This is a genomic window from Vibrio sp. 99-70-13A1 (assembly GCF_013114625.1).
GTDB lineage: Bacteria > Pseudomonadota > Gammaproteobacteria > Enterobacterales > Vibrionaceae > Vibrio.
The window spans coordinates 57,672-115,342 of record NZ_VTXD01000008.1; the positions used below are offsets into that span (position 1 = coordinate 57,672).

A 57,671-nucleotide genomic window follows, 5' to 3' on the forward strand; every position below is an offset into this window, starting at 1 on the left:
GACGATGAATAACATTCGTCAAAACGTAGCATTGGCTCTTGGCTTAAAAGGTGTGTTCTTGGTGACGAGTTTATTTGGGATTACTGGTCTTTGGGTGGCGGTTTTAGCGGACAGCGGTGCAACGGCACTTGTGACGTTAAATGCACTTCGCTTGCTTCGCTTTAAGCCTAAATCTGAATAGTGGTGATAACGATTGGTCATCGTTAACCGTGACTTTGTTTGCTGACTTGAGTATGTGGTTTCATTTGTTCGATAGCTTCGTTATTTAAATTTTATAGTTATTTGAGCTTGTTAGTTATTTGGATTACACAGTTACTCAGATAATGTGAACTGCATCTTATAAACGCCTTTCGTTGATCATTGCGAAAGGCGTTTTTTGTCTCATTAATATGCAACTTCAATGTCTAAATTGCTGTTTTTTGTGATGCCAACCGATTTTTCTTGAAATGCGATGATACATTACAACGTTCACTGTGATGTTCGTCACTTCATTTGATGTTTGCCTTCGTTAAAGTACACCTGTACCCCATGAATTTATTATGAGCTTAAATAAGGACGAACAACGTCTATAAGCCAAAAGGAGCAAACTATGTCTCAAGCTGTTTTCCACTTAGGTGTTACTGAAGCTGATCTTAACGGTGCTACTCTTGCTATCATCCCTGGTGATCCTGCTCGCGTACAAAAAATTGCAGAAGAAATGGAAAATCCAGTTTTCCTTGCTAGCCACCGTGAGTACACGCTTTACCGCGCTGAACTAGATGGCAAACCTGTTGTTGTATGTTCAACTGGTATCGGCGGTCCATCAACATCTATCGCAGTGGAAGAGTTAGCACAGCTAGGTGTTCGTACTTTCCTTCGAGTTGGTACTACTGGCGCTATTCAACCGCATGTAAATGTGGGTGACATGATTGTTTCGACTGGCTCTGTTCGTCTTGACGGTGCAAGCTTGCACTTTGCTCCAATGGAATTCCCAGCGGTTGCTGACTTTGAAGTTGCGACAGCAATGAAAGCTGCTGTTGATGAGTCTGGCGCGACGGTTCATATGGGTGTTACAGCATCAAGTGATACTTTCTACCCAGGTCAAGAGCGTTACGATACGTTCTCTGGTCGCGTTGTTAAGCGTTTCCAAGGTTCTATGCAAGAATGGCAAGACATGGGTGTTCTAAACTTTGAAATGGAATCTGCAACACTTCTTACAATGTGTGCAAGTTCTGGTCTTAAAGCGGGCTGTGTTGCAGGTGTTATTATCAACCGTACTCAGAAAGAAACGCCTGATCACGAAACACTAAAAGTAACAGAAGCTCGTTCAATCAAAGTGGTTGTAGAAGCTGCTCGTAAAATGCTTTAAGAGTTTAAAATTCTACGGTAGTAAACCCTTGGGTCGAATAACGTAGAATTTTGCTAAAGCGCTAAGTTGATAGATTTTAAAACGCCCGCATGCAATTGCGGGCGTTTTTGTATGCGTTAGGTTTTTCACTAAAGCGTAGCCATAAAAAAGCTAGGTCATTAACCTAGCTTTTTAATTTGTAAATACTTTATCTTAAAATAGCCAGAGAATGAAATTATAACTCTTCGTGCCCACCAGCTGCTGTAAACCAAGCGGCTAAATGCGTTTTAAGGTCTTTCAACTCATCAGGTCCAATTAAGGCTAAGCCTAAGTCTTCCGCACGAGTGATGTCATTGTGACGCAGCGGTCGGAAGCTCACTAGCATTGCACGTGCTTGTAAGCCACCAAGTAAATCGCGAAGTGATTCAAGCTTGTAGAGCGTGTCATCGCCATCATCACGCATGCCTTTCGTCTTACATTCGATAATGTGTAGTTTGTTGTTCACAACAGAAGCTACATCAAGCTCATTTCGAACTTCTCGTTCACCAAGTTGGCGGTAAACTTGAACATTCAAAGAGCGATCTTGAATGGTAGGCAGATCATCTTGAATCTGTTTTACCGTGCTGTGCACTAAGGTTTCAAGCCATTCACCATTAGAGAATCGGCGTGCATCTTCATTTGCGAAGGTCAAAATGCCGTTTTCGTAAGTCGCGATTTCAGCTTCAACAAGATCACTGAGCAACATGTTCAGCTCACGGTAGCCTTGTTGCTTCTCTGAAAGCCCTACATCTAGTCTTTGTTCTTTACGGCAAGTCGTCGCTAAGTAATTCAGTGTTGCTAGCCCAGGACCTAACTCAAGTGCATTACCTGCCCAACGTTCACCAAGCTCATACAACTTTTGGTCTAGTTGCGGGGATAACTCAACATCGCTGAATTCACCACGAGCACCAAAAATGGTTAGGTAGTCATCAATGGTGATGCGGTCTTGTACTTGTGCATCTTCTTTACCATTAGGGTACAACCAGCATAATTTATCGCTGTTTGGTTCAACGACAAAAATCGGCCAGTGGTAGGTACGGAAAACTTCATAGACAGAAAGTAGACGATGACGTAAGCCACAACTAGCATTGAGTTTGACTTCTTCCCCTCTGGCTTTTAAATCTTCAGCGAGTACTTGTACAGACTCTTTGATCGCAGAAGTATTAACCGCAGTTGGGAGTTCAAAAAATTCGCTTGTGATATCACGTTTTGTGAGTACTGAGTGAAGTCTCAAGTACATGTGTTCTTGGGTCTTATCCCCGATAAAGACAATGTGGGTACTGATGGTTCGGTTATCTAAGAGTGGGGTGATCAAGCGAACGGGGTCTTGATCAATAATGCCAACATGCACAGCCATATATATTCCTTAGTGTTGGCTCACTCAAAAGAAAAGAAAACTGGAATAACAGTAAGCCATACTAATCATATAATGACACTTGACCCAAAAAACAAGGGTAACTTCCGATAAAAGTTACCCTTGTTCAATTAGTTATTAACTTTAGCAGTCATTAATAAAGCTGAATTTCAGTGTTTACTGCCCAGTTATTTGTTTCTTAAAGTTTAAATTGGTGGACTAGGTCACCTTGTTGATTCGCCAGTTTTGTCAGGTTTTGGCTTGCTTCAGCAATGGTCGACATCGCTTGATAGCTTTCATCAGCAATCAAATTGATATCTTCAATATTACGTGCAATATCACCTGATGTTTCACTTTGCTCAGCGGCAGCTTGTGAAATGTGAGTACTCATATGGCTAATCTCTAGGATTAAGGCCTGAATCTCTTCCATTGCACTGTTTGCGCTTGAAGCTTGTTGAACTGACATGTCCATATCACTTACGCAACTTTCAATAACCGCACTTGCTGTCTTAGAACTAGATTGTAAGTTGCTAATCATGGTTTCAATTTCAGACGTTGATTTGGTCGTTTTCTGCGCAAGCACTCTAACTTCATCCGCAACTACTGCGAATCCACGTCCTTGCTCCCCTGCACGTGCGGCTTCAATTGCGGCGTTCAATGCAAGTAGGTTAGTTTGCTCTGCAATACCACGGATAACATCAAGAATAGAGCCTATTTGGCTGCTCATCTTTTGAAGTTCATCAACGGCGATAACCGATTCATTTAAACGTGTTTCTAATTGGTTAATCGTACTGATGTTGTTGCTCATTATTTGGCGACCAGAATCTGAAGCTGACTCCACTTGCTGAACCATTGAAAGTGAGCTTTGTGCACTTTGTGCCACTTCTTGCACAGAGTGTGACATTTCAGTCATTGCCGTAGCAACGTTCGCGGTTTGCTCTCGCTGGCTACTCAATTGCGTTTGTGCTTTTGAAGACGTTCTTTGGTTGTTGCTTGCAGTTTCTGTTAAGTCATCTGAAGCATCATTTAGCCTAACCAAAATGTTGCGAAGGTTATCTGCCAAGGTATTGATATGACCGCTTACACGGCTAAATTCGTTGTTATAACGGATATCAATACGTTGAGTCATATCACCTTCAGTTAGCCCCTCTAACGCACTTAGAATGCGCGTTAATGGCTCACGAACACTATGAGCGATGTGGTAACCAATAGCAGCAGCAAAGACAGTAACAATCACACCTATAGTGATCGCTTTAATTAAACCTTGGTCATATACCTCACTTGCTTCGGTAAGAGACTGGCCAAGTTGCTCACTCGCGACGGTATTGAATGAATCTAGCACTGTCATCGCGTTGTCAACTTCAGTCGCTAGGTTACCAATGTTGATGTAAAGCGCTTTTTTCGCTTGAAGGTAATTATTGTGTTTATCGAGTACACCACCTTTCTTACCTACATCTACAGTAAACTGCTCAACAGGTTTATCGAAAACCGTTTTAATCGCAGGAACTTGTGTTGCTAACCCACGGTACGCGTAATTAAGGTGTGCAACTGCCTTTCTATTTTGTTTCACAGCTTTACTTACAAACTCAGTATCTGAACTTGCTAGAGCATCCGAAGTGGTTACTTCCGCATCTTGTAGCTTGATGAAGTAACTTTTCGCCATCACTTTTACAGTAATACTTGATTGATCAGCGACGTACTCCTTCATACCTACGGTTAGTTCAGAATGGAGCCTTTGGAAATCACGAGCAGCTTTCTGTACCAGTGCTTGAGCGGCAAACATAGCCTCATAGTTATTCATTGCTTCAGCGGCTTCAGCGAAGTAACGCTTTTCCATTTCTTTAAGTTGGGTAATGCGTTCAACAAGTTCACTGTTGTTCATGCCCGCCGCTTCAAGTTGGCTGAGAACTTGAGAAAATTCAGCTTTTGATGCAATAAATTCGCTGCGCATGGCAGCCATACGCTCTGCGTTTTGCGTGGTTAAAAAGTCTTTAAATGACTTATCTGCTGAGAGCAATTGAACACTGGTTTGATTAGAAAGCGAAACGAGAGGTAAAGAGGTGGATGAAACACTTTCAAAGTTGGTGTGAATTTGATTCATGCTGCTCATCATGATGGAAATCGTGACTGCAAACATAATGATGATCAGTGTAAAACCCGCGTACATTCGCTTGATCACTGAGCCTTTCATGGCATTCTCCCTAAAATTAACCTACAGGTATGTAGGTGGAAACTTACAAAATTATCAGCATTGTATTGAGCTTGGGCTGCACATTTTATGACGGAGTCTTCAAAAATAGATAAGTGAATTAGACAGAATGCCATACATGAGAACTGAACAGTGTTTTTTATTGAGCTTTAAGCTGCCATCGCGCATACTCAAAGCATAAATTGAGATAAGAAAATCGAATGGAGAACAAGATGGCTGAAGAAACAATCTTTACAAAAATTATCAATAAAGAGATACCTGCTGATTTATTGTACCAAGATGATTTGGTCACTGCATTTCGTGATATTAACCCGCGCGCTCCAAGCCATATTTTGATTATCCCGAATAAGCTCATTCCAACAACCAATGATGTTGAAGTTGAAGATGAAGCAATGATGGGGCGTATGTTTACCGTTGCTAAAAAGCTAGCTAAAGAAGAAGGCATTGATGAAAACGGCTACCGCCTGATTGTGAATTGCAATTCTCATGGTGGGCAAGAGGTTTACCATATTCATATGCATTTAGTTGGGGGTCGTCCTTTAGGTCCTCTTTTAATGAGTTAAGCCACTTCTTCAAAAAGCTTAACGACACCTCTCAAAGAGCTTAATTACAGACTTCAACGAGCATGATTACATCGCTCAATGAACTACGCTTATTTACGGTGTTCAATATTTTTTGAGACTTATGTCAACTTTTTGTCTAGATAGCTGTCTGAGTTCTACATAGCTGTCTGAGTTCTACATAGCTATAAGAGTTCTACATAGCTATAAGAGTTCTACATAACTGTAAGAATTTTACATAACTGTCAGAACTCTACATAGCTACAAGTTACGAGATGTAAAAGTTGGCATTTTTAATGTTCAGCATGACTGAAGATAGAGTATGGAGAATAACTTTGAAGCGACACGTTAAATTAGCTTCTATTTCTTTGCTATCCGCACTTATAACAGGGTGTTCGAGTCTGTCGGCAGGCAATTTATTTAGTCATTATAGCGCACAAAATAACGAAGTTTATCAAGCTGTGAAGTCAGGAGAGTACTCACAAGCTCAGCAAGAATTACCGGAATATAGAGCTGGCGATATTCTTGATAACTTTGAAAAAGGCAGAGTTAACTTTCTTGATCAACTTTATCCTGAAAGTAAAACCTCATTTGAACTTGCTGATAAAGCCGTGACTACGCAACAAGATAAAGCGGTAATTTCTGTTGGAGATAGTGCCGCAAGCGTTGGGGCATTGGCCGTCAACGACAACCTTACCGAGTATTCCCCTGCTGATTATGAGCTCGGCTTTCTTCATTTATACCTAGGTTTAAATTACCTAAAGCAAAATGATCTTGAAGGCGCCGTCATTGAAATGCGCCGAGCGAATCAAGTTCAAGAACGTGCGAAGAAGCAACGTGAGGATGAACTAAATTCAGCGGCAAAAGAGGCGAAGTCTAAAGGTCTTTCAGCAAATGTTGGCAGTATCTTGTCAAACTACCCAGATGCCGGTGATAAGCTGCAAGCTGTTCAAAATGCGTATTTAATGTTTTTGTCGGGCTTGTTATATGAAGCATCGAATGACTTAAACAGTGCTTATGTTGATTATCGTCGTGCACTAGCAGTAATGCCTGAAAACCAACAGATCGTAGAAAGAACTCTAGCGGTTGCAACGCGTTTAGGGATGTCAGAAGACTTAAATATCCTAAGTAAGCGTTATGGAAAAGCGGAGCCATTACCAGCAGGTTATGGGCGAATCATTGTTTTACAAGAGCAAAGTGCTGTTCAAGCAATGGATAGCTGGCGTTTAGACTTACCCGTTTATGATAGCCGAGATCAAGGTGCGATTTATTCGTTAGCTCTTCCTTACTATCCGAATCAAAGCGTAGATAAATTTTCGCAGATCAAACTGGATGGAAAGGTATTACCAACTAGTTTATTAGCCGATGTAAACGCTATGGCTCAAAACGATCTTTCAGAAAGGTTGCCGAGTATTGTTATTCGCCAAGCGTTACGTGTGGTCGCAAAAGATAGAATACGTAAAGAAACAGCGAAAGGTGATGATGTAGGGAACCTGCTTTTCAATGTGTGGAATACATTAACAGAGCAACCTGATACTCGTAGTTGGCAGTCACTTCCAGCGGAAGTTCGTAGCAGCAGTTATACGATACTAAGTGGATCACATACACTTGATGTTGGTAGCCAGCAATATGAGTTTAATACTGTAGAAGGTCAAACCACATTAATTTGGGTTTCTAGACAAGGAAGCCATGCAACAATGTGGCATAAACAGCTAGGGAGGCTGAGATGAAAAAATGGTTGATGAGTATAGCTGCGGTTATTGCACTGGCTGGCTGTGCAAACAATACGGCAGGGGTAAGAGTTGATAGCCTTACTCAAAAAGTAATTTTTGGAGACAAAGTTCTAGGAAGTCGCTTGCTTGTTGAGGATGTACGTACTGATCAAGTAGATGGTCACACTCGAGGAATTGTGCGCCTAACTAGCCAATATAAAGGTGAACAAAACATCATCTATCGTTTTTATTGGTATGACGATGCGGGGTTAGAAGTGAACGCGAAAGAAGGTCCATGGAGACAAGCAATTGTGCATGGCTTTGAAAGTATTTCGATTTCTGAAGTGTCGGTGAACCCTAAAGGCACACAGTTTCGAGTTCAGTTTCGTGAGCCATAAATATTCCGAAAGAAAGAAATAGAAGATTAAATGCATCGATTCAGGTTCTGCTTGGATGGGTGGTCATAGATTAAAGTGCAAGCCCAGTGAGGTTTGTCTGTTTGTAGATTGAGGTATTAAGATGAAAAAGAGTGTAATTGCGCTACTAGGTTTAGCGGTGATTTTAGGTGGTTGTTCTAACAAAGTGAGCTACGGTGACGCTCAAGCCGTTGAAACCACAACAATCGACTTTGGTTCGACGGATCTACAAACTATCGCTGGTCAAATGGTTGATAGCATGATGACTTCTGGCTCGGTTGCGTACATTACGCGTGAGCAACGTCCAATCGTATTTGTAGAGCGCATTAAGAACAAAACGAGTGAACATATTGATACGGAATCAATCACGGATACTATCAGCACCAAAATGCTTAATTCTGGTAAATTCCGTTTCGTAGATATGGATCGTGTTGAATCTGTTCGCGATCAGTTGAACTTCCAAAACAATGATGAACTGGTTAACCAAAGCTCAGCAATTCAATTTGGTAAAATGGTCGGCGCTCAGTACATGTTGTATGGCAACCTATCTAGCATCGTGAAGAGCGATGGCAGTGACCAAGACGTATACTACAAAATGACAATGCGTTTAATGGACCTCGAAAGTGGTTTGATTGAATGGGCAGACGAAACTGAAATTCGTAAGCAGAAATCGAAAAGTTTACTTGGCTTATAATCACTGATTAAGTTGCCAAGCCAAGCCAAGCCAAGCTCAGTTATTAGATCCAAGCTACAGGGTTCTGATGAGTATGCTTCGAATCATATAGTTGGAATGTTCTAGCTTAAGATAAATAGCAAAGCCCGCAGATAAATTTCTGCGGGCTTTTTGTTTTAGTCAGTTTCTATCAATTGGTTTGTTTACTACTTGGTTAGGTTTTATCGATTAACCGATAACAATCTGTCCTAAAACATAACCTAGGATACAAGCTGATATTACCCCTATTAAACCGACAGACATGAAGGAATGGTTGAAATACCATTTGCCGATTTTAGTTGTACCTGAACTATCAAAGTTCACAGTCGCAATATCAGATGGATAATTTGGAATAAAGAAATATCCATATACCGCAGGCATTAAACCGATCACGAGCGCGGGTTCTAAACCTAAAGCTAAACCTACTGGTAGCATCATTCGTGCGGTCGCAGCTTGTGAGTTAACCACAACAGAGACAATGAAAAGTGAAAGGGCAAATGTCCACGGGTGTAGCGTCACCATATCGACAATACCTGCTCTGAATTGAGGCATCGCATATTGGAAATAAGTATCAGACATCCAAGCGATACCAAAAATAGCAATGGCAGCAACCATACCGGATTTAAACACTACTCCGTTTGGCACATCTCGCGGGTCTGTTTTGGTCGAAAGTAAAATAACGCCACCAAACGCCAACATCATCATTTGAATGACCACAGACATTTTGATTGGTTTGTCGCCATCAACGATGGTTCGAATCTCTGGGAACATTGCAATGACGACAATAGCGACTATTGCACCTAAGAATATCAAAACAGCATTGCGAGCTTTAGCGGGTAACTCTTCATCTAGAGAAGTTGATGTCGTATTGAGTATCTTTTCACGCCACACTGGATCTTTTAAACGGGCTTGGTATTCCTCGTCATCCTCTAGTTCTTTACCTCTGCGTAGGCTGTAGAGAGATAGCATCAAAGTGCCGAACAAAGTAGAAGGAACAGTGACCATTAAAATAGACATTAATGTAATAGATGCATCAATATCGACTAACTGAGCTAAATAGTAGACCACTGCTGCCGATAAAGGAGAAGCGGTAATAGCAATTTGAGAAGCTACTGAGGCTGCTGCCATTGGTCGTTCAGGACGGATACCATTTTTTAAAGCTACATCACCAATGATTGGCATAATAGAATAAACGGCATGACCTGTGCCGAGTAAAAAGGTCATCGAGTAGGTAACAAAAGGTGCAATCAGCGTGACGCGTTTTGGGTTTTTTCTTAAAATACGCTCAGCGACTTGAAGCATGTATTTTAGGCCGCCAGCTGCTTCAAGAATGGAAGCACAAGTCACCACTGCTAAAATAATGAGCATCACGGTAACAGGCGGTGAAGTAGGTGGCATCTTGAAGATAAAAACTTCAATAACCAAACCTATACCTGATACGACACCAAGACCGATACCACCGAATCGAGACCCGATATACAGAACTAACAATAGAAAGATAAATTCAAAATAGAGCATAAGGCACCTATAAAAAGAAGAACAATATAAATAAGAGAACTGGCACTATTAATACCTGTTATCTGGGTAACATTTGTTGAAGGTATTCTCATTTGAATTGTTGTCACTTTTATCAATAGTGTATTGGTTGATCTGCATTAAAAGAGAAGTGTTTTTTTGTTTATTAGTAGAAAACTGTGCTCTATCTATCAGATAAATATAGTTTTAGTAAATATATAAGTTTTAATAAGTGGAACGATACACCGTTTTTCACTGTCTATAAGTTATGCGTATTAACAATGAAATTTATCGCTACTAGGCTGAGCGTGTTTTGAAATGGAAAATACAGTTTTTACCAGTGATGCATGAAGAATTTTAGAAGGAATTAAGTATGGCGATTTTTGCTTGGTCAGAAGCGAAGCAGTTAGATGATAGCTTGAGCTCGTTAGATGATTTTTTTTCTTTTCCTCCTAAATCAGTTCAAACATTAACGGGCGGGCTTACAAATCGATGTTGGAAAATTGTCGACGCAGAAGGAGTGGCTTATGTGTGGCGCCCGACAACTGCAATTACGAAAGCTTTTTCTATTACTCGCCACCAAGAGAATCAAGTTCTTTCCGCTATAGAGTTATTAAAAATTGCACCCAAACCTATTCTGCTAAATGATAAAGGCTTACTCGTTGAGTGGTTGGAAGGCGAAACACTCTCTGATGGTCTGGAGCTTGACCGACTATTAAGAACAGCTATATCCGTTCATCAAGTGAATACCTCAAGAATCCCGCTCACTCCTTTTTGTTTTACAGCCCGTGTTGATCATTATTGGTTCCAGCTAAATGAGCAACATCGAGTAGAGCCGTATAAAAGTATTTACCAGGAGTGGCGTTCAGCACCGAATGTTAAGGGTGTAGATAACGCACTGTGCCATTTTGATTTAGGCGGCTATAACTTAGTGAAAAACCAGCGAGGTATTCAAATTATAGATTGGGAATATGCATCACTGGCGGATCCACGTTTGGATTTAACGTTAAGTATTGCAGTGGCTCAGCAACCATTATTACAGTCCGTTTATCGCTATTGCCAATTACGCGGGATAGAAGATGTAGACACTTGGGTTGAGGGTGTCCAAGCGTGGTTACCACGAAGTCAAATGATGGCAATGTTATGGTACTTATTAGCTCACCAATTATGGGGAGATGCGTCGTATTTAGAAGAGGCTGAAGCACTGAGTCACACTTTCTGTAGGTAGGATCACGTTTATTGTGTGAAATGTGTAATTTCACTGTTCACTCCTTTAAAACCTTAATTTTCGTGTTAGATTTACTAGACGAGTACCAGCATTCAACGGGGGAGGTACAATGATTATTTATCTACACGGCTTTGATTCTACAAGCCCTGGTAACCATGAAAAGATACTGCAGTTGCAATTCATTGATGATGACATTCGTTTCATTAACTACAGTACTTTGCATCCAAAACACGATATGCAGCATCTATTGAAAGAAGTGCATAAAGTCATAGAGCAATCAGATGACCCACATCCAATTATTTGTGGTGTCGGGCTAGGCGCATTTTGGTCTGAACGCATTGGCTTCTTGTGTGGTATTAAACAAGTTATCTTTAACCCTAACTTGCACCCAGAGAATAATATGGTGGGCAGGATAGACAGACCGGAAGAATACGAAGACATTGCGACTAAGTGTGTTGAACTGTATCGAATGAAAAATAAAGGTCGTTGTTTGGTTTTTCTATCTCGTAATGATGAGATACATGACAATAGCAAAACCGCCGAAGAGCTAGAGGATTATTACGATTTGATTTGGGATGAAAAAGAACCCCATAAATTTAAGAAGATCTCTCAGCACCTTCAAGCTATGAAAGCATTTAAAGATACGTAAGCTCAAAGATATGTAAACTAGAGATGAAGATAAAAAGCAGCTCCTATTTTGGTGCTGCTTTTTTATGCATGTAGGAAAGAGAGAATTGCTATAGGGTAACTGCTTCTACTTATTGTTGAGTTAAATTTAATCGAAACCTCATTGAAGGTAAGGATTTTAGTTGCGGACATTGTTTTGCGCTATATAATGTTTGATATCTAAATATGTTGATATTTATCAAATAAAATTGAGAGTAAGTGAAAAACTTACCCAAAATATGTGTGACAATTCTCATATTGCGCACCTTTAATCAATGTGAACAGAACCTTGGAGCCCGCTTTCCTTGGTTTAGCCCCTCTAAATTCTCAATGAATGTGCACAGCCTGCATTGAGTAACAGCGAAAGAATTTATCGGTTGGACTTGTCGAGCCGAACACTAATTTATTCATTTTTGTAGAGGATTGTCATTGTGACAAATATTATCGTAGTTGGTGGTGGTGCTGGTGGTTTAGAACTAGCAACAAAACTAGGTCGCACCTTAGGGCGTAAGAACCGCGCAAAAATCACTCTTGTTGATCGTAAAGCTAGCCACTTATGGAAGCCTTTATTGCATGAAGTTGCAACCGGCTCTCTTGATGAAGGGGTCGATGCTTTAAGTTATCGTGCTCATGCAAAAAACCATCAGTTTGATTTTCAAATGGGTAGCCTGAGCGATATCGACCGTGAACGTAAAGTTATTGTATTGAGCGAGCTAACAGATGACAACGGCGAGCTTTTAATGCCAGTACGCGAACTGGAATATGATATTTTGGTTATGGCGATTGGCTCTACTTCGAACGATTTCAATACTCCAGGTGTTCGTGACAACTGTATTTTCCTAGACAGCCCAGAACAAGCTCACCGTTTCCGCACTGAAATGAATAATGAGTTCTTAAAGCTGCATGCGAAAAATGGTCAAGGTACCGTTGATATTGCCATTGTTGGTGCTGGTGCTACGGGTGTTGAACTTTCAGCTGAGCTTCATAATGCAGTGAAAGAATTGCGTACTTACGGTTTTGGTGACCTAGATTCTAGCAAACTGAACGTTAGCCTAGTTGAAGCCGGCGAGCGCATTCTTCCTGCTCTTCCTCCTCGTATCTCAAGTGCTGCTCATTCTGAGTTAACTAAGCTTGGGGTAAATGTTCGAACTACGACAATGGTTACACAAGCTGATAAAGATGGCCTGACGACCAAAGAGGGTGAGAAAATCCCGGCACAAATCATGGTTTGGGCTGCTGGCATCAAAGCACCTGATTTCATTAAAGACATTGCTGGGCTAGAAACTAATCGCATCAATCAGTTGGTAGTTAAAGATACGCTGCAAACGACTCGTGATGACGACATTTTTGTTATCGGTGATTTAGCTCAATGTACACAAGCTGATGGAACATTTGTTCCGCCACGAGCGCAAGCTGCGCACCAGATGGCAAGCTGTGCATTTAGTAACATCATTGCTAAGTTAAACGGGCGAGAGCCAAAAGCTTATGAATATAAAGATAAAGGTTCATTAGTATCTCTAAGCCGTTTCTCTACTGTAGGTAGCTTAATGGGCAACTTAACTAAAGGTTCGATGATGGTAGAAGGGCGTATTGCTCGTATCGTATACATCTCGCTTTACAGAATGCACCAAATGGCTTTGCACGGTATTATTAAAACATCATTAATGATGCTAGTGGGTCGTATTAACCGTGTGTTACGACCAAACTTGAAGCTTCACTAATAAACCTTGCTGGACAATTTTTTTCTATATCTTTAGTCAATTGTTTCAGGCAATAAAAAGAGCTCTTAGGAGCTCTTTTTTTGTCTAATCATCTAGCCTTAGGGGATGATAGAAAACACAACCCCATCTTTTGGCTTACCATTAAACACAAATCGATTTCTGGCGATGGCTTCTTTTTCTGCGCCACAGCGTTCAATCAATCTTTGGCTAGGTAAGTTATCAGGGTCACAAACAATCTCTAGGCGAGTGAGCTTTAGCTGCTCGAAGCAAAAGTTAATAAGCGCTTTAAGAGCCTCTGTTGCTACTCCTTTGTTTTGGTATTTGTCACCAATCCAATAACCGAGACTTGCCATATTGAAGGTATGGTAAAGCTCATTAATTGCTACCATTCCTACTAAGTCCCCACTGAGATTATCGAAAATACCAAAGCCAAAAGCGTCAGCTTTAACCCAGTTTAATCGTGTTGCTAGAATGAACTTTTCAGCTTCTGTTTCGCTGTAGTCAGGAGTACACCAATCAATCCATTCAAATAAGCTACTAGACTGGCGAATGAGTTGAGAGAACTCACGAGCATCGGATGCTTCTATTATTTTTAGGGTGATGTGGTTTGAAGATATTCGATAATCTGGGCTCATGCTCTTTACCTAATAATACGCCCTCAGAAGAGGGCGTATAGTTGCAAATTAAACTGTTGGTTTCCCGATGAGTGAATTTTATTCCACTCGTCTTACTTGGATGATCATACCAAGAAGAGGATTATCTAAGTAATGAGTTTCTGTGCTGCGCATACGACGTTTTTGATCCATACGATAGCTCTTCAAAAACTCCTCAACTTCAACTGTAGGGGATATCTCTTTTAAATTTCCGACCTGAACTGTACTGTCAGCACCACTTAAAGGGGTTTCTAATTCAATGGTTTGGTCTTGTAGAGTAATTTCTCTTACACTCGGTGCTTTTAAGTCTAATGTTGTTTCTGCATACAGATAATGTTGTACATAGATCTGAAGCTTACCGTCTAATTCATATAAGGGTTTATCAATAGTTTCTTCTTTAAAAGAAGCATCATTGCTACCAACAGATGATGCGGATTTTTCAGAGCCATCAGCATTAAATCGTGCTGAGTAATCTCTTCCGGCTTTTATTCTGAAGATGGGCGCAGACCCTTTACCTTCATCACCTTGTCGCCATGCTGTATGTAAAAGAACATTAAAGCCTGCATGCTTACGTAATGATTCTTTTTGTTTGTTTAAGTAGTATTCAGATTTAGGCAACATCTGAACGTTCTTTTTTGCTCTGTATTGGGCATCCTGAAATGACCCCACTCGTGCCATTGAAATTTCAGGAAGCTTATTTGGCCATGATTCATTAATCTTTTCGGCATCAACTGCACGTTTGAAAATGATCACTTCTATATCAAATTGTCTTTGTGCCAAACTTGGCAAAGAAACGAATAAGAGTAGTAGCGGGATCAGTCTTTTCATTTTTACTCCATCTTCCAACTGCACATTTCGTTGGATTCATATTGTTATACTGTGGCGAAATTGATTAAGCCGAAGGCAATAGATTCTGACGGAATTCGCCAAGTAAATCGCTTACAAACTGTATGCGCTTGCGTCTATCAACTAATGGTACCGTAAACTTAAACTTAGTTGGTCCTTCCATTGAAAACTTTTGAGGCTGAGATTGCAATAGTTTAACCAGATAGGTCGGGTTAATGTCAGCATCAGGATAGAACTCAATGAAGCCACCTTTATCATGCGCTTCAATTTTTTTCGTTTTGATTGCAGCAGCAGCCAGTTTTAATTCAGAAACAGAAAGTAGATTTTTTGTGGCATCTGGTAATGTACCAAATCGATCTATCAGCTCAACTTTTAGCTCGGCTAATTCGTCAGTATCATGAACACTGGCAATTCGTTTGTAGGTAGATAAACGGGTGTTGATGTCTGGAATATAGTCGTCAGGCAGAAGAGCGGGTAAGCGCATTTCAATTTCAGTTTGTTCGCGAAGAAGGTCATCCAAAGACGGCTCTTTCCCTTCTTTGAGTGCTTCAACCGCTTGCTCTAACATTTCCATATATAGGGTAAAACCGACAGACTGGATTTGACCGCTCTGCTCGTCACCCAATAGCTCACCAGCACCACGAATTTCTAAATCGTGTGTGGCAAGAGTAAAGCCTGCGCCTAAATCTTCTAGTGAGGCTATGGCATCAAGGCGTTTAACTGCATCTTTGGTCATGGCTTTAGGGTGTGGAGTGAGTAGGTAAGCGTATGCTTGATGGTGTGAACGACCTACACGACCACGTAGTTGGTGAAGCTGAGCTAGACCTAGGTTGTCCGCTCGATCCATTAGAATCGTGTTAGCCGTTGGAACGTCAATACCTGTCTCAATGATCGTGGTACATACCAACACATTAAATCTCTGGTGGTAGAAGTCATTCATAATACGCTCTAGCTCACGCTCGCGCATTTGACCATGGGCAACGGTAATTCTTGCTTCCGGGACCAGAGCTTGAAGCGATTCAGCGGTTTTCTCGATAGTGTCTACTTGGTTGTGCAAGAAATACACTTGACCACCACGCATAATTTCACGCAATACGGCTTCACGTACAGTCGCGTCATCGCTCTGGCGAACAAACGTTTTAATGGCAAGTCGACGAGCTGGTGGAGTTGCAATGATCGACAGATCTCGCATGCCGCTCATTGCCATGTTGAGTGTTCTTGGAATTGGTGTTGCGGTCAGTGTGAGGATATCAACATCAGCACGCATTGCTTTGACTTTTTCTTTCTGACGAACACCAAACCTGTGCTCTTCATCAACCACAAGAAGTCCAAGATCTTTGAATTTAATATCACTTGAAAGTAATTTGTGCGTGCCGACGACAATATCAACTTTGCCTTCAGCGACATCTTGCATAATGACTTTTTGTTCTTTTGCCGATTTAAAGCGAGATAACACTTCAACTCGGATTGGGAGGTTCGCGAAACGGTCACGGAAATTTTCAAAATGCTGCTGAGCTAATAACGTGGTAGGGACAAGAATAGCAACTTGTTTACTGTTATCTGTACACACAAAAGCCGCTCGCATGGCAACTTCTGTTTTGCCGAAGCCTACATCACCACAAACAAGGCGATCCATTGCTTTAGCCTGACACATGTCCGACATGACAGCATTGATTGCCATGGACTGGTCATCGGTTTCTTCAAATGGGAAACCCGCTTTAAACGTTGCGTATTGCCCTCTATCAAGTGCAAATTTGTAACCTGGTTTTAACTCTCGTTTCGCATAGACATCAAGCAGCTCTGCTGCCACGTCTCTCACTTTTTCAGCGGCTCGCTTACGAGCTTTTTGCCAAGCTTCACCACCCAGTTTATGTAGTGGGGCTGAATCTTCGGCTCCTCCAGAGTAACGGCCGATCAGGTTAAGTGAAGCAACCGGAACGTACAGCTTTGCATCGTTTTGATATTCAAGCGTCACGTATTCTGTGATTAAACCACCGGCTTCGAGTGTTTGAAGCCCAATATAGCGACCTATACCATGGTCAATATGCACGACTGGCTGACCTGGTTTAAGTTCTGCGAGGTGACGAATAACCGTATCACTATTGACACTTTTCTTATCTTTTTTACGTCGCTGAACGACTCTGTCGCCCAGTAAATCACTCTCACAAATAAAGGCTAAGTCTTGGTCTTTAAAGATGAAGCCGTGTTCCGCTGAACCTAAAACAAGCGAGAACTTATTTCCTGACTGAGTAGCATTTTGCAGGCTATCCATTTCTGCAGGGCGAATCTTTATCCCTTGTAGCAGTTCACCTAGCGCCTCTCTTCTACCTTCTGATTCAACTGAAAATACGATACTTCCCTGAAAGGATTCAGTAAATTTTCTAAGGTTGGCTAATGGTTCTTTGTTTTTGTGCTGGACACTTAGATCAGGCAAGTTAGAAAGAGGTAAGTTCACTCTTCCTGCTTTTTCTTCAATGCTGTCTAGGTTCAGTAGAACTTGTGACTTTTGTTTGAAATGAGCGAATAATTCGTCTTTCTTCAGCCAAAGTTGCTCTGGGGATAAAAGAGGGCGCAAAGGATCAACTTTACGCTGCTCATACCTATGTTCTACATCCGATAAAAATGTGTCAACTGCTGTTTCAACGTCACCTAAGATAAGAAGTTGGGCTTCATCGGCAACATAGTCAAAAAGAGTTTCGGTATGATCAAAGAAAAGAGGCTGCCAATATTCGATACCTGATGGCCAAGTTCCTTTGGAGACTTGCATGTATACCGATTCAGGCTCTCGTCTTGCTTCAAACTGTTGACGCCAGCGAATACGAAAATCTTCAATTGCGGTTTCAGAGGTTGGGAATTCGTGAGCGGGTAAGAGTCGTATTTCGGAAACGTCCTCTATAGAACGTTGATTTTCTGGGTCAAAAGTTCGAATGGTATCGACTTCGTCATCAAAAAAATCAATTCGGTATGGATCTCGGCTGCCCATAGGGAATAGATCGAGGATAGACCCGCGGTTTGCGTATTCACCAGGACCAAATACTTGATCAACATAGCGGTACCCTGACTTCTCTAGCTGTAACCTTAGTTTTTCGAGCGAGAACAAGTCACCTGTTTTCACCATTAAGGTGTGCTGCAATAAGTAGTCGCGTGGAGATTGGCGTTGTAAAAGCGTGCTTATTGGCACAATAGTGATACCGCTATTCAGAGTCGGTAATGCATAGAGGCGTGCAATACGGTCTGAAATAATTTCTTGATGCGGAGAAAAGCTATCATATGGCAATGTTTCCCAATCAGGAAATAAGGCAACTTCTTGCTGTGTAAACTGCTCTATCTCATTTTGCAGCTTAAGCGCTATTTGAGGATCAGGAACGGCAAGCAGTGTATGGCTGTTGTGCTGCTCGGCAAGTTCAGCGATTGAAAGCGCAAGCGATGAACCAATTAAATTACCAATGTGTTTTTTGTCACCAGAACCTGTTGGTTTTGGCAAAGAGAAAATAGGTGTTGTTTTCATGTGTGATTACTTGTTATCTCGGTCTAGAGAGCGCTGGCGTAAAAGTTTTTGCTGCTGGTGCAATGCGGCTTTAATAAGCAGGTCTTGGTCGGTATCTCGAAGAAGCTCGTACTTGAAATTGATTTCAAAACCTGAGTCTTTTTCTTGGCTCGCTAGAACTTGTGCGTAGCAATAGATAGCCGCTGCTGGATATTCCAAAAACAGTTTAGCTTTCACTATTTCTCCAGCTTGTAGTGGTTGGGCTGAGTAACAAGAGAACAAACTCGCCCCAAAAGTATAAGTATGTGTTCGAAATTGCTCGTCATCTTGCTGAGCAAGCATAAAACTGAGTAAAAGGTTTAATTTTGAATTTTGAGTATCAAGTAAGCTGATGACATTTTTGAGATCACTGTTCTTGAGTTCAATTCGAGCATTATCAGCAAGCAGGTCAAGCTGGCTAAATTCACTCGCGACTACAAAAGGAGCGGGAATTTCTGCTTCGAATTGTATTTGAGAGGGTAAAACGAACTCGCTTCCCATAGGCTCTATATTAGCGGTAAGACTATGGTGAACGGTGAAATACTCTTGTTCTGTCATGTGCGTGTTCCTTGAATAGTTATATTGATTATCGTCATGTAGGCGGAGTAATCAAGGCTCGCGGTTGGAAAGTAAGAAATAGTTAGTTGATTCTTACTTTATCGCTAAGTAATTGACTTATTTAACTCAATAATTTCATTTACCCCCTACACAGTAACGGCAATTCCCGTTACATTAACTCGCATCTCTTTTCGATGGTTCAAAGTATGTTTCATCCTATTTCTATATACATAGGTCTGCGTTATTTAAAAGGTCGTTCAGGTGATCGCTTTAGCCGTTTTGTGTCTTATATTTCGACAGCCGGAATCACAATTGGCGTGTTGTCTTTAGTTACAGTTTTATCTGTAATGAATGGATTCGAAGCGCAGTTAAAAGAACGAATTTTGGGTGTGTTACCACAAGCAGTAATCTATGAAGATGGTGGAAAAACGGTTCACCAAGAACAGGCTCCGGGGTTTATCCGTGATATGTCTCTAGATGGTCGCGTAGAGCCGATAGTTCGAAGTGAAGCGGTTATTCAAAGTTCAGCGCAACTTTCGGCAGGCTTGTTAATTGGTGTGGAGCCTACAGATAATGACCCACTACAAAACCACTTAATTGCTGGTCGTCTTTCATCATTAAAGCAAGGTCAATATCACGTCTTTTTAGGGCACACACTAGCCAGAAATTTGAAGGTTTCTATTGGTGATAAAGTGCGGCTTATGGTGACAAGTGCCAGCCAATACACCCCTTTAGGTCGTATTCCTAGCCAGCGTAATTTTACTGTTGCCGGTATTTTCAATACAGGCTCAGATATTGATGGGCAACTTATGGTTACTCATCTTGAAGACTCAGCTCGCTTAATGCGCTTTAAAACAGGCACTATCTCGGGGTGGCGCTTATTTTTTGATGACCCATTTGTTGTGAGCAGCTTATCGAACCAAGAATTGCCCGATGACTGGTTATGGAGTGATTGGCGCGAGCAAAGAGGTGAACTTTTCCAAGCGGTTCGTATGGAAAAGAATATGATGGGTTTGATGCTTGGTCTGATTATTGGTGTAGCGGCTTTTAATATTATATCTGCATTAATCATGGTGGTTATGGAGAAGCAGTCAGAGGTCGCAATTTTAAAAACCCAAGGAATGAGTAACTGGCAGGTCATGAGTGTCTTCATGGTTCAAGGCGCTAGCAGTGGGGTAGTTGGAGCCGTCTCTGGTGGAATACTAGGTGTCGTTCTTGCCACAAACTTAAATAGCGTTCTTGGGGCGATGGGCGTGGCTTTGTTTTCATTCGGTGGTCAATTACCTATTCTAGTTGACCCCATTCAAATTTGTATTGTTGTTATTTTGGCTATTGCACTGAGCCTGATCGCTACGATTTTTCCTTCTTATCGTGCATCTTCAGTGAAACCAGCAGAGGCCCTTCGTTATGAGTAATTTTTTGCAATGTCACGATATCCGTAAAACATACCGTGAAGGCTCACTCGACACGGAAGTGTTAAAAGGTGTGAGTTTCTCTATTGAGCAAGGTGAGCTGGTTTCTATCATTGGTACATCTGGTTCTGGTAAAAGTACGCTGTTACATATTTTAGGCGCGTTAGATGACGCCACTGCGGGAAGTGTCAGCTTCTTAGATCAAGACCTCGCTTCTTTAAGCTCAAACAAACAGGCTAAATTGCGAAATAAGCACCTGGGTTTTGTGTATCAATTCCACCATTTATTAGCGGACTTCTCTGCACTAGAAAATGTTGCAATGCCATTGCTTATTGGTGGAGATAAACCACAAGTTGCGAAAGAAGCTGCCCGAAAGTTATTGGATAAAGTTGGATTGTCACACCGAGTTGATCACCGTCCATCTGAGTTATCTGGTGGTGAAAGGCAGCGTGTCGCTATTGCAAGAGCTTTGGTCAATAAACCAGCTTTGGTTCTAGCGGATGAACCGACGGGTAACCTCGACCACAGTACCGCACTTTCTATTTACGATTTGATGAGAGAGCTTAATCGCGAATCTGGTACCGCGTTTTTAGTTGTGACCCATGATGGTGAGTTGGCTTCTAAAATGGATCGCCAATTACACATGCAAGACGGTTTGCTTGTGAATGTAAACAAAGAGGTGAGTTAAGTGTTTTCATCATTATCTCTTTTAATTGGGAGTCGGTTTAGTCGGGCCAAACAGCGCGATAAAATGGTGTCATTCATTTCTTTGTCCTCGACGATCGGGATAGCTGTGGGTGTTGCGGTGATCATTATTGGTTTGTCTGCAATGAATGGTTTCGAAAGAGAGCTGGAATCGCGAGTGTTATCAGTTATTCCACATGGAGAATTTGAGGGGGTGAATGCTCCCATTACCCGTTGGCAGGAAGTGATTGATAAAGCAGAGCAACATGAAAAGGTTATTGCAGCTGCCCCATATGTTCGAATTACTGCATTAGCTGAAAAAGGAACAGAACTAAAAGCGATTGAAGTTCGTGGGATCGATCCTGAACAAGAAAGCAAAGTGTCTAGCTTACCTCGTTTTATTGACCAAGATTCATGGAGCAACTTTGCTCCTAATCAGCAGCAAATTATTTTGGGGTCTGGTGTAGCAAAAACACTAGATGTGGGAGTTGGGGAATATTTAACGCTTATGATCCCTTCCGTTACCAATTCAACTAAAGTTCAGGCTCCTAAGCGTGTAAGAGTTAAAGTGGTGGGGCTACTTTCGTTAAGTGGACAGATTGATCATAGCCTTGCATTAGTACCAATAGAAGATGCCAAGAAATACGCTAATATAGGTAAAGGAGTAACTGGTGTTTCTTTAAAGGTTACTGAGGTTCTTGATGCTGCTGCAATTGTTCGCGAGCTAGGTAATACGCTGGATGTCTATGTGTATATCAGAAGTTGGCAACAAAAGTTTGGCTTTTTATACCGCGATATCCAACTGGTAAGAACCATCATGTATTTAGTCATGGTACTTGTTATTGGTGTTGCCTGTTTCAACATTGTTTCTACGCTGATGATGGCCGTAAAAGACCGCGCAGCAGAAATTGCTATCTTAAGAACAATGGGTGCAACAGATAGCTTAGTAAAACGTATTTTTGTTTGGCAAGGTGTGTTTTCTGGTGTACTAGGCAGTTTAGTCGGAAGTGCTATTGGTGTATTAGTTGCTCTCAACCTAACTAGAATCATTAAACTTATTGAATCAATTGTCGGTCACCAGTTCTTATCTGGGGATATCTATTTTGTCGACTTCTTACCTTCACAGCTTAACTTGACAGATGTGGTGACAGTTTCAGGCACTGCGATTGTTTTAAGCCTGCTTGCAACTTGGTACCCATCCTCAAGAGCAGCGAAGCTTAATCCGGCGTCAGTGTTAAGTTCGAAATAAATGCTGCTTCTAAACGGATTAAAGATTCACAAATAAAAAGGACCGCATGCGGTCCTTTTTATTTTGAGATGGAAATTGGACTTATTGAGCTTGTGTTACATCTTCATACTTCCAATTAAGTCTATTGCTCAAATATTTGAAAGTGCTGGCTGCACGGTCAAATAGTTATTGTTTATCTTGTTCTACGTTTCTGCCAGCTTCTTACCACTGAATAACGCCATAGTCCCCTGATACCAAAATAGCCCAACATAGCGGATAGCACACCACAAATGAGGCAACCGAGTAAGAATGGCGGGCCGATAGTTGTCATTTGGGCTAGGATGAAATCCCACTCAAGCTGAAAATGAAAAGGCTGGGGGGGAACTTGCATGACAAATGCACCGACCTTATAAGCGAAATAAAACAGCACTGGCATAGTCACGGGGTTACTTATCCACACTAGCGCTACCGCTAAAGGTAAATTTACACCACACATTACAGCCAGACCTGCTGACATAATCATCTGACTGGGAAGGGGAACAAAAGCCATAAATAAGCCAACCGCAAATGCGCCAGCAGCAGAGCGACGATTAAGACACCATAAATTTGGGTTATATAAAACGTTGCCAAAAACTTTTAATGCTTTCTGACGCTTGATTAGCTCATGGTCAGGCATAAATCGTTTAATAAACTTTCTTGGCATAGTAGGAAGTAACTCTCTTGTTTAACAATTATTTTCTAATGTCATTCGCTTTAACAATAATTTCAGCGAGTTTTTGGCCCATTATCCCCTCAATAGTTTGGATAGTGCCGATCTTTTGTATTTTATGCGCATCAATTAAGTATAGAGCGTTCTCTTATTTGGGCGGGGTCATTTTAGCTGTTTTGCTTATTATTTATCAGGGCAACCTGATGAAAACCCAAACGAGTGCGCTGTTTCAATTAGGTCAGAATACTATCATAAAAGCGTCCGTTACTAGCCTTTTTAAGAAAAATACTCACGGTTATAAAAGTGTTTTAGTGGTTAGATCAATCGACGATGAAAAAACAATCAAACCGCAAGTCGTTAAGGTACAACTTTTTACGCCTTTTAAGTTAAATCAAGGTGATTTGGTTACACTTTCGGTGTCAATCAAACCAATCTACGGGCTTTTAAACGAAGCTGGGTATGACAAAGAACGCTACTTATTCAGCAAAGGAATTGTTGCTAATGCCACTTTTATCAAAGGAACACCATATAGAATACATTCCAACCAAAACTTCAGAGCGGTTTGGTTCGAAGATATAAAGTCTTATACAGAGGTGCTGAATAACCAAGCGTTAATTTTGGCATTAAGTTTTGGTTATCGAGAATTAATTCAAAACGATATTTGGGAACTATTGAAAAGCAGTGGATTACTTCACTTAATTGCCATTTCAGGATTACACATTGGAATAGCCTATGGTATTGGATTTAAGTTAGGTCTAGCAATTAGGTGGTTTGTACCTAAAGCTATTTGGCTACCTCTAATTACAGGTTTGAGTTTAGCCATTTTTTATAGCTGGTTTGCAGGGTTTACCTTGCCGACTCAGCGAGCGCTTGTTATGTGCTGCATTGCTAGCTTTATGATTTTTTCTGGGGTCAAAATAGGATTGGTGCAATACCTTTTATTGAGTTTGTGCATCGTCCTGATCTTCGATCCATTCTCAACACTATCAAGCAGCTTTTGGATGTCTTTTGGTGCACTTACGGCGGTTTTATATTGTGTTCAATTCATCGCTAAGGAGAGAGGGAAACCCAGTTTGATCCGTAGGTTGGGTATATTATTAAAGGTTCAGTGCATGTTGTCATTAATGTTATTGCCGTTGACCATGCTTTTCTTTGGAGGCTTTAGTCTCGTCTCAGTTTTTTACAATGTGTTCTTCATTCCCTGGTTTACTTTAGTTGTGATTCCCTTACTTTTCTTATCTATTTTCATTACAATTTTTTTGGATGTTGATGCTACTCTTTGGTGGGTATTGGTCGATAAATCTTTGTCAGTTATTGAACTTTCGACCCCATACTCTCAAACCTATTGGATGAATAGCAACTCTGAAGAAGTTGTATTTGGGGCAGTTACAATATTCATCCTGTGCATCTTGTACCGATATTTATCTAAAAGTACGCTTTTTGTTATTGGTTGTATTTATTCGCTGGCGTTACTCGATAAGGTAAGTGATAGCAGTACATTGAAGGTTGATTTTCTTGATGTGGGACATGGATTGGCTGTTCTAATTGAGAAGAACAAACAAGTGATTGTTTACGATACAGGAAAGGCTTGGGAAGGGGGCAGTATTGTTGAATCAGTTGTTACACCAATACTTCAAAGTCGGGGAATAGAGAAAATTGAAGGGGTTATCATTAGCCATTTTGACTCGGATCACTCTGGGGAATATAAGACATTAATTGATAACTTTTCACCTGAATGGGTACGCACAAGTCAAAGATCCACAGAATTATATAAGCCATGCATTAAAGGTGAATCATGGTTATGGAATAACGTTAGCTTTAAAGTGCTTTGGCCACCTAGATTGGTGGGGCGAGCTTATAATCCTCAATCATGTGTTGTTCGTTTAAAAGATCATGACAGCGGGAAATCTCTTCTTTTGACCGGAGATATTGAAGCTTTAAGCGAGTGGATACTATCTCGGAATCCATCCTTACTCAAAAGTGATGTGATGCTAGTTCCTCATCACGGTAGTTTCACCTCTTCAATTGATGTTTTTGTTCAGTCTGTTGAACCGGATTTTGCTATTGCTTCTTTAGCAAAAGGCAATCAATGGGGGATGCCAAACATTCGAGTCATGGACCGATATGCTCAGATAGGCAGTCACTGGTTGGATACTGGTTCGAGTGGTCAAATATCATTCGAAATCGTTGAGGGTAAATGGAAATTTCATACGATTCGAGGAGATAGCGCTTTCCCTTGGTATAGGCAGATGCTTCGTAAGGGAGTAGAATAGATAGATTATTGTAAGAAAAATAAGCGATTCTATGTCAACAGAAACTGATGAAACAACATGGGTTACCTTTAAGCGATTATGGACTTATATTCGCCTTTATAAATCGGGTTTAGGTGTTGCTGTCATTGCTCTTGTGATTAATGCGGTGTCTGATACTTATATGATCTCTTTGCTGAAGCCTCTACTTGATGAGGGCTTTGGTAATGCAGAATCGGATTTCTTACGTACTTTGCCTATTATTGTATTCGCGATGATGTTTATTCGTGGTATCAGTGGCTTCGTTTCAACCTATTGTTTAAGTTGGGTTTCTGGCAATGTTGTCATGGAAATCCGTAGAAAGATTTTTAGCCAATTCATGCACATGCCTGTTTCGTTTTTTGATAAAGAACAGACAGGGGCATTGTTGTCTCGAATTACTTATGACTCAGAGCAAGTATCATCAGCTACAAGTAAAGCGTTGGTGAGTATTGTGCGTGAAGGTGCCAGCATTATTGGTCTGTTAGTCTTAATGTTCTGGAATAGTTGGCAGCTTTCCCTTGTTTTATTTGCTGTTGCCCCTGTCGTTGCATTTGGTATTAGTGTTGTATCTAAGCGTTTTAGAAAAATTTCTAAAAACATGCAGACCACCATGGGTAAAGTTGCATCATCTGCAGAGCAAATGCTTAAAGGCCATAAGGTTGTTTTGAGTTATGGAGGGCAGGATGTTGAAAAGAAACGCTTCGATGATGTAAGTAACCAAATGCGTCAGCAAAGTATGAAGCTAGTCACTGCTCAAGCGGCTGCTAATCCAATCATTCAAATGATCGCGTCAGTTGCGATTGTTGTTGTTCTATTTCTTGCTAGCGTCGATTCCATTAAAGCAGAACTAACTCCTGGTACGTTTACTGTTGTTTTCTCTGCAATGTTTGGTTTACTACGTCCGCTAAAAGCATTAACTAATGTTACTTCTGAATTTCAACGCGGTATGGCTGCCAGTCAAACATTGTTTGGCTTGATGGATCTAGATGTTGAATCTGATAAAGGCAGCCTAAAAGTAGAACATGCTAATGGTGATGTAGCAGTTAAAAACGTAACCTTTACATATGAAGGAAGCGATAAGCCAGCACTAGATAATGTGAGTTTTACTATTCCAAAGGGGAAAACCGTCGCGTTGGTTGGGCGCTCAGGTTCAGGGAAAAGTACTATAGCGAATTTGTTTACACGTTTTTATGATGTGGATTCGGGCGTAATTAGCTTAGATAACCATGACATTCGAGATTACAAATTGAGAAATTTAAGGGAACATTTCGCTTTAGTTTCTCAGAGTGTTCATTTATTTAATGACACAGTGGCTAATAACATCGCATATGCAGCTGAAGAAAAATATACCCGCGAGCAGATAGAATATGCCGCTAAGCTTGCTCATGTGACAGAGTTTATTGATGGTATGGAGTTTGGTCTAGACACAATCATTGGTGAAAATGGGTCAAGCTTGTCCGGTGGTCAAAGACAGCGTATTGCGATTGCTAGAGCACTATTACGTGATGCTTCAGTGCTGATTCTTGATGAAGCGACATCAGCTCTTGACACTGAATCAGAAAGAGCAATTCAGTTAGCTCTAGATGAGTTGCAGAAAGATAAAACAGTTTTGGTTATCGCTCATCGCTTATCTACTATTGAAGAGGCCGATGAAATCTTAGTTGTGGATGAAGGTAAAATTATTGAACGTGGCCCGCATTCAGAACTTATCGCTATTGATGGAGCATATGCTCAGCTTCATCGAATCCAGTTTGGTGAATAGTCGTTTTCTGATATGAAGGTAATAGTTTGATTGAGAAAATTTGGTTCAATAACCACATTTTGAAATATTTACTTTGGCCGCTACTGTGGCCATTAAGTTTGATATTTCAAGTTATTAGCAATAAACGACGCAACGCTTATCAGTCAGGAAGTAAATCTGTATATAGACCACCACTACCTGTTGTGGTGGTTGGGAATATCACTGCTGGTGGTAATGGCAAAACTCCCGTTGTTATATGGTTAGTCGAAACGCTGTTACAGGAAGGCTTTAAACCTGGAGTTGTTTCTCGTGGTTATGGGGCAAAAGCACCAAGTTATCCATTAGTTTTGAATAACTCAACACCTGCTGAATTTTCAGGGGATGAACCAAGGTTAATCTATAAAAGAACTGGAGTACCAGTTGCCGTCGACCCGATCAGAGCGAATGCGGTAAAGGCTCTATTAGAGCAAGATGTAGATATCATAATTACTGATGATGGTTTGCAGCATTATGCTTTAGCAAGAGATATTGAATTTGTTGTTGTAGATGGGGCTAGACGTTTTGGTAGTGAACGCTTAATCCCGCTAGGTCCTTTAAGAGAGCCTATTTCTCGATTAAATGATGTCGATTTTATTATCAACAACGGGGGGAAACCCCAGAGTAATGAAATTAAAATGTCTTTGGCGCCTAGTGAAGCAATTAATCTAAAAACTGGTAAAAAAAGCACTGTTTGCGACTTAAAGAGTTTAGTGGCATTTGCTGGTATTGGTCACCCTCCTAGATTCTTCCAAACGCTAGAAAACCTAGGTGCAGATTTGATTGATACTAAAGGTTTTGCTGATCATAAAAGTTTTAATAAAAGTGAACTACATACTTTTGCTAGACAAGGCAAGAATGTGATTATGACAGAGAAAGATGCGGTAAAATGTGAAGAGTTTGCTGAAAGTAATTGGTGGTATTTACCTGTTACTGCTGATATAGACACCGACGCACAATACAAAATTATGCAAAGAATTAATGAGGTTATGGAATACTATGGATCATCGTCTACTTGAAATTGTTGCTTGCCCTGTGTGCAAAGGTAAATTAACTTTTGATAAAGATAAACAAGAGTTGATATGTAAGGTTGATCGTTTGGCATACACAATCAAAGAAGGCATTCCTGTTCTGTTAGAAACAGAAGCCCGTACTATGACTATGGATGAGGGTAAGTAATGTCCTATACGGTTGTCATACCTGCAAGATACCAATCAAGTCGATTACCAGGAAAGCCATTAGCTGATATTGGTGGAAAACCAATGATCCAATGGGTTTACGAACAATCAATGAAGTCGGGTGCTGATAAAGTGATCATTGCAACCGATGACAGCCGTGTAGAAAAAGTTGCAAAAACTTTTGGCGCAATGGTCTGTATGACATCTCCTAATCATGAGTCTGGCACTGAGCGTCTTGCTGAGGTAATTGAATTAATGAACATCCCTGATGACCATATCATTGTGAATGTTCAAGGTGATGAACCTTTAATTCCCCCTACGATTATTAATCAGGTTGCAAATAACCTGGCGAATAGCTCAGCACCAATGGCAACGCTAGGCGTAGAAATTACTCACGTTGATGAAGTATTTAATCCTAATGCTGTGAAAGTCGTAACGGATAAAGACGGGTACGCACTGTATTTCAGCCGAGCAACGATTCCTTGGGATCGCGATGCCTACGCAAACAATGGCACCGCTGCGGAATCGCCTTTACTGCGTCATATTGGTATCTACGCTTATCGTGCGGGTTTTATCAATACTTACATCAATTGGGCACCAAGTACCCTTGAGCGTATTGAGTGCCTAGAGCAATTACGAGTGCTGTGGTACGGAGAAAAAATTCATGTCGACGTTGCTGTTGAAGCGCCTGCTGCGGGTGTTGATACGCTAGAAGACTTAGAAGCCGTTCGCGCTATTATTGGCTAAGCTTCTTTGAGTTATTACTTCTTTGCTCTACAAAAATGCAAAATCACAGAGCCTCGCGTATTGCGGGGCTTTTTTACATCTACAGAAAGTGTATGTGTTTTATATTGACCTAAGCTAGTGGATATTGAGTCGGTTGCATTCGTTTAAGCATTATTAGCTCTGAATTATCTGAGAATTACCTCGCTCGACTTTCAATTTTTCTTTATAATATGCCGCCTATAAAGTAGTGGCAATCTGCTAGTACAGAATACAACTTACGACAAAACGTGGAGTAAAAGATGCCTTCTCAAAGCCCAGTTATTACGGTTGATGGACCAAGTGGTGCAGGTAAAGGTACCCTGTGTATGTTACTAGCAGACAAGCTAGGTTTTCATCTTCTAGATTCAGGTGCGATATATCGCGTACTGGCTTTAGCGGCGATTCACCACGGTGTGGATACTGAATCGGAAGATGCTTTGGTCCCGCTTGCTACTCACCTCGATGTACAGTTTCTTGCTGAAGGTGACTTAGTTAAGGTTATCTTGGAAGGCGAAGATGTGTCTGGTGAACTTCGTAAAGAAGAGACTGGAATGGCTGCTTCAAAAATAGCCGCTCTACCTCGTGTCCGTGAAGCATTACTGCGTCGGCAGCGTGCTTTTAGCGCTGCTCCTGGTTTAGTCGCAGATGGTCGTGACATGGGAACCGTTGTATTTACTGAAGCTGAAGCGAAAATATTTTTAGATGCAAGTGCTGAAGAGCGTGCGAACCGCCGCCTTAAACAGTTGCAAGAGAAGGGGTTAGATGTTAAATTTGACGACCTTTTGAGCGAGATCCAAGAGCGAGACGATCGAGATCGTAATCGCCCAGTGGCGCCACTTCGCCCTGCAGAGGATGCTCTAGTGCTTGATTCCACCTCAATGAATATTGAGCAGGTAGTAGAAAAAGCACTACACTATATTGAATCGAAACTGGCTGGGTAATTTTTCCGAGCTAGTACGAACGTTGGTCGCAAGGATGATGACCGGCGAATTTATCAACCCCATGCGGTAGGATACCCATGGACGTTTAATTATTGAAGATTAAATAATGACTGAATCTTTTGCTCAACTCTTTGAAGAGTTTCTATCTGAAACTGAATTCCAACAAGGCAGCATCGTTAAAGGTACTGTAGTAGCTATCGAGAACGGTTACGTTCTTGTTGACGCTGGTCTTAAGTCTGAATCTGCTATCCCGGCTGAACAATTCAAGAACGCTGCTGGCGAACTTGAAGTTGAAGTTGGTGCTGAAGTAGACGTAGCTCTAGACGCTGTTGAAGATGGTTTCGGTGAAACTCAACTTTCTCGTGAGAAAGCGAAGCGTCACGAAGCTTGGATCGTTCTTGAGAAAGCTTGTGAAGAAGCTGAAACTGTTGTTGGTATCATCAACGGTAAAGTTAAAGGCGGTTTCACTGTTGAATTAAATGGTATCCGTGCTTTCCTTCCAGGTTCTCTAGTAGACGTACGTCCTATCCGTGACACTGCTCACCTAGAAAACAAAGAGCTAGAGTTCAAAGTAATCAAGCTAGACCAGAAGCGTAACAACGTTGTTGTTTCTCGTCGTGCTGTTATCGAATCTGAAAACAGTGTTGAGCGTGACGAACTTCTTGAAACTCTACAAGAAGGTACTGAAGTTAAAGGTATCGTTAAGAACCTTACTGACTACGGTGCATTCGTTGATCTTGGCGGTGTTGACGGTCTTCTACATATCACAGATATGGCTTGGAAACGCGTTAAGCACCCATCAGAAATCGTTAACGTTGGTGACGAAATCCTAGTTAAAGTTCTTAAGTTCGATCGTGAGCGCACTCGTGTTTCTCTAGGTCTTAAGCAACTTGGCGAAGATCCATGGGTAGCAATCGCTAAGCGTTACCCAGAAGGTCACAAACTTTCTGGTCGTGTTACTAACCTAACTGACTACGGCTGCTTCGTTGAAATCGAAGAAGGCGTTGAAGGTCTAGTACACGTTTCTGAAATGGATTGGACTAACAAGAACATCCACCCTTCTAAAGTTGTTAATGTTGGCGACGAAGTTGAGGTTATGGTTCTTGATATCGACGAAGAACGTCGTCGTATCTCTCTAGGTCTGAAACAGTGTAAAGCTAACCCATGGCAGTCATTTGCAGAAATGCAAGCTAAGGGCGACAAAGTTACTGGTAAGATCAAATCTATCACTGACTTTGGTATCTTTATCGGTCTTGAAGGCGGCATCGACGGTCTTGTACACCTATCTGATATTTCTTGGAATGCAACTGGTGAAGATGCAGTTCGTGAATACAAGAAAGGCGATGAGATCTCTGCAGTTGTTCTAGCAGTAGATGCAGAGCGTGAGCGTATTTCTCTTGGCGTTAAGCAAATGGAAAACGACCCGTTCAACGCATACGTTGCTGATACTAAGAAAGGTACTCTAGTAAACGGTACTGTAACTGCAGTTGACGCTAAAGGCGCTACTATCGAGCTAATCGAAGGCGTTGAAGGCTACATCCGTGCTTCTGAAGTATCTCGTGACCGTATCGAAGATGCATCTCTAATCCTAAGCGCTGGTGACAGTGTTGAAGCTAAGTTCACCGGTGTAGACCGTAAGAACCGCGTAATCAACCTATCTATCAAAGCTAAAGATGAAGCTGATGAGCAAGAAGCAATGGCTACACTGAATAAGTCTGACGAAGGCGGATTCGGTAACGCAATGGCAGACGCATTCAAAGCTGCTAAAGGCGAATAATAGCTTCTCGTTAAGAGAATTATAGCTATCTAGCCAAGAAAGGAGCCGTAAGGCTCCTTTTTTTTTGCTTATTTTTCCGATAGGTCTATAATTTCTAAAAAGAAACCAATGAGGTAACTATGACTAAGTCTGAATTGATTGAAAGACTGTGTGCTGAGCAAACACATCTTTCTGCGAAAGAAATTGAAGATGCTGTAAAAGACATTTTAGAGCACATGGCTACAACACTAGAAAGCGGTGACCGAATTGAAATCCGTGGTTTTGGTAGCTTCTCATTACACTATCGCGAGCCTCGATTAGGTCGTAATCCAAAAACAGGTGATAAAGTAGAACTAGAGGGTAAATATGTCCCTCACTTTAAGCCTGGTAAAGAATTACGTGAACGAGTAAACGCTGGAATATAGTGCAACTTATCGGAATTATAAAGCGGCATACTATAATGTATGCCGCTTTTTTATGTCCAGAATATTGGTAATATCCGTGGTCTGAATAGTAATTTTCCTGCATAATTGTCTAAGTAAACTAACTCATGAGTGATGAACTATGAAAATAATAAAAATACTCGCGGTAATAGCCCTTTTCCTAATTGCATTAGCTTTGGGTTCTCAAAACCAGAGTGTAGTTACGTTTAACTACCTACTCGCACAAGGTGAGTTCCACTTATCTACATTACTAGGTGTTGTATTTGTATCAGGCTTTGCTCTCTCGTGGGTTGTTTTCGGTAGTATGCATCTTAAATCACAGTTGCAGGTTGTTCGTTTAAAGAAAAAGCTTAGTAAACAGTCAAAAGCGATTGTTGTTGAGTCAAAAGCTTAATGTAACTAAAGGCTAAGACTTAATGTTAGAGTTACTGTTCTTATTATTACCAATTGCCGCCGCTTATGGGTGGTACATGGGTAATCGTAATGCTCAGCAAGAAAAGCAAAAACATTCCCACCAAATATCTCGTCAGTACGTTATGGGCTTGAACTTATTGTTATCTGATCAATCAGATAAAGCGGTAGATCATTTTATTGAATTACTTCAAGTTGATAATGAAACCATTGATACGCATTTAGCTCTTGGTAACTTATTTCGGTCCAGAGGTGAGGTTGATAGAGCCATACGTATTCACCAAAACTTAATCTCTCGTTCAGGTCTTACTTTAGACCAAAAGAATTTAGCGCTTCAACAGTTGGCTAAAGATTATATGGTTTCAGGTTTCCTAGACCGTGCAGAAAAGATTTTCGAGCAACTTGTAGAAGAACCAGATCATAGAGAAGGGGCTTTACAACAGCTTGTATCTATCTATCAGCAAACTCGTGAGTGGGATAAAGCCATTCATTATGCCAATTTACTGGTTAAATTAGGCAAGAAAAAAATGCATTCTACAGTTGCACACTTTTGGTGTGAACTTGCTATGAATGAACAAGCTGACGGTAACCAAGCTAAGGCTATTCAATATTTTAAAAAAGCTTTAACGGAACATCCTAAATGTGCCCGTGCAAGTATTTCATTAGGTAAATTATATCTAGAAAATGAGCAATACAAGAAGACGATTACTCATATGGAGCAAGTACTTGATCAAGATATCGATTTGATTAGTGAAGTACTCCCAACTCTTGCTGATTGTTATCATCATTTAGATCAGGAAGAGTTGCTAGTTGAATTTTTGCGTAAATGTATAGCTAAAAAAGCAGGAGTGTCTGCTGAGTTGATGTTGGCTCAACTGGTTGCACATCATGAAAACATTGGTTCGGCACAAGAGTTATTGACTAAGCAGCTCGTAAAAAATCCAACAATGAAAGGTTTTTATCGCTTAATAGATTATCACTTAGCAGAAGCTGAAGATGGGCGAGCAAAAGATAGTTTAACTACATTGCAATCTATGGTTGGTGAACAGCTAAAAACTAAACCACATTACCGTTGTAGGAAATGTGGCTTTTCCACCCATTCCATGTATTGGCATTGTCCATCGTGTAAAGGGTGGGGAACGATTAAGCCTATTCGTGGGCTTGATGGTGAATAAATTTGTGGTCATTACTAGACCAAATTAATAATTGCAGCTTTCGAGCTGCATTTTTTTGAGTGTAACTTATACAAAGTTAATTACGTTAGGAGATGAAATGAACGATCAAAAGATCATCGTAGCACTGGATTATGATAACCAAGCGAGCGCATTAGCTTTTGTTGATAAAATTGATCCTGCATCTTGCCGACTAAAAGTAGGCAAAGAGATGTTCACACTATTTGGACCAGAGTTTGTTCGTGAATTACATAAACGTGGTTTCTCTGTATTTCTGGATTTAAAATTCCACGATATTCCAAATACTTGCTCTAAAGCTGTGAGGGCAGCCGCGGAGCTTGGAGTGTGGATGGTAAATGTTCATGCGAGTGGTGGCGAAAAAATGATGCAAGCCTCACGTGAGATTTTGGAGCCATACGGAAAAGATCGACCTTTGCTTATTGGAGTAACAGTACTAACAAGTATGGAACAAAACGACCTAGCAGGTATTGGGTTAGATTTAGAGCCTCAGCAGCAAGTGATGCGTTTAGCTAAGCTGACACAAAATTCAGGCTTAGATGGTGTAGTGTGCTCTGCTCAAGAAGCATCGTTACTGAAATCAACGTTAGGGAAGGAGTTTAAGCTAGTTACTCCAGGCATCCGCCCTGTAGGCGCCGATGTCGGAGACCAAAAACGAATTATGACTCCGAGCAAAGCGATAGAGTCGGGTTCAGACTATTTAGTAATAGGTAGACCAATCACTCAGGCTGCGAATCCATCTGAAGTTTTGATGTCTATAAATAATACTCTGTTACAAATCAGCAACAAGTAATAATTCTAATAATAGCGCCTAATACATGTCAATCAGATGACGCAATCGTTTAGGCGCGCTCCTAGCCAGAATAAATCACTAATTACCTTCAATATATAACTAATATTTCTAATCTATAGTCATATATCCCTATCATAAACACCTGCTGGACGAATATTATTGCATTAAGTTAACTGAAAATGTTTTTTTTGCGGTTGCTGTGTTTTATAAAACCCAAAAGAATGTCATAAATATGACATAACTCGATTATCTTATAAGTTGTTAAAATTAACCGTTTCATATGAATAATTTATAGATTAGAGTTTTCCATCAGTTTACAACTTTGCAATAGAACGTTTTTACATCACCTTAATAATTTACAGGATGTAAGTTACATTTAGTAATTGGTACGGAGTATTTCCAATTGTTAGCATATATTATCAGGCGATTATTATTAGTTGTCCCTACCTTTATAGGTATTACAATATTAATCTTTGCAATAACCAGATTTGTTCCGGGCGGACCAGTAGAAAGAATGTTATCCAGTATGCATTCAGGATCCGATAGTGCCTCGGTTAGCGTCGCTGGTAATAGTTCCGCTTTATCAGAAGATCAAATTGCAGATTTAAATGCATTTTATGGCTTGGATAAACCTGTTTTCGAGTCTTACATTGATTGGCTTTCTAAAATAATTGTTTTGGATTTTGGCGAGTCCACTCGATATTACGAACCCGTAAGTGACATGATCGCTGAGAGGTTACCTGTCTCCTTATTTTATGGTGGCATGACTTTCTTTATAAGTTATTTCATCTCTATTCCACTTGGTTATTTTAAAGCGATTAAACATGGATCAGTATTTGATTCATTTTCATCAGTCTTAATATTTGTTGGATATGCCCTTCCTGGTTACGTCGTCGGTGTCTTTTTAATCACAGTATTTGCTTATAACTTAGACTGGTTCCCTATGGGAGGCTTTGTTGGCGATGACTTTGATGATTATGAAACCGGATTTGAGCAAATCAAAGATATTATGTGGCACGCAGTACTGCCGTTAATTTGTTATTTGATTGGTGATTTTGCAACACTGACAATGACGATGAAAAATAACTTAATGGAAAATATTTCCGCGGATTACATTCGTACCGCTATAGCAAAAGGTCTCCCTTTTAAAACTGCTGTTAAAAAGCATGCTTTACAAAATAGTTTAATACCAATCGCGAGCCACTTTGGGAACTCATTATTATTCTTCATGACGGGCTCATTTTTAATTGAAGTAATCTTTAATATCGATGGTATTGGTCTACTTGGATATGAATCTATTATGGAAAGGGATTACCCTGTAGTCATGGGAATAGTCGCAATTAATGCAGTGATGCTGATGATAGGAAATATTCTTTCTGATCTTTGTGTCGCAATTGCGGACCCAAGAGTGAGGTTTGGATCATGATATTTCAGCTAACCCCTTTAACTCTGAAAAAGATTAAGCATTTTAAAGAAATTAAACGAGGATATTGGTCGTTAATTATACTTACGATTCTTCTTGTACTTTCTTTATTCGCAGAGGTTTTGGTAAATAGTAAAGCATTGGTCGTGAAGCAAGATAACCAATGGTTTTTCCCAGTATTCAGCGATGTTAAGTTAGGTACAGATTTTGGCTTAGATTATTCAAGCGAAGCCGACTACCGTGACCTTCAATTAAAATTTAAGCAGGATAATGATGGCGATTTTGTTTTAATGCCAATAGTTCCATGGAATCCATATGAGCAAGACTTTTCTGGAGATTTTCCTCCTTTGGCTCCAAGCCTGGAAAGTAAACATTATCTAGGCACTGATGTCATTGGTCGAGATATTCTTGCAAGGTTAGTTTATGGCTTTCGAATTGCTATGGGTTTTGCGTTGATGACGATGGCAATTTCATACGTAATAGGAACAATTGTCGGTTGTTCAATGGGTTACTTTGGTGGGAAGTTCGACTTATTTGTACAAAGGATGATTGAAGTTTGGTCAATGGTGCCATTTTTATATGTCATCATGATATTGGTATCGATTACCCAGCCAACTTTCACATTATTTGTCGCCATTAACGTGTTGTTTGGCTGGATGGGCATCACATGGTATATGCGAACAATGACTTACAAAGAGTCTGCTCGTGAATATGTGATGGCTGCTAGAGCTCTCGGTGCTTCGACTTCTCGAATTTTATTACATCATATTTTGCCTAACACTATGGTTATGATTGTAACGCTAGCACCATTTACAATAGCTGCAAATATTACCGCACTAACCGCTTTAGATTATTTAGGGCTTGGTTTAATGCCACCTACACCTAGTTGGGGCGAGCTTCTACAGCAAGGAAAATCAAACCTAGATGCTCCTTGGATTGTAGTCTCTGTGGTTACGTCAATTGTTGCCGTACTGGTAATGGTGACCTTCATCGGTGAAGCGATCCGTTCAGCTTTTGATCCTAAAAAATTCACACGTTACATTTAGACGTTATTTTTACGCTAAATTTACAGGATGTACCTGATTCACAGGAAGTAATGATTATGAAAAATAAAGTAGCACTATCTGTCATAGCGGTATTGTCGAGTATAAGTCTATATTCAAATGCTGATGTTTTACCGCAAGAGGTTACTTGGCTTTCAAATAACGCTGAGCCTGTTTTTGCTTCAGAAGAGGCAAAAAGAGGGGGAACATTAAGAACATTTATACAAAGTTTTCCTCAAACTCTGAGAAGTGTAGGTCCTGATGCTAATTCAGGGTTAAGACATTACTTTATGGATGGGGCTCCTAAACTTGTCCAACGCCACCCTAATACCGGTAAGTGGATTCCACAACTTGCAACTGAGTGGGCATTTGACAGCGATAATAGAACGGTTTATTTCAAACTCGATCCAAATGCAAAGTGGTCTGATGGTGAACAAATAACAGCTGATGATTATTTGTTCATGCTTAAATACTATCGTTCAAAAGATATTGTTGACCCTTGGTATAACGAGTTCTTTTCAAACTCAATTGTTAATGTCACTAAAATAGATGATTTCACAATATCGGTTGAAACTGAAGTAGAACAAAGCTCAGACGCATTGATGGTGCTTATCAATATGCCTAGTAATGGTTTTCAACCAAGACCAGAGCACTTCTTCAAAGATGGTAAAGATGAAAATGGCGATGGAATGGTTGACCGTTTTGTTCGTCAATACAACTTCAAAAGTGAACCTACCGCAGGACCTTACTATTTAGAAAAAGTAAAAAAAGGCAAAAGTGTAACCTTCAAGCACGTTGGTGATGATTGGTGGGGTTACTCAAATCGCTATTATCAGAATCGTTATAATGTCGACAAAATCAGAATTACTGTAATTCGAGATTTTGATATCGCATTAAAGCATTTTGAAAAAGGAAAGCTTGATTACTTTGACTTAGTACTACCTGAATATTGGCATGGAAAGTCGGACTCCGAAGGCTTTGAAAATGGTTATATTCACAAATTTTGGGGATTTAACCAGACTCCGCAAGGTGCTGGCGGTTTGTGGATGAATACTTCCCAACCTTTACTTAATGATATTAATGTACGTAAAGGCATCATGCATGCTACTGATTATGACGGTATGATCGCTAATATTATGCGTGGTGATTATTCTCGTAAACCACATGGCCTAGGCTTTGGTCATGGTGAATATGATAAAGCGGATAATAAAGCCCCCGACTTTAACCCTAAAGTTGCTGTCCAGCATTTCATTAAGGCAGGCTTTGATAAGGTCGGTTCAGATGGCATCCGTATCAACAGTAAAGGTGAGAAGTTAACTTTTGCTATTACTTACGGGTATAACACTTGGACTCCACGTATTGCTTACCTTAAAGAGCAGGCTAAATTAGCGGGTGTCGAGTTTTCTCTTAACCTTGTAGATGGATCCTCAGCATTCAAATACATCTTAGAAAAAAAGCATGAGCTTGCTTTCCTTAACATGGGCTCAGGTGAAATACCTTCATATTGGGAGTATTTGCATTCAGATAATGCAAATAAACCTCAAACTAATGCTCATACCAATTACAGCAGTCCTGAACTAGATGCATTGATAGAAAAATATGACGCAGAATTTGATCAGCAAACACGTTATGACTTGTCACACCAAATTCAAGATTATGTCTCTGATGCCAACATTATTGTACCTGGTTATATGGTGCCATACTCAAGAGCTGTCCATTGGCGCTGGGTACAATATGCAGATAATGCAATGACTAAGCAAACCCAGTCATTCTTTCATCCGATGGATATAGGTAACTTCTGGATTGATAAATCGCTTAAAACTGACACCCAAAAGGCGATGAAGAAAGATAAGAAATATCAACCAGTAACGGTTATAGATGATCAGTATAAGCTGTAAGCTCGAGTTAGAACCTATGAATAATGAAACAGTGTTAGAAGTCAAACAGTTAGAAGTCGAGTTTAAAACTGATGACGGAATCGTAAAAGTACTGCATGGCGTTGACTTTGAGGTATTAAAGGGCCGGACGCTAGGTTTAGTCGGCGAATCGGGTTGTGGGAAAAGTGTTACGTCTATGTCCATCATGGGGCTACTTCCTAAACCCTATGGAAATATAGTTTCAGGGAGTATTGCTTACAAAGGTACAGAGCTAACCTCTTTACCGGCTGAAGAAATGTATTCAATGCGAGGGGATGCAATTTCTATTATTTTTCAGGATCCAATGACAGCTCTAAATCCTGTGCATACTGTTGGCAAGCAGATAATGGAAGTTCTGGAGCTACATCGACCTGAATTACAAAAGGCAGAGCGAAGAGAGTATGCAATCGCAATGCTCGAAAAAGTAAAAATCCCAATGCCAGATAAGCGTATTGATGAGTATCCGCATAATTTATCCGGGGGGATGAGGCAGCGAGTAATGATCGCAATGGCATTGGCATGCAAACCAGATTTACTGATTTGTGATGAGCCAACCACAGCTTTGGATGTAACCGTTCAGGCTTCAATTCTTTCTTTAATGAAGGAGTTGCAGAATGAAACAGGTATGGCAATGCTTTTCATTACTCACGATTTAGGGGTTGTTGCCCAAATTTGTGATGATGTTGCAGTTATGTACGCTGGTAAAGTTGTTGAAAAAGCCGATGTTTTCGAGTTATTTGATAACCCTCAACACCCATATACCAAGCGTCTATTGGGATTAATGCCGAATTTGGATCATAAGCCTAAGACCATTATTGATATTGAACCGATTAATGCTAGTGATTTTCCAGAGTTCAGAGGGTAATGGAATGAAAGAAGTACTAAGAATTGAAGGCTTAAAGCAGCACTTTGTATCTGGCAAACGCTTATTTTCTAAAGGCTATAAGATTAAAGCGGTTGATGGTGTCTCTTTTTCACTTGAAGAAGGTAAGACGTTAGGTTTAGTTGGAGAGTCTGGTTGTGGGAAAAGTACTTTAGGAAGAACGATTCTCAAGTTATTTGAACCAACAGCTGGCAAGATTTTTTTTGAAGGCAAAGATATTACTACACTGTCAGCAAAGGAAATGCGCCCGTTACGTAAAGATATGCAAATAGTATTTCAAGACCCTATGGAGTCACTTAATCAGCGGCATACTATAGGAATGATATTAGAAGAACCTTATATCATTCATAGTGTTGGTACAGCGAGTGAAAGAAAGGAATGGATCTTAGAGTTACTGGATAAAGTAGGGTTGCCTCGCGAGTCAATTAATCGCTATCCACATGAGTTCTCTGGAGGTCAAAGACAAAGAATTGGTATAGCACGTGCTATTGCTTTAAAACCAAAATTACTTATTTGTGATGAGTCTGTTTCAGCACTAGATGTATCTGTTCAGGCACAAATTATTAATTTGCTTCTAGTACTTCAAAAAGAAATGAACTTAGCAATTATATTTATTTCTCATGACTTATCTGTCGTTAAGAAAATGTCAGATGATGTCGCCGTTATGTACTTTGGTAAAGTTGTAGAATTTGGTGATGCTCTTAAGGTATATAATGAACCTGAGCACGACTATACAAAATCATTATTATCAGCGATTCCTATTACGCACCCGAGTCAAAGAATTTAATAAAATGTAACAAATAAAAATAAAAATAAAAAACATTTAGCAAATAACAATCTCATTTCGCTTGTAAAGAATATTAGAGTTAGGCCAAAGCCTGATTCTAGTAGTTATTGTCATACCTAAAATATAGAGAATTGATTGCTCAATATTAATGACAATACATGGATGACTCGAAAGGGTTTAATATTTCATGGACGTAAAATATGCAATATACACAACAGTGGAAAAAAAGCGCTCTTGCTTTGCTTCTATCTCCTTTATTAATGACATCTGCTTTTGCTGATGAAAATAAAAGTGAGGAAGTTCAAGAGGAGGAACAGGTCGAGTCTAAATTGGGCGGCTCTGTATCCTTAGCTTACGATACAAATATATATAATAAAGATGACCATCGAGCAGTTCGTAACATTTCATGGAGTGGTTCGTTAACATATAGATTTAATCAAGATTATAGTTCTTATTTATCTACAGGTGGGTATCGAGCTCTAGAAAATGAAACCGGTACATTCGCTACTGATACTGTAATAGGTCTAAGTCGTTCTGACCTTTTTACATTTGGTGAAACTGGGTCTATTGGAATGAGTGGTCAATTTACTATTCCAACCTCGGAAACATCGAAAAATGATGAATTAAATACTGCTTTCAGATTAGCTATTCCAGTTAGTTTTAAAGCATTAGGCATTGATTTTTCGATAGCACCTCGTTTGAGAAAAAACTTCCATGAGTATAAAACTGCTGGCGGTAAATCTTTAACTGAGTGGACATATTCGTTGTCTACAGGTGCAAGTTATAAGTTTGAAAAGCTAGTTATTGGTATTTCTGCACTAGGTGGAAACTCTCAGAGTTACCAAGGAACGCGTAGAGATGACTTTAATTATGGCGGCTCTATATATGGTTCTTATCAAGCAACTGACAGTATCGGTATTAGTTTGACAGGAGCAACATCTGGATTTTATTCAGATGCTGAGCAGGGTACATTGGGAAATATCGATTTATTTGATGCAGACCGTGCTTCGTATATAGCAGAAATAACTTATTCCTTTTAAGGAAAAATAAAATAATAAAGAAGGATCACAAGATGATGTTTAAAAAAATTGCACTAGCAGCAGCAGTTTCTGCTGTACTGGCTGGTTGTGGGGCTGATGATCAAGCCTATGAATACGAAAAAAGAGATGCAAAAGAAGTAGCCGTTAAAGATCTTAAAGAAGGTCGATGGTTCTATGTACCTACAACTGGTGCTGCACCACGTTTTGCTTTAAACCAATTCCCGTTTTTACAGGGTATGGGTCGATACGTTGAGTTATGCTACACAAAAAATGGTCTTGAAGTTCGTAGTTTTGACAAAAACTACCCTGACGCATCACTAAATATTGATGAGAACAACTACTGTGCTGAGTCTGGTATTGTTGGTGATGATGATTCCGTAAACTTCCCGCACGTTCTAACTATTCCTGGTGACTATGCTGCATATCGTTGTAACGAAGATAGCTATGGTGACTGTACCAATGAAGAAGAAATTAATACAGATAAAAACTTACCATATACTGCTCAAACGCACTTCACGCCGACTCCAGAAGACTTAGAAGTTTCTGAATTCAACTATGAAGATTTGTTTGGCCTAACCGATGGTGTAACTGAAACTGATGGCGCGAAGTTGATCTCTTGGGAGTTCGATGACAAGTCTGGTGTTCTTAACTTCGAGTTAGAGCGCACTTTCCGTATTGATATGGATAAGCTATCTGATTACATCAACTTTAGCACTAAGAAAGGCTTAGAAGAAGCTTTGGTGGATGGCGCTTTCAAATCCCGTTTTTACTACTCTCTAGTTCATGAAAGTGTTGTTGCAACAGAAGGTTACCAACCTGCTCTTTACCCTGTTGGTGACGAAAATGATATTGGCTTCTTCACAACTGAAACGAAAAAAATCAACCCGATCACAAATAAATACGATCGCGATGTTGTATATCTAAACCGTTTTAACCCAGATCAAGACTCAATTAAGTATTACTTAACGGATAACTTCTTTGAAGAAAAGAACAAGTTATTCTTAGATTCGACGATTCAAACTGTGAATAAAATGAACCAAGCATTGAATATGTTTGGGGCTGATTCGGCAATGCCTGTTCTTGAAATTGTTAATGCGGCAGCACCTGCTGGGATTCACCCTGGTGACCTACGTTACAATATTATTAACCTTGTAGATGAGCCTTTGGCAAATGGTCTTTTAGGCTATGGTCCTTCAGTAGCAAACCCAATGACAGGCGAAATCATCAAAGCGCATGTTAACCAATACTCAGGAGTTGCACGAACGGGTGTTCCTTTCTACTGGGATAACCTAGCACGGTTCTATAACCGCAATCAGCTAGACTTAGATGGACTAGATCCGCTACCAAGTGACGCTGCAGCTTCTTCAGAAGTTCAGTCTCGAATCCAGCAATTATCTACTCTAAGTGCGTTAGCAAAAATTGAAGGGACATTGAACCCTGAGTCTGCACCAAACGTCAGCCGTGATGAAGCGGTTAAGAATGAAGCTCACCGTGTTGCACCAACAGTTTTATTAGATAATTTCAATGATGAAATGGACTTTAAAGATGTGGTAGCAGCAGAAGAAAACCGCTTAGCTTTCTGGTCTGAAAACAACGCTTATCCAATCGAAGCTTCATGGGTATCTTCAACAAACAAAGCGATGTTAGATAATCTGAGCCTTGACGATGCACGTTACTTCAACATAAAGCTTGATGCTGATGGTAATGAAGTTTCTCGTGAACTGAAGCGTTGGAAATATCTACCGACTGAATTACAACAGCTGGCAGCTGATGCAATTACTGTTGCAACTTACAGCAATACTTTAGTGCATGAAATTGGTCATAACGTAGGTTTACGCCATAACTTCAAAGGTTCTAATGATAAAGATAACTACTATTCATTAGAACAAGCTCATCAACTTGGCTTACACAACGTCCCTGCATACAGTTCAACAATGGATTATGCACCTAGTATGTTAGATGAAACGCCAACTTGGGGTCTGTACGATATAGCGGCATTCAAATTTGCATACGGTCGTATTGTTGAAACCATTCAAGACTCTCCAGGTCAAGCTCCAACTCCGGTTGCAGAACCTGCGGCAGATGCATCGGATGAATTGAAAGCAGCTTATACAGCCTATCTTGCAGAGTTAGAATCATATAACACTAGCTTCGCGATGAGATTTGGTAATTCAGCAAACAATGACTCATTAATGGTATGTCTACCAGTAGCTGAATTAACTGATGCAGCTAACGCAGGCAAGTCTATTTACAACTGTGATTTCTCTAAGTTTGATACTGCAGCTTTATCTGGAAATGAAGATGACTATCAAGCAACCCGCTACGGTGTTCTTCATTACCTAGATGAAGTTCAAGAAATTCAAAGAAAAGACTATGCATTCTGTACTGATGGCAATGTTTCATTAAATAGTGATTGTAACCGTTTTGATGAAGGTACGAGCCTAGAAGAAATTGCTACTTATGAATGGCAGAGCTACCTAGATAGTTATGACAGACGAAATGCCGCAGAATATAGCGTAAATGGTCTATATAGTTCTGACTACCCAAGCTACATGATTAGACGCTTCCGTGAAATGTCATCTATCCGTGACAAGATCGAAGATCTAGAGCGTATTGATAACTTATATACTAACTTGGGTTATACGAGTTCAACAGATAAGCCGGGTGATTTCTTATCTCGCTTAGCTGCTAACCCGACTTACTGTACAGAAGGTGGAGATCAGAATAGCTGGTTCTGTGATTACTCATACGGTGCAACGAAAGCTGCTGAGTTCTTCTTAGATGTATTACGTACACCTGAGCATCAGTGTGTTATTCAGAATGCTACTGGTCAGCAAAAAGTCGTTGCATTAGGTTCTCTACTGAATAATAACTCTCATCAGTTACCTGCGAGCTACGATCTTTTAGATGCGAGCTGTTTCGATGAGCAAGCTACAGCATTTATTGCTGATGCTGAAACTGGATATTCAGCTGTCGCTGAAACCAAAAATGGTCGATTCCTAACATCTATCGGTAGCTTTGACCCAGATTACCCTTGGTCAAACGCGGTATCTGTACTAGGTAGCTGGCCTGATAAAGCGCTAGCAAGTTACTTCTTAGCGCGTCGTTATTCAAACCGTTACACCGACGAAGTGAGCTTTGCTTCATTATTAGATTTGTCTGGTGTTAAGGCTGAATATGATGACATTATGGCGAATATTATTGCGAAAGATCCATTAACAACGCCATTAGAGCTAGTTGATGTAAACGGTGATGCATTTACAAGCTTAACAGGTGTAACTGTAGATCTTCATACTACAGAGCAAATGGAGTCACTTTCTCCAATGCCTCGTGGTATCAATAACTTCTTTGGTTTATCAAGCATTAGTCGTGAGCGTGTAGGTGATGTCATCCTGAATATGGGTGTCCGTCAAATGCAATCGAATGATTACCAAGTGAAATCTCGTGGTAAAGCACAATTTGATTCATTAACTAAGCAACAAGACCGCTACGGACTTATCGCTGGTGATAAAGTTGAATTCGTAATTGATGGTGAGAAGTTTGTTGCAACGAAAGCCAATAAGTTAGCTTATGAATACGCAAATCAGCTAGTAAGTTCAGATGGTTATGATCTAAAAGTGTTTTTAGATAGTTATGATCCTGCTGCTCTATCAACAATAGTGACAAATATTGATACTGCGTGGGGTGGCTTCAGAACATCACTTCCTGAGTCATATCATGATGCAGTATTACTGTTCGATGCACCTATGGTCAATGCAATGAAGGTAACGATTGATACCGATATTGCTGCTGGTATCCTTAACTTTAATACATCGTTCAATAACTTCCGAGACGCGAATATTGCGTCTGGTGATTTAGTTTATGATGCTGGGGCTGATACTTTAGTTTACCAAGGTGGTGCAGTACATAGTGTTGCTGATGCTTATGCAGCGTACACAGATGCAATGCTACTTATCTTTAATAACTACACGACTTCTATGATGTTCGCAGTAGATAATGTTTACGCAAGCTACACTGCTTCTTCTGATGCAGATAAAGAGCTATGGTTGAAAGATTTCAACATGCTCCAGGCTTACGTTGCTGGTGATATTGGCGCAGTAGCTGGTAAGTACTACGAGTTACTAGACCGCTTACCAAATGCCGGAGACTTTTAAGTCACATTAGGCATATAGTAAGAAATGAAAAATAATAAGGCTCGCATTTGCGAGCCTTTTTTCATTCAACAGACAGTATAGGCAGTGACTAAGTCAGTGCTGGTTTTCCGCTGTGGAATTTAAAATCAGAGTCATCAGAAGTAATTAGATCAGCCTCAACTCGTCCAAAATGAGCAACACGCTCAGAAATATCATCTTTAGAAATTTGTTGAGCAAGTGCTAAGTAATCTTGGTAGTGCCTAGCTTCTGAACGTAAAAGAGAAATATAAAACTTTTCGATATCTTCATCTAAATGAGGGGCAAGTTTAGCAAAGCGTTCACACGAACGAGCTTCAATATAAGCCCCCACAATCAGCTTATCGACTAGTGTTTGAGGCTCATGTGTTTTCACATGTGAAAGCATTCCTTTAGCATAACGGCTCGCAGGGATGCTCTCGTAAGGAATATCTCTTGCCGTCATTATTTCAAGAACTTGGTAGAAGTGATGCAATTCTTCTTTGATGAGTAGAACCATTTTATCGATTAAATCTTGGCTATATGGCGCGCCAGATTTAGCCATAATTGCTTTCGAAATATTACTTTTACCTTTTAATGTTTCAAGGCTACCTATTTTTCGATAAGCAAATTCTTCGTAGGGCTTGAACCACTCTAACAGTGTTGCTGCGCTGTCTTTATCAACTGCATATTTACGAATCAAGTACATAGCAGACTGACCTGCTTTTAATTCGCACAGAAGATGATCCAGAAGGATTACCTTCAAATTCACGGGCTTTTTAGCCTCATCGACCCATTCATCAGGAGTTTCACATTGAAGGAAAGATTTAATAGGTTCTAGGAGTTTTTGAGTCGCGTCATTAGTCATAGTTAATACTTACACTGAGATATTTCACTGCGTGGAGTGAATAAAAAAGGCCACCACAGGTGACCTTAATAAAGGGGGGGGAGACTTAGCCGAAATTTACCACTTTTTCTTCTGGCCAAAAAGAGCATCCATATCTTCATCTCGCTCTTTTGATTCAATTTGTTGAAGTTGTTCAGCATTCTTATCAACACGTTTTTGGTCAAGATCGTTGAGCATGTTTTGCAGCTTCTCACGAGCTTGATTTGAATACGTATCATTTTTTGAGTTTAGAGCGTCAATACCCTTACGAAGCAATTGTAAAGCCGTGCCGGGCTGACCTCGAGCAATCGAGTCGTTTGCTCGCTTGATTACATTTTCAATGTTGATACGTATTTGTATGGTCTCAAGTCGTGCATTTTCTGTTACATAGGCTTGGGTATCAAAACGACCTTTATTATGTTCATTACGAACTGTATCACGAAGCCTCTTGACCAGTTTTAGCATCATGATTGCTTGCTTATCGCTACTTGGCACCTTAAAAGTTGTGCTTTCGCCGCCTTGGTAGTTTTCTTTAAGCTGTGTAATTTGTTGTTTTACACTTTCAATTCGCTGAGCTAGCTGCTTATTTTTTGGGTCTAACTGATACATGTTTTCCAGAGCATCAAGAATCCGCGTATTTAAACATACGAGAAGGTCTTGGCTAAAAGGCATGTGATGAGCATTACCAATGAGCTCTTCGGTTCCATCAATAATGGTTAGATAGCGAGAAGATTCCTGCTTCTTAGCTGTTTCAACCTTCACTTTGTATTGAAGCATGATGTTATAGCCTAATACTAAGACCAAAAGAATGGCTACTAAGGCGATAATTAAACCAATATTCATATATTTGTGTCTGCTTATTGTTTTTATAGCTAGTCGTAAAGGATACACGATCCTGTTGTGTATCTGCACTGAGAAATTGCAATTATTGATTATTCCTTCTAACAAGGCATTTGATAATCAAAAAATGCAACTATTAGTTAATAATGAGCTATAGCCTGCAAATTGTCAGTTATCCTTTGTTTATTAATTTATCAACAGTCGTATAAAAGTGCTTTTTCCCTATCATTTTATGGGATTAGGCGTTATAACTAATAATTATATTAGACGTGCTTAAATAGCTCTATTTTTAGATAAGCTAGCACTAAATAGTAAAGGATTACGAGGTTAAAAATGAAGTTACAGCAGCTGAAGTACATTGTTGAAGTCGTTAATCATAACTTGAATGTTTCTGCCACCGCGGAAAGTTTATACACATCTCAACCTGGTATTAGTAAGCAGGTTAGGCTTTTAGAGGACGAACTTGGAATTCAAATCTTCGAGCGAAGTGGTAAACACCTAACTCAAGTTACTCCTGCTGGTATTGATATTATTAGAATCTCTCAAGAGATTCTGGCTCGTGTTGAAAGCATTAAAGCGGTAGCCGGCGAACATACTCACCCAGAGATGGGGACCTTGAATATTTCGACGACTCATACTCAAGCTCGTTATGCGCTTCCTGACGTAATCAAAGGTTTTACAGCTCGTTACCCGAAAGTGTCCCTGCATATGCATCAAGGCACACCAAGCCAAATGTCTGAGGCGGTGGCTAAAGGTACTGCAAACTTTGCTATTGCGACAGAAGCATTACATTTATATCAAGATGCAATCATGTTGCCTTGTTATCACTGGAATCGCTCTATAGTCGTAACTAAAGATCACCCACTTGCGCAGAAGAAATTGGTGACAATCGAAGATTTGGCTGCTTATTCTTTAGTGACTTACGTATTTGGCTTCACTGGTCGCTCAGAACTTGATACCGCGTTTAATAAAGTAGGCTTAACGCCGAGAGTGGTATTTACAGCGACAGACGCCGATGTCATAAAAACCTATGTTCGTATGGGAGTTGGAGTTGGTGTGATTGCCAGTATGGCGATTGACCAAGAACAAGATACCGATTTGGTGGCAATTGATGCTAGCCATTTGTTTGGTGCGAGCACTACAAGCATTGGTTTCAGGCGTGGTACTTTCTTACGCTCTTATATGTTTGACTTCATGGAACGCTTTGCGCCTCATTTAACTCGCCCTGTGGTAGAGCAAGCTATTTCATTAAAATCTAATGATGAAATTGAAGAGATGTTTAAAGATATTGATTTACCAATCAGATAAGTTCCAAACGAAGTAAACATGTATTAACTCTTCCTATTTAAACTTCTTCCCCCTACAATCTCGCGATATTAGGGGGAAGCATGCAATCAAAATTCACATCACTTGACACCTTTTTATCCAGTTACCAAGCATATTGGCGGCTTGATCCATTTCATTTATGTCAGGTGAACAGTCTTCCTTGGAGTAGCGCTAACCCAAGTCTAAATGGGTGGTTAAACTCGCTAGATGCTTCATCAGTCCAATCATTAAAAAGTAATCCTAATCATCTTATTGAAGAAATTGAATGTTTCATTCCTATGCTTGAGGTGATTAAACATTTATGTGTTTTACCCGAACTTCAATTGAATGGTTTAGAACTTCCAAAGGGCGCCGATGCTGGAATACCAGGAAGAAAGCTGACTCAGATCTTAGCAATGGGTGAAGCGGCTTTGCATGCTCATGAAGGGTCTGAATGGTTAGAGTGGTGTGCGGGAAAAGGCTTTTTAGGTCGAATTTTGTCTTCTCAATCTCAACAAAAAGTAACCAGCTTTGAGTGGCAGAATAGTTTATGCATAAGTGGGCAAGCTGAAGCGGACAAACAAGGGCTAAATATGCAGTTTGTTCAAGGTGATGCGTTTTCTCATACTTCAGATCATGTATTTAATTCATGTCAACATGCTGTGGCATTGCATGCGTGTGGGGATCTACATGTAGGGCTACTAAAGAAGGTTACTCAGCATGCTTTACCAGCAGTGAGTATTTCACCATGCTGCTATCATCTTATTCAGTCAGAACATTATATTCCTCTCTCAGAGCGAGCAAAACAATCTGAGCTCGAATTATCTAAAAGTGATCTAAGGATCCCTTTACAAGAGACAGTGACTGGTGGAGAAAGAGTGAAGCGCCACCGTCAACTTGAAATGACGTTTAGGCTTGGGTTATGCCAATTGTTGAAAACAGAGGTTGGCATCAAACAATATATTCCCATTCCGAGTATTAAAAAGTCACAATTGGCTGAAGGTTTTAAAGCTTTTTGCCAATGGGCGGCTGCTGAGAAAGAAATCACATTACCAACGCACATTAATTTTGGACATTACCAACAGCTAGGGGAAGCCTTGTTTTGGGAAATGGAAAAATTGAGCTTAGTTCAGCAAGTGTTTAGAAGACCTCTTGAATTATGGTTAGCCTTGGATCGAGGAATGTATTTACAAGAACAAGGCTACCAAGTATCTATTAGCCAGTTTTGTAATAAAACGGTGACGCCAAGAAATATTTTGATTCACGCTCGTAAGTAACCGAGTTGAAAACCTGCAAAAAGAAAGAGCCAGTAGGATAACCTTACTGGCTCTTTTGTAACATTCATCGCATTATCAGCTAAAATTCCACGCCAATAATGAATGTTGTTTGTGTTGTACTATTAGCTGAACATTGCAATTGCTTCAGCTGGATCAACGTATTCTAAATCGAAGCTTTCAGCTACTTCTTTGCACGTTACTTTACCGTGAATAACGTTTAGACCTTCTAGGAAACCTTTATCAGCGAGTAGCGCTTCGCGGTAGCCTTTATTCGCTAACTTAACAATGTAAGGAAGTGTTGCATTATTAAGAGCAAAAGTAGAGGTACGAGCAACAGCACCAGGCATGTTTGCTACACAGTAGTGAACTACGTCATCAACGATGTAAGTTGGATCTGCGTGAGTCGTTGCGTGTGAAGTTTCGAAACAACCACCTTGGTCGATAGCAACGTCAACCACAGCTGAACCTGGCTTCATCTTAGCGATGTGATCTTTTGTAACAAGTTTAGGAGCGGCTGCACCTGGGATTAGTACTGCACCAATCACTAGGTCTGCTTCTAGAACATGCTTCTCAATAGCATCTTCTGTAGAATAAACCACTTTTGCGCGACCTTGGAATTCTTCATCTAAACGACGAAGAGTATCAAGGTTACGATCGAGGATTGTAACGTCAGCACGAAGGCCAACCGCCATGCGCGCTGCATTAGCACCCACAACACCGCCACCAACAACTACCACTTTTGCAGGGGCAACACCAGGGACGCCGCCTAGCAGTAAGCCACAGCCACCGTTAGATTTTTCTAAAGTTTGCGCACCTGCTTGAATAGACATGCGACCAGCAACTTCAGACATTGGCGCTAATAGTGGCAAGCGACCCATATTATCTGTTACAGTCTCATATGCTACGCAGACAGCTTTGCTCTTGATCAGCTCTTCCGTTTGTGGAAAATCTGGTGCAAGGTGTAAATAAGTAAATAATATTTGCCCTTCGCGAAGCATAGCTCGCTCGACAGCTTGAGGTTCTTTAACCTTTACAATCATCTCTGCTTTCGCAAAAACGTCAGCAGCAGTAGGAAGAATGGATGCGCCTACAGCGATGTAATCATCGTCTGAAAAACCGATTCCTGAACCGGCATTGGTTTCGACAAACACTTGGTGGCCTTGTGAGATTAGTTCTCTCACACTAGCTGGAATCATACCGACACGATATTCGTGGTTCTTGATTTCTTTAGGTACGCCAATGATCATCCTGAATCCTCTTTTAATTATGGTTGTATTATCTATGTGTAGGGTAATTCTGTCGAATTAATATCTAGTATAGATATGTTTAGATAAAATTTTGTACTGAATATTAAAAAGTTGTAGTATATTTTTTTGCAAGGAAGTAATAAGGTGGAATAAAAAATGGCAGACAATTATAAGAAGCCGTCCAAGGAACTAGATCGTATTGACCGCAACATTCTTAATGAGTTGCAAAAAGACGGTCGCATTTCAAACGTTGAACTTTCAAAACGTGTAGGTCTATCTCCTACACCATGTCTTGAACGTGTTCGTCGTTTGGAGCGTCAAGGGTACATTACGGGCTATACAGCATTGCTGAATCCGCAATACCTTGATGCATCACTTTTAGTGTTTGTAGAGATCACATTAAACCGTGGTGCTCCAGATGTATTTGAACAATTTAACACTGCAGTACAAAAACTGGATGACATCCAAGAGTGTCATTTAGTGTCGGGTGACTTCGATTACCTTCTGAAAACGCGCGTATCAGACATGGGTGCCTATCGTAAACTACTAGGGGATACGCTATTGCGTCTTCCTGGTGTAAACGACACTCGCACTTACGTTGTGATGGAAGAAGTGAAGCAAACGAACCAGCTGGTGATTAAAACTCGTTAGTCCCAATTGAAGAAGTGAAAGAAAGCGGACTTAGTTTCCGCTTTCTTGCTTTCTGCAATTGGGTTTTTTTGTATGATATGGTTAAATAAACAGTGTTTTAGTTGAGTGGAAAGGTTCGTTTCATTTATAGAGTAGATGTAAGTTTTCTGTATCAATGCTGACTATCTGTACATATGTGATTATCAGTCAGTAAACCAGAGCCTTTTTCAAGATCGATTATTCAAAGCTTGTTAATGAAAGCAAGTGGATTACATTCAATATTTAATTCTCAGTCAGAAGTTGGTTTATGTTCAAAGAGAGTAACAATAAAGTCGAAACCATCATTAAAACGAGTGAAGAGCCTCAGTCTCCTCGGTTAGATGGTACTCAGCGTTTAAAAGAGTGCAGCTTTATTATAGGTGTGCTTTTTTCTATTTTATTGGCTGTATCATTATTCACGTTTAATCCTGCCGATCCTTCTTGGTCACAAACCGCATGGGGTGGTGACATTCAAAATGCTGGTGGGTATGTTGGCGCTTGGCTGGCGGATACTCTTTTCTTTACTTTCGGCTCTCTCGCTTACCCTTTGCCTATTTTAGTGACAATCGCAGCTTGGGTTTTATTCCGTAATCGAAATGAAGATGAACCTCTAGACTTTATGCTTTGGGGCACAAGGTTACTTGGTCTCACTATACTCATTTTAACCAGTTGTGGGCTGGCAGATATTAATTTTGATGATATCTGGTACTTCTCATCTGGCGGGGTCGTCGGGGATGTGCTTTCCAGCTTAGCTTTACCCACGCTTAACGTGTTAGGTAGCACATTAGTGTTACTATTTTTGTGGGGCGCGGGTTTCACGTTATTAACAGGTATCTCGTGGCTGAGTATTGTTGAGTGCTTAGGCGAAGGCGTCATTAACTTGTTCTCAATGATAGCGAATAAAATTCGAGGCAATAGCGAAGAAGTGCTAGAACCTCAATTGCGCGAAGCAGAAGCTGAGGTACCTCATGAAGATAGACAAAATGAATTAAAAGAAAACATGGCAGAGCCAATGTTCATCGACCCTGATACTTCATATAGCAAGGATGAGCTTGGTGATCAGAGCTTTAAGGCTGAAGAACCGGCTGATGATAGCTTCTATCACGAAGAGCCTGTATCTGAGAAGCGCCAATATAATATACATATGCCATCTGAAGCATCAGAGCCTATTGTGCGTCCTAAAGCTAGTCAATCTCAACCTAAAGCAGAGCAATCTCAAGCCATTCAATCAATTTATTCAGCTTCGCCAGAAGCGCATACGGTTCAAGAGTTTGTTGCGGATACAGAATCACTTCAACAAGATCGATCAAAGCAGTTGAATGCAACAATAGAAGAATTAGAACATGCTGCGATATATGAAGACGATTTAGCCGAACAAAGCCACCTTGAAGCTCAAGCCTCACAAGATGCCTACCAAGAATACGTACAAGACGTTGCTATAGGTGGGAGTGCTGGAACTGAATTCAGCACAGAAGATAATACCGACCATTTCAGTTCAAACGGTAATGGCCTCTCAGATCCGGATCTCCAGCAAGGTATTGAACAGGAAGAGTATGTATCTCCGTTTGAGCCTGCTATTTCTGAACAAGGATTAGAACAAGTAACTAATCAAATAGAGCCAGGGCAACAGTACGTAGAACCAACTATTTCCACTCTTGAGCCCGTTGAAAGTGACGCTATTGATCAGGTCCAATATACAAAAGAAGCCACTATGGCTTCTGAATCATTCAGTTATGATGATGAGCTTTTAGCTGATGATGTTAAGGAACAAGGTGATCATGCTGAAGTGCCACCTTCTAATAGTTTAGAAGGGGTAGACTTACCATGGGAAGAGGTCACTGCGGATGATCAGCAAGTAAGCAATTTAGATCAGAATGTAGATGTAGATGTAGATGAAGATGTGGCTGCATTTCAAAATATTGTGTCAGAAGCACAAGCAAACATGGCAGCAACGCAAAACCCATTTTTAGTACAAAAAGATGTGAACCTACCTAAGCCTGCTGAGCCGCTTCCGACATTAGAACTTTTGTTCCATCCAGAAAAGCGAGAAACCTTTATAGACCGAGATGCATTGGAAGCTATCGCTCGTTTAGTGGAATCAAAATTAGCAGATTATAAAATCAAAGCCGATGTGGTTGATATTTTCCCTGGACCAGTGATTACGCGTTTTGAACTCGATTTAGCGCCTGGTGTAAAAGTTAGCCGAATTTCAGGTCTTTCAATGGACTTAGCCCGTTCGTTGTCAGCTTTGGCTGTTCGTGTTGTAGAAGTGATCCCAGGGAAGCCTTATGTAGGTCTGGAATTACCGAATATGAGTCGTCAAACGGTCTTCTTTTCAGACGTTGTAGGCAGCCCAGCCTTCCAAGAAGCCACATCTCCAACAACCGTTGTTTTAGGGCAAGATATTGCTGGTGAAGCGGTTATTGCGGATCTTTCAAAAATGCCACATGTCCTTGTGGCAGGTACAACGGGTTCTGGTAAGTCTGTTGGCGTTAATGTCATGATTCTCAGCATGTTATATAAAGCTTCACCTGAAGAAGTTCGCTTTATAATGATCGACCCAAAAATGCTAGAGCTTTCGATTTATGAGGGTATTCCGCACTTACTATCTGAAGTTGTAACGGATATGAAAGATGCATCAAACGCTTTACGTTGGTGTGTAGGCGAAATGGAACGTCGCTATAAGCTCATGTCTGCTCTTGGCGTACGTAATATAAAAGGCTACAACGATAAACTAAAAATGGCCGCAGAAGCTGGGCATCCAATACATGATCCTCTTTGGAAAGAAGGGGATAGCATGGATACTGAAGCGCCATTACTAGAAAAACTACCTTATATAGTCGTTGTCGTTGATGAGTTTGCGGACTTAATCATGGTGGTGGGTAAAAAGGTTGAAGAGTTGATTGCTCGATTAGCACAGAAAGCTCGTGCTGCTGGTGTGCACCTTATTCTTGCAACTCAACGTCCATCGGTTGACGTTATTACCGGTCTAATTAAAGCAAATATTCCTACTCGTGTTGCTTTCACAGTATCAACTAAAACGGACTCACGAACCATTCTTGACCAAGGTGGCGCAGAGTCGCTACTTGGCATGGGTGATATGTTGTACTTACCGCCGGGTTCAAGCCATACCACTCGTGTACACGGTGCGTTTGCGTCTGATGATGATGTACATGCCGTAGTAAATAATTGGAAAGCAAGAGGTAAACCAAATTATATTGATGAAATTACCAATGGCGACCAAACTCCAGAAACATTACTTCCAGGTGAAAAAATGGAAAGTGATGAAGATGTTGATCCATTGTTTGACCAAGTGGTAGAGCATGTCGTGCATTCACGCCGAGGCTCAGTATCAGGCGTTCAGCGCAGATTTAAAATCGGTTACAACAGAGCGGCTCGAATTGTTGAGCAGCTAGAAGCACAGGGAATAGTGAGTACTCCAGGGCATAATGGTAACCGTGAAGTATTGGCTCCGGTTCCCCCTAAAGATTAATAATTTGACAGAAAAATAATAAGTTAACGAGGAACTCGTGTTATCAAGGTCGGTCAAAATCCAAGTGGTAGTGACCTATCATCATTAACTTATTGTCTATAGGAACATTAATGAAAAAAATATTCGCACTTTTATTTATGAGCTTTTCAGTTTTCGCCTCTCCAAAAGAAGAGCTCAATAGCCGACTTGCATTAAATGATGGTTTCAGTGCCGATTTTAAACAAACAGTAACCAGCCCTGACGGGGATATTGTCATGGAAGGGGAAGGGACGGTTGAGATTGCAAGACCAAGCTTATTCCGCTGGGAAACCACGCTCCCTGATGAAAATCTTTTAGTTTCTGATGGTCAAAGCCTATGGTATTACAGCCCGTTCATTGAGCAGGTCAGTATTTATTGGCAAGAACAAGCAACGGCTCAAACTCCTTTTGTTTTGTTAACGCGTAATAAGCCAAGTGATTGGGATAACTATAACGTTGTACAGAAAAATGACGTGTTTACATTAACGCCAACTGCCGTTGACTCTAATCAGGGTGATTTTCTTATTCACATTACCGATCAAGGTATTGTGAAAGGTTTTGATGTTATAGAACAAGATGGTCAAAAAGGTCAGTTTGTTTTTAATAATGTCACTTTAGATACACCAAAAACAGACCGTTTTACCTTCGAAGCACCTGACGGCGTCGAAATCGATGACCAACGAAACTAATAGTTGGGGTTGTTGAGAACATTCACTATTTAAGAGACTACCAGTGAGTAATTACAGCTTAGATTTTGCAGGGGACGAAGATTTTCGTCCCCTTGCTGCTCGTATGAGACCAGAAACCGTCGAGCAATACATTGGTCAACAACACATATTAGGTGTGGGTAAACCATTACGCCGTGCATTAGAGGCGGGGAATCTTCACTCGATGATCCTTTGGGGACCGCCGGGAACTGGTAAAACGACCCTTGCTGAAGTTGCTGCTAATTATGCAAATGCAGAAGTTGAGCGAGTGTCTGCCGTTACATCTGGTGTGAAAGATATCCGTATTGCGATAGAAAAAGCGCGAGAAAATAAACAGGCAGGCAGAAGAACAATTCTGTTCGTAGATGAAGTCCATCGTTTTAATAAAAGCCAGCAAGATGCTTTTCTTCCTCATATTGAAGATGGCACAGTGACATTTATCGGAGCGACCACAGAAAACCCTTCTTTTGAGTTAAACAACGCTTTGTTGTCGCGCGCGCGTGTCTACAAACTGACTTCTCTTAATACAGATGATATCTCCCTCGTCATTCGCCAAGCTATCGAAGATAAACAGCGTGGACTTGGTGATGTGTCGGCTGATTTTGCTGATAACGTCTTAGATCGCCTTGCTGAATTGGTCAACGGTGATGCTCGTATGGCGCTCAACTATCTTGAGTTGCTTTATGACATGGCTGAAGACAACGATAAAGGTGAGAAAGCGATAACGCTACAGTTATTGGCAGAAGTCGCTGGCGAAAAGGTTGCTCGCTTCGATAACAAAGGTGACATTTGGTACGATTTGATTTCAGCCGTCCATAAATCAATCCGCGGATCTAACCCTGATGCTGCTCTTTACTGGTCTGCTCGAATGATAGCTGCTGGCTGTGACCCTCTTTATATCGTAAGACGTTTGCTTGCCATTGCATCTGAAGATATTGGCAACGCTGATCCAAGAGCTATGCAAGTCGCCATGTCTGCGTGGGATTGTTTTACTCGTATCGGTCCTGCAGAAGGGGAAAGAGCGATTGCCCAGGCTGTCGTGTATTTAGCGTGCGCACCGAAAAGTAATGCAGTGTATACCGCTTGGAAACAAGCACTTTCCGACGCTCATAATCTACCTGAATATGAAGTTCCTCATCATTTGCGTAATGCACCAACAAGTTTGATGAAGGACATGGGATATGGGCAAGAATATCGTTATGCTCACGATGAGCCTGGGGCTTATGCCGCTGGAGAAAAGTACTTACCGCCTGAGATGGGGTCAACGCAGTACTATTTTCCAACAAAACGGGGCTTAGAAGGGAAAATCGGCGAGAAGTTAGATTACCTTTCGGATTTAGACGTAAAAAGCCAACAAAAGCGCTATGAA

General features: G+C 40.6%; 47 protein-coding genes (2 of these 47 cut by a window edge). 36 read left to right on the forward strand and 11 right to left on the reverse strand.

Going from position 1 to position 57,671, the window contains the following annotated elements; translation table 11 throughout:
• Positions 1-181 carry the end of a zinc/cadmium/mercury/lead-transporting ATPase gene (locus tag F0226_RS07890; protein WP_171735135.1) on the forward strand. The gene continues 2,156 nt to the left of window position 1, outside the view, so only the last 181 of its 2,337 coding nucleotides appear in the window; its start codon lies off the left edge, out of view; the stop codon is at positions 179-181.
• Positions 182-589: 408 nt separating this feature from the next.
• The gene (udp, locus tag F0226_RS07895) at positions 590-1,348 is read left to right on the forward strand and encodes a uridine phosphorylase (RefSeq protein ID WP_004736272.1); all 759 of its coding nucleotides are present in this window, start codon (positions 590-592) and stop codon (positions 1,346-1,348) included.
• A gap of 214 nt (positions 1,349-1,562) precedes the next feature.
• Here the strand turns inward: udp and F0226_RS07900 are convergent, their stop codons facing one another.
• Together F0226_RS07900 and F0226_RS07905 are read right to left on the reverse strand one after the other, a co-directional pair.
• Entirely contained in the window at positions 1,563-2,723 is a 1,161-nt protein-coding gene (locus F0226_RS07900; RefSeq protein WP_171735136.1) for a DUF1887 family protein, read from the reverse strand.
• Positions 2,724-2,919: 196 nt separating this feature from the next.
• The gene (locus tag F0226_RS07905) at positions 2,920-4,911 is read right to left on the reverse strand and encodes a methyl-accepting chemotaxis protein (RefSeq protein ID WP_171735137.1); all 1,992 of its coding nucleotides are present in this window, start codon (positions 4,909-4,911) and stop codon (positions 2,920-2,922) included.
• Positions 4,912-5,141: 230 nt separating this feature from the next.
• On the opposite strand from F0226_RS07905, the gene F0226_RS07910 reads away from it, so the two are divergent.
• From F0226_RS07910 to lpoB, 4 genes are all read left to right on the forward strand, one after another.
• Positions 5,142-5,492 (forward strand): HIT domain-containing protein, encoded by a 351-nt coding sequence (locus F0226_RS07910; protein ID WP_137372928.1) that lies wholly within the window; start codon positions 5,142-5,144, stop codon positions 5,490-5,492.
• A gap of 398 nt (positions 5,493-5,890) precedes the next feature.
• Complete coding sequence (locus F0226_RS07915) at positions 5,891-7,219, forward strand: hypothetical protein (protein WP_253820788.1); 1,329 nt, start codon at positions 5,891-5,893, stop codon at positions 7,217-7,219.
• A complete protein-coding gene (locus tag F0226_RS07920) occupies positions 7,216-7,599 on the forward strand; it encodes a YcfL family protein (RefSeq protein WP_171735139.1) in 384 nt (127 codons plus the stop codon). Before F0226_RS07915 ends, F0226_RS07920 begins: the two co-directional genes overlap by 4 nt.
• A gap of 121 nt (positions 7,600-7,720) precedes the next feature.
• Entirely contained in the window at positions 7,721-8,311 is a 591-nt protein-coding gene (gene lpoB, locus F0226_RS07925) for a penicillin-binding protein activator LpoB (protein WP_171735140.1), read from the forward strand.
• 207 nt (positions 8,312-8,518) lie between these two features.
• Here lpoB and F0226_RS07930 read toward each other — a convergent pair whose 3' ends face one another.
• Entirely contained in the window at positions 8,519-9,847 is a 1,329-nt protein-coding gene (locus tag F0226_RS07930) for an anaerobic C4-dicarboxylate transporter (protein WP_171735141.1), read from the reverse strand.
• Positions 9,848-10,217: 370 nt separating this feature from the next.
• On the opposite strand from F0226_RS07930, the gene F0226_RS07935 reads away from it, so the two are divergent.
• The 3 genes from F0226_RS07935 (at position 10,218) to F0226_RS07945 (ending at position 13,459) form a co-directional block, all read left to right on the forward strand.
• Positions 10,218-11,072, forward strand: coding sequence for a phosphotransferase (locus F0226_RS07935; protein WP_171735142.1), 855 nt, complete (start codon positions 10,218-10,220; stop codon positions 11,070-11,072).
• A gap of 109 nt (positions 11,073-11,181) precedes the next feature.
• Positions 11,182-11,721 (forward strand): alpha/beta hydrolase YcfP, encoded by a 540-nt coding sequence (gene ycfP / locus F0226_RS07940; protein ID WP_171735143.1) that lies wholly within the window; start codon positions 11,182-11,184, stop codon positions 11,719-11,721.
• Between the two features lie 448 nt (positions 11,722-12,169).
• Positions 12,170-13,459, forward strand: a complete 1,290-nt coding sequence (locus F0226_RS07945; protein WP_171735144.1) for an FAD-dependent oxidoreductase — start codon at positions 12,170-12,172, stop codon at positions 13,457-13,459.
• A 98-nt stretch (positions 13,460-13,557) separates the two neighbouring features.
• Here the strand turns inward: F0226_RS07945 and F0226_RS07950 are convergent, their stop codons facing one another.
• The 4 genes from F0226_RS07950 to F0226_RS07965 form a co-directional block, all read right to left on the reverse strand.
• Positions 13,558-14,094, reverse strand: a complete 537-nt coding sequence (locus F0226_RS07950; RefSeq protein ID WP_171735145.1) for a GNAT family protein — start codon at positions 14,092-14,094, stop codon at positions 13,558-13,560.
• Between the two features lie 78 nt (positions 14,095-14,172).
• Entirely contained in the window at positions 14,173-14,940 is a 768-nt protein-coding gene (locus F0226_RS07955) for a peptidoglycan binding protein CsiV (RefSeq protein ID WP_171735146.1), read from the reverse strand.
• Positions 14,941-15,004: 64 nt separating this feature from the next.
• Entirely contained in the window at positions 15,005-18,466 is a 3,462-nt protein-coding gene (gene mfd / locus F0226_RS07960; RefSeq protein ID WP_171735147.1) for a transcription-repair coupling factor, read from the reverse strand.
• A 6-nt stretch (positions 18,467-18,472) separates the two neighbouring features.
• Complete coding sequence (locus F0226_RS07965; RefSeq protein WP_171735148.1) at positions 18,473-19,042, reverse strand: PilZ domain-containing protein; 570 nt, start codon at positions 19,040-19,042, stop codon at positions 18,473-18,475.
• Positions 19,043-19,248: 206 nt separating this feature from the next.
• Here F0226_RS07965 and lolC point away from each other — a divergent pair, with 206 nt between their 5' ends.
• The 3 genes from lolC to lolE are packed head-to-tail and all read left to right on the forward strand — an operon-like array spanning position 19,249 to position 22,387.
• Positions 19,249-20,457 carry a lipoprotein-releasing ABC transporter permease subunit LolC gene (lolC, locus tag F0226_RS07970; RefSeq protein WP_171735149.1) on the forward strand — a complete coding sequence of 403 codons (1,209 nt, stop codon included), beginning with the start codon at positions 19,249-19,251 and terminating at the stop codon, positions 20,455-20,457.
• Complete coding sequence (gene lolD, locus F0226_RS07975; RefSeq protein ID WP_171735150.1) at positions 20,450-21,142, forward strand: lipoprotein-releasing ABC transporter ATP-binding protein LolD; 693 nt, start codon at positions 20,450-20,452, stop codon at positions 21,140-21,142. Before lolC ends, lolD begins: the two co-directional genes overlap by 8 nt.
• Complete coding sequence (gene lolE / locus F0226_RS07980) at positions 21,143-22,387, forward strand: lipoprotein-releasing ABC transporter permease subunit LolE (RefSeq protein ID WP_171735151.1); 1,245 nt, start codon at positions 21,143-21,145, stop codon at positions 22,385-22,387.
• 172 nt (positions 22,388-22,559) lie between these two features.
• Here lolE and F0226_RS07985 read toward each other — a convergent pair whose 3' ends face one another.
• Positions 22,560-23,069 carry a DUF2062 domain-containing protein gene (locus F0226_RS07985; protein ID WP_171735152.1) on the reverse strand — a complete coding sequence of 170 codons (510 nt, stop codon included), beginning with the start codon at positions 23,067-23,069 and terminating at the stop codon, positions 22,560-22,562.
• Positions 23,070-23,086: 17 nt separating this feature from the next.
• Between F0226_RS07985 and F0226_RS07990 the strand changes: the two genes are divergently transcribed.
• The 18 genes from F0226_RS07990 to F0226_RS08075 all read left to right on the forward strand — a co-directional run bounded on the left by F0226_RS07990 (position 23,087) and on the right by F0226_RS08075 (position 45,866).
• The gene (locus tag F0226_RS07990; RefSeq protein WP_253820787.1) at positions 23,087-25,348 is read left to right on the forward strand and encodes a DNA internalization-related competence protein ComEC/Rec2; all 2,262 of its coding nucleotides are present in this window, start codon (positions 23,087-23,089) and stop codon (positions 25,346-25,348) included.
• A 31-nt stretch (positions 25,349-25,379) separates the two neighbouring features.
• Positions 25,380-27,128: a lipid A ABC transporter ATP-binding protein/permease MsbA gene (gene msbA / locus F0226_RS07995; RefSeq protein ID WP_171735153.1), complete on the forward strand. Its 1,749-nt coding sequence runs from the start codon at positions 25,380-25,382 to the stop codon at positions 27,126-27,128.
• A 26-nt stretch (positions 27,129-27,154) separates the two neighbouring features.
• Positions 27,155-28,162 (forward strand): tetraacyldisaccharide 4'-kinase, encoded by a 1,008-nt coding sequence (lpxK, locus tag F0226_RS08000; protein WP_171735154.1) that lies wholly within the window; start codon positions 27,155-27,157, stop codon positions 28,160-28,162.
• Complete coding sequence (locus F0226_RS08005; protein ID WP_171735155.1) at positions 28,143-28,322, forward strand: Trm112 family protein; 180 nt, start codon at positions 28,143-28,145, stop codon at positions 28,320-28,322. Before lpxK ends, F0226_RS08005 begins: the two co-directional genes overlap by 20 nt.
• The gene (kdsB, locus tag F0226_RS08010) at positions 28,322-29,068 is read left to right on the forward strand and encodes a 3-deoxy-manno-octulosonate cytidylyltransferase (RefSeq protein WP_171735156.1); all 747 of its coding nucleotides are present in this window, start codon (positions 28,322-28,324) and stop codon (positions 29,066-29,068) included. Before F0226_RS08005 ends, kdsB begins: the two co-directional genes overlap by 1 nt.
• A gap of 278 nt (positions 29,069-29,346) precedes the next feature.
• On the forward strand, positions 29,347-30,027 hold the full coding sequence (gene cmk, locus F0226_RS08015; protein ID WP_171735157.1) for a (d)CMP kinase: 681 nt from the start codon (positions 29,347-29,349) through the stop codon (positions 30,025-30,027).
• 106 nt (positions 30,028-30,133) lie between these two features.
• A complete protein-coding gene (gene rpsA, locus F0226_RS08020; protein ID WP_171735158.1) occupies positions 30,134-31,804 on the forward strand; it encodes a 30S ribosomal protein S1 in 1,671 nt (556 codons plus the stop codon).
• Positions 31,805-31,923: 119 nt separating this feature from the next.
• Positions 31,924-32,208 carry an integration host factor subunit beta gene (gene ihfB / locus F0226_RS08025; RefSeq protein ID WP_171735159.1) on the forward strand — a complete coding sequence of 95 codons (285 nt, stop codon included), beginning with the start codon at positions 31,924-31,926 and terminating at the stop codon, positions 32,206-32,208.
• Positions 32,209-32,347: 139 nt separating this feature from the next.
• Positions 32,348-32,620 carry a lipopolysaccharide assembly protein LapA domain-containing protein gene (locus F0226_RS08030; RefSeq protein WP_171735160.1) on the forward strand — a complete coding sequence of 91 codons (273 nt, stop codon included), beginning with the start codon at positions 32,348-32,350 and terminating at the stop codon, positions 32,618-32,620.
• A gap of 22 nt (positions 32,621-32,642) precedes the next feature.
• On the forward strand, positions 32,643-33,812 hold the full coding sequence (lapB, locus tag F0226_RS08035) for a lipopolysaccharide assembly protein LapB (protein WP_171735161.1): 1,170 nt from the start codon (positions 32,643-32,645) through the stop codon (positions 33,810-33,812).
• 97 nt (positions 33,813-33,909) lie between these two features.
• Complete coding sequence (gene pyrF, locus F0226_RS08040; RefSeq protein ID WP_171735162.1) at positions 33,910-34,620, forward strand: orotidine-5'-phosphate decarboxylase; 711 nt, start codon at positions 33,910-33,912, stop codon at positions 34,618-34,620.
• 403 nt (positions 34,621-35,023) lie between these two features.
• The gene (locus F0226_RS08045; RefSeq protein WP_171735163.1) at positions 35,024-36,046 is read left to right on the forward strand and encodes an ABC transporter permease subunit; all 1,023 of its coding nucleotides are present in this window, start codon (positions 35,024-35,026) and stop codon (positions 36,044-36,046) included.
• The gene (locus F0226_RS08050) at positions 36,046-37,089 is read left to right on the forward strand and encodes an ABC transporter permease subunit (protein WP_171735188.1); all 1,044 of its coding nucleotides are present in this window, start codon (positions 36,046-36,048) and stop codon (positions 37,087-37,089) included. Before F0226_RS08045 ends, F0226_RS08050 begins: the two co-directional genes overlap by 1 nt.
• A gap of 56 nt (positions 37,090-37,145) precedes the next feature.
• Complete coding sequence (locus F0226_RS08055; protein WP_171735164.1) at positions 37,146-38,984, forward strand: extracellular solute-binding protein; 1,839 nt, start codon at positions 37,146-37,148, stop codon at positions 38,982-38,984.
• Positions 38,985-39,000: 16 nt separating this feature from the next.
• Positions 39,001-39,867 (forward strand): ABC transporter ATP-binding protein, encoded by an 867-nt coding sequence (locus tag F0226_RS08060; RefSeq protein WP_171735165.1) that lies wholly within the window; start codon positions 39,001-39,003, stop codon positions 39,865-39,867.
• A 4-nt stretch (positions 39,868-39,871) separates the two neighbouring features.
• Positions 39,872-40,672: an ATP-binding cassette domain-containing protein gene (locus tag F0226_RS08065; protein WP_171735166.1), complete on the forward strand. Its 801-nt coding sequence runs from the start codon at positions 39,872-39,874 to the stop codon at positions 40,670-40,672.
• A 200-nt stretch (positions 40,673-40,872) separates the two neighbouring features.
• Entirely contained in the window at positions 40,873-41,712 is an 840-nt protein-coding gene (locus F0226_RS08070) for a hypothetical protein (protein ID WP_171735167.1), read from the forward strand.
• A 35-nt stretch (positions 41,713-41,747) separates the two neighbouring features.
• Positions 41,748-45,866 (forward strand): zinc-dependent metalloprotease, encoded by a 4,119-nt coding sequence (locus F0226_RS08075; protein WP_171735189.1) that lies wholly within the window; start codon positions 41,748-41,750, stop codon positions 45,864-45,866.
• An 88-nt stretch (positions 45,867-45,954) separates the two neighbouring features.
• On the opposite strand, the gene F0226_RS08080 is transcribed toward F0226_RS08075, so the two are convergent.
• Complete coding sequence (locus F0226_RS08080) at positions 45,955-46,728, reverse strand: tRNA isopentenyl-2-thiomethyl-A-37 hydroxylase MiaE (RefSeq protein ID WP_171735168.1); 774 nt, start codon at positions 46,726-46,728, stop codon at positions 45,955-45,957.
• Positions 46,729-46,824: 96 nt separating this feature from the next.
• Positions 46,825-47,589 carry a DNA repair protein gene (locus F0226_RS08085; protein WP_171735169.1) on the reverse strand — a complete coding sequence of 255 codons (765 nt, stop codon included), beginning with the start codon at positions 47,587-47,589 and terminating at the stop codon, positions 46,825-46,827.
• Between the two features lie 330 nt (positions 47,590-47,919).
• On the opposite strand from F0226_RS08085, the gene cysB reads away from it, so the two are divergent.
• Both cysB and F0226_RS08095 read left to right on the forward strand, forming a co-directional pair.
• Positions 47,920-48,894 carry an HTH-type transcriptional regulator CysB gene (gene cysB / locus F0226_RS08090; RefSeq protein ID WP_171735170.1) on the forward strand — a complete coding sequence of 325 codons (975 nt, stop codon included), beginning with the start codon at positions 47,920-47,922 and terminating at the stop codon, positions 48,892-48,894.
• Between the two features lie 80 nt (positions 48,895-48,974).
• Complete coding sequence (locus F0226_RS08095; protein ID WP_171735171.1) at positions 48,975-50,168, forward strand: methyltransferase; 1,194 nt, start codon at positions 48,975-48,977, stop codon at positions 50,166-50,168.
• 122 nt (positions 50,169-50,290) lie between these two features.
• On the opposite strand, the gene ald is transcribed toward F0226_RS08095, so the two are convergent.
• The gene (gene ald, locus F0226_RS08100; RefSeq protein WP_137372962.1) at positions 50,291-51,415 is read right to left on the reverse strand and encodes an alanine dehydrogenase; all 1,125 of its coding nucleotides are present in this window, start codon (positions 51,413-51,415) and stop codon (positions 50,291-50,293) included.
• A 156-nt stretch (positions 51,416-51,571) separates the two neighbouring features.
• Between ald and lrp the strand changes: the two genes are divergently transcribed.
• From lrp to F0226_RS08120, 4 genes are all read left to right on the forward strand, one after another.
• Complete coding sequence (lrp, locus tag F0226_RS08105) at positions 51,572-52,066, forward strand: leucine-responsive transcriptional regulator Lrp (protein WP_004734558.1); 495 nt, start codon at positions 51,572-51,574, stop codon at positions 52,064-52,066.
• Between the two features lie 286 nt (positions 52,067-52,352).
• Positions 52,353-55,577 carry a DNA translocase FtsK 4TM domain-containing protein gene (locus F0226_RS08110; protein ID WP_171735172.1) on the forward strand — a complete coding sequence of 1,075 codons (3,225 nt, stop codon included), beginning with the start codon at positions 52,353-52,355 and terminating at the stop codon, positions 55,575-55,577.
• Positions 55,578-55,687: 110 nt separating this feature from the next.
• Positions 55,688-56,284 (forward strand): outer membrane lipoprotein chaperone LolA, encoded by a 597-nt coding sequence (gene lolA, locus F0226_RS08115; protein WP_171735173.1) that lies wholly within the window; start codon positions 55,688-55,690, stop codon positions 56,282-56,284.
• 43 nt (positions 56,285-56,327) lie between these two features.
• Positions 56,328-57,671, forward strand: partial view of an AAA family ATPase gene (locus F0226_RS08120; protein WP_171735174.1) — the 5' portion only. Its footprint extends 6 nt past the window's final position; only the first 1,344 of its 1,350 coding nucleotides appear in the window; it begins with the start codon at positions 56,328-56,330; its stop codon lies beyond the right edge, outside the window.

Excerpts from the sequence above, each read along its gene's own strand:
- udp (WP_004736272.1), top strand. The coding sequence starts at position 590 with ATGTCTCAAGCTGTTTTCCACTTAGGTGTTACTGAAGCTGATCTTAAC.
- F0226_RS07900 (WP_171735136.1), bottom strand. The coding sequence starts at position 2,723 with ATGGCTGTGCATGTTGGCATTATTGATCAAGACCCCGTTCGCTTGATC.
- F0226_RS07905 (WP_171735137.1), bottom strand. The coding sequence starts at position 4,911 with ATGAAAGGCTCAGTGATCAAGCGAATGTACGCGGGTTTTACACTGATC.
- F0226_RS07910 (WP_137372928.1), top strand. The coding sequence starts at position 5,142 with ATGGCTGAAGAAACAATCTTTACAAAAATTATCAATAAAGAGATACCT.
- F0226_RS07920 (WP_171735139.1), top strand. The coding sequence starts at position 7,216 with ATGAAAAAATGGTTGATGAGTATAGCTGCGGTTATTGCACTGGCTGGC.
- lpoB (WP_171735140.1), top strand. The coding sequence starts at position 7,721 with ATGAAAAAGAGTGTAATTGCGCTACTAGGTTTAGCGGTGATTTTAGGT.
- F0226_RS07930 (WP_171735141.1), bottom strand. The coding sequence starts at position 9,847 with ATGCTCTATTTTGAATTTATCTTTCTATTGTTAGTTCTGTATATCGGG.
- F0226_RS07935 (WP_171735142.1), top strand. The coding sequence starts at position 10,218 with ATGGCGATTTTTGCTTGGTCAGAAGCGAAGCAGTTAGATGATAGCTTG.
- ycfP (WP_171735143.1), top strand. The coding sequence starts at position 11,182 with ATGATTATTTATCTACACGGCTTTGATTCTACAAGCCCTGGTAACCAT.
- F0226_RS07950 (WP_171735145.1), bottom strand. The coding sequence starts at position 14,094 with ATGAGCCCAGATTATCGAATATCTTCAAACCACATCACCCTAAAAATA.
- F0226_RS07955 (WP_171735146.1), bottom strand. The coding sequence starts at position 14,940 with ATGAAAAGACTGATCCCGCTACTACTCTTATTCGTTTCTTTGCCAAGT.
- mfd (WP_171735147.1), bottom strand. The coding sequence starts at position 18,466 with ATGAAAACAACACCTATTTTCTCTTTGCCAAAACCAACAGGTTCTGGT.
- F0226_RS07965 (WP_171735148.1), bottom strand. The coding sequence starts at position 19,042 with ATGACAGAACAAGAGTATTTCACCGTTCACCATAGTCTTACCGCTAAT.
- lolC (WP_171735149.1), top strand. The coding sequence starts at position 19,249 with ATGTTTCATCCTATTTCTATATACATAGGTCTGCGTTATTTAAAAGGT.
- lolD (WP_171735150.1), top strand. The coding sequence starts at position 20,450 with ATGAGTAATTTTTTGCAATGTCACGATATCCGTAAAACATACCGTGAA.
- F0226_RS07985 (WP_171735152.1), bottom strand. The coding sequence starts at position 23,069 with ATGCCAAGAAAGTTTATTAAACGATTTATGCCTGACCATGAGCTAATC.
- msbA (WP_171735153.1), top strand. The coding sequence starts at position 25,380 with ATGTCAACAGAAACTGATGAAACAACATGGGTTACCTTTAAGCGATTA.
- F0226_RS08005 (WP_171735155.1), top strand. The coding sequence starts at position 28,143 with ATGGATCATCGTCTACTTGAAATTGTTGCTTGCCCTGTGTGCAAAGGT.
- kdsB (WP_171735156.1), top strand. The coding sequence starts at position 28,322 with ATGTCCTATACGGTTGTCATACCTGCAAGATACCAATCAAGTCGATTA.
- cmk (WP_171735157.1), top strand. The coding sequence starts at position 29,347 with ATGCCTTCTCAAAGCCCAGTTATTACGGTTGATGGACCAAGTGGTGCA.
- rpsA (WP_171735158.1), top strand. The coding sequence starts at position 30,134 with ATGACTGAATCTTTTGCTCAACTCTTTGAAGAGTTTCTATCTGAAACT.
- ihfB (WP_171735159.1), top strand. The coding sequence starts at position 31,924 with ATGACTAAGTCTGAATTGATTGAAAGACTGTGTGCTGAGCAAACACAT.
- F0226_RS08030 (WP_171735160.1), top strand. The coding sequence starts at position 32,348 with ATGAAAATAATAAAAATACTCGCGGTAATAGCCCTTTTCCTAATTGCA.
- lapB (WP_171735161.1), top strand. The coding sequence starts at position 32,643 with ATGTTAGAGTTACTGTTCTTATTATTACCAATTGCCGCCGCTTATGGG.
- pyrF (WP_171735162.1), top strand. The coding sequence starts at position 33,910 with ATGAACGATCAAAAGATCATCGTAGCACTGGATTATGATAACCAAGCG.
- F0226_RS08055 (WP_171735164.1), top strand. The coding sequence starts at position 37,146 with ATGAAAAATAAAGTAGCACTATCTGTCATAGCGGTATTGTCGAGTATA.
- F0226_RS08060 (WP_171735165.1), top strand. The coding sequence starts at position 39,001 with ATGAATAATGAAACAGTGTTAGAAGTCAAACAGTTAGAAGTCGAGTTT.
- F0226_RS08065 (WP_171735166.1), top strand. The coding sequence starts at position 39,872 with ATGAAAGAAGTACTAAGAATTGAAGGCTTAAAGCAGCACTTTGTATCT.
- F0226_RS08070 (WP_171735167.1), top strand. The coding sequence starts at position 40,873 with ATGCAATATACACAACAGTGGAAAAAAAGCGCTCTTGCTTTGCTTCTA.
- F0226_RS08075 (WP_171735189.1), top strand. The coding sequence starts at position 41,748 with ATGTTTAAAAAAATTGCACTAGCAGCAGCAGTTTCTGCTGTACTGGCT.
- F0226_RS08080 (WP_171735168.1), bottom strand. The coding sequence starts at position 46,728 with ATGACTAATGACGCGACTCAAAAACTCCTAGAACCTATTAAATCTTTC.
- F0226_RS08085 (WP_171735169.1), bottom strand. The coding sequence starts at position 47,589 with ATGAATATTGGTTTAATTATCGCCTTAGTAGCCATTCTTTTGGTCTTA.
- cysB (WP_171735170.1), top strand. The coding sequence starts at position 47,920 with ATGAAGTTACAGCAGCTGAAGTACATTGTTGAAGTCGTTAATCATAAC.
- F0226_RS08095 (WP_171735171.1), top strand. The coding sequence starts at position 48,975 with ATGCAATCAAAATTCACATCACTTGACACCTTTTTATCCAGTTACCAA.
- ald (WP_137372962.1), bottom strand. The coding sequence starts at position 51,415 with ATGATCATTGGCGTACCTAAAGAAATCAAGAACCACGAATATCGTGTC.
- lrp (WP_004734558.1), top strand. The coding sequence starts at position 51,572 with ATGGCAGACAATTATAAGAAGCCGTCCAAGGAACTAGATCGTATTGAC.
- F0226_RS08110 (WP_171735172.1), top strand. The coding sequence starts at position 52,353 with ATGTTCAAAGAGAGTAACAATAAAGTCGAAACCATCATTAAAACGAGT.
- lolA (WP_171735173.1), top strand. The coding sequence starts at position 55,688 with ATGAAAAAAATATTCGCACTTTTATTTATGAGCTTTTCAGTTTTCGCC.